48 protein-coding genes (2 of these 48 only partly in view) are annotated in these 57,228 nt (G+C 69.8%); 31 read left to right on the top strand and 17 right to left on the bottom strand.

Going from position 1 to position 57,228, the window contains the following annotated elements:
- Both ddaH and ACIQD6_RS11265 read right to left on the bottom strand, forming a co-directional pair.
- Positions 1 to 774, bottom strand: the 5' portion of a protein-coding gene (gene ddaH, locus ACIQD6_RS11270; RefSeq protein ID WP_401880722.1) for a dimethylargininase. 39 nt of this gene lie to the left of the window's left edge; only the first 774 of its 813 coding nucleotides appear in the window; the start codon lies at positions 772 to 774; its stop codon lies off the left edge, out of view.
- A gap of 138 nt (positions 775 to 912) precedes the next feature.
- A complete protein-coding gene (locus ACIQD6_RS11265) occupies positions 913 to 1,419 on the bottom strand; it encodes an Lrp/AsnC family transcriptional regulator (protein ID WP_401880720.1) in 507 nt (168 codons plus the stop codon).
- Positions 1,420 to 1,723: 304 nt separating this feature from the next.
- Here ACIQD6_RS11265 and ACIQD6_RS11260 point away from each other — a divergent pair, with 304 nt between their 5' ends.
- On the top strand, positions 1,724 to 2,467 hold the full coding sequence (locus ACIQD6_RS11260) for a hypothetical protein (protein ID WP_401880718.1): 744 nt from the start codon (positions 1,724 to 1,726) through the stop codon (positions 2,465 to 2,467).
- Between the two features lie 75 nt (positions 2,468 to 2,542).
- On the opposite strand, the gene ACIQD6_RS11255 is transcribed toward ACIQD6_RS11260, so the two are convergent.
- Together ACIQD6_RS11255 and ACIQD6_RS11250 are read right to left on the bottom strand one after the other, a co-directional pair.
- Complete coding sequence (locus ACIQD6_RS11255) at positions 2,543 to 3,163, bottom strand: TetR/AcrR family transcriptional regulator (protein ID WP_401880716.1); 621 nt, start codon at positions 3,161 to 3,163, stop codon at positions 2,543 to 2,545.
- 209 nt (positions 3,164 to 3,372) lie between these two features.
- Complete coding sequence (locus tag ACIQD6_RS11250; protein ID WP_401880714.1) at positions 3,373 to 4,596, bottom strand: cytochrome P450; 1,224 nt, start codon at positions 4,594 to 4,596, stop codon at positions 3,373 to 3,375.
- Between the two features lie 486 nt (positions 4,597 to 5,082).
- Between ACIQD6_RS11250 and ACIQD6_RS11245 the strand changes: the two genes are divergently transcribed.
- Positions 5,083 to 7,611 carry a SpoIIE family protein phosphatase gene (locus tag ACIQD6_RS11245; RefSeq protein ID WP_401880712.1) on the top strand — a complete coding sequence of 843 codons (2,529 nt, stop codon included), beginning with the start codon at positions 5,083 to 5,085 and terminating at the stop codon, positions 7,609 to 7,611.
- A 60-nt stretch (positions 7,612 to 7,671) separates the two neighbouring features.
- On the opposite strand, the gene ACIQD6_RS11240 is transcribed toward ACIQD6_RS11245, so the two are convergent.
- The 4 genes from ACIQD6_RS11240 to ACIQD6_RS11225 all read right to left on the bottom strand — a co-directional run bounded on the left by ACIQD6_RS11240 (position 7,672) and on the right by ACIQD6_RS11225 (position 12,905).
- A complete protein-coding gene (locus ACIQD6_RS11240) occupies positions 7,672 to 8,421 on the bottom strand; it encodes an SDR family oxidoreductase (protein WP_401880710.1) in 750 nt (249 codons plus the stop codon).
- A 107-nt stretch (positions 8,422 to 8,528) separates the two neighbouring features.
- Positions 8,529 to 9,842 carry an MFS transporter gene (locus tag ACIQD6_RS11235; protein ID WP_401880708.1) on the bottom strand — a complete coding sequence of 438 codons (1,314 nt, stop codon included), beginning with the start codon at positions 9,840 to 9,842 and terminating at the stop codon, positions 8,529 to 8,531.
- Between the two features lie 158 nt (positions 9,843 to 10,000).
- A complete protein-coding gene (gene pgm / locus ACIQD6_RS11230) occupies positions 10,001 to 11,641 on the bottom strand; it encodes a phosphoglucomutase (alpha-D-glucose-1,6-bisphosphate-dependent) (RefSeq protein WP_401880706.1) in 1,641 nt (546 codons plus the stop codon).
- Positions 11,642 to 11,810: 169 nt separating this feature from the next.
- A complete protein-coding gene (locus ACIQD6_RS11225) occupies positions 11,811 to 12,905 on the bottom strand; it encodes a LacI family DNA-binding transcriptional regulator (RefSeq protein WP_401880705.1) in 1,095 nt (364 codons plus the stop codon).
- Between the two features lie 204 nt (positions 12,906 to 13,109).
- Here ACIQD6_RS11225 and ACIQD6_RS11220 point away from each other — a divergent pair, with 204 nt between their 5' ends.
- The 11 genes from ACIQD6_RS11220 (at position 13,110) to yicI (ending at position 26,677) form a co-directional block, all read left to right on the top strand.
- Complete coding sequence (locus ACIQD6_RS11220) at positions 13,110 to 14,255, top strand: asparaginase domain-containing protein (protein ID WP_401880703.1); 1,146 nt, start codon at positions 13,110 to 13,112, stop codon at positions 14,253 to 14,255.
- Between the two features lie 86 nt (positions 14,256 to 14,341).
- Positions 14,342 to 15,220 (top strand): polysaccharide deacetylase, encoded by an 879-nt coding sequence (locus ACIQD6_RS11215; RefSeq protein ID WP_401880701.1) that lies wholly within the window; start codon positions 14,342 to 14,344, stop codon positions 15,218 to 15,220.
- Between the two features lie 505 nt (positions 15,221 to 15,725).
- A complete protein-coding gene (locus ACIQD6_RS11210; RefSeq protein WP_401880699.1) occupies positions 15,726 to 17,105 on the top strand; it encodes an MFS transporter in 1,380 nt (459 codons plus the stop codon).
- Positions 17,106 to 17,296: 191 nt separating this feature from the next.
- Positions 17,297 to 18,085: an SDR family NAD(P)-dependent oxidoreductase gene (locus ACIQD6_RS11205; protein WP_401880697.1), complete on the top strand. Its 789-nt coding sequence runs from the start codon at positions 17,297 to 17,299 to the stop codon at positions 18,083 to 18,085.
- Between the two features lie 97 nt (positions 18,086 to 18,182).
- Entirely contained in the window at positions 18,183 to 18,950 is a 768-nt protein-coding gene (locus ACIQD6_RS11200) for an SDR family NAD(P)-dependent oxidoreductase (RefSeq protein WP_401880695.1), read from the top strand.
- A gap of 22 nt (positions 18,951 to 18,972) precedes the next feature.
- Positions 18,973 to 19,632 carry a hypothetical protein gene (locus ACIQD6_RS11195; RefSeq protein WP_401880693.1) on the top strand — a complete coding sequence of 220 codons (660 nt, stop codon included), beginning with the start codon at positions 18,973 to 18,975 and terminating at the stop codon, positions 19,630 to 19,632.
- A gap of 134 nt (positions 19,633 to 19,766) precedes the next feature.
- The gene (locus ACIQD6_RS11190; RefSeq protein WP_401880691.1) at positions 19,767 to 20,891 is read left to right on the top strand and encodes a LacI family DNA-binding transcriptional regulator; all 1,125 of its coding nucleotides are present in this window, start codon (positions 19,767 to 19,769) and stop codon (positions 20,889 to 20,891) included.
- 304 nt (positions 20,892 to 21,195) lie between these two features.
- Complete coding sequence (locus ACIQD6_RS11185) at positions 21,196 to 22,386, top strand: extracellular solute-binding protein (RefSeq protein ID WP_401880690.1); 1,191 nt, start codon at positions 21,196 to 21,198, stop codon at positions 22,384 to 22,386.
- A 10-nt stretch (positions 22,387 to 22,396) separates the two neighbouring features.
- Entirely contained in the window at positions 22,397 to 23,353 is a 957-nt protein-coding gene (locus tag ACIQD6_RS11180; RefSeq protein WP_401880688.1) for a carbohydrate ABC transporter permease, read from the top strand.
- 5 nt (positions 23,354 to 23,358) lie between these two features.
- Positions 23,359 to 24,177, top strand: coding sequence for a carbohydrate ABC transporter permease (locus ACIQD6_RS11175; protein ID WP_401880686.1), 819 nt, complete (start codon positions 23,359 to 23,361; stop codon positions 24,175 to 24,177).
- 142 nt (positions 24,178 to 24,319) lie between these two features.
- Positions 24,320 to 26,677 carry an alpha-xylosidase gene (gene yicI / locus ACIQD6_RS11170; protein ID WP_401880684.1) on the top strand — a complete coding sequence of 786 codons (2,358 nt, stop codon included), beginning with the start codon at positions 24,320 to 24,322 and terminating at the stop codon, positions 26,675 to 26,677.
- A gap of 191 nt (positions 26,678 to 26,868) precedes the next feature.
- Here yicI and ACIQD6_RS11165 read toward each other — a convergent pair whose 3' ends face one another.
- The gene (locus ACIQD6_RS11165) at positions 26,869 to 27,645 is read right to left on the bottom strand and encodes a chitinase (RefSeq protein WP_401880682.1); all 777 of its coding nucleotides are present in this window, start codon (positions 27,643 to 27,645) and stop codon (positions 26,869 to 26,871) included.
- A 138-nt stretch (positions 27,646 to 27,783) separates the two neighbouring features.
- A complete protein-coding gene (locus tag ACIQD6_RS11160; RefSeq protein ID WP_401880680.1) occupies positions 27,784 to 28,302 on the bottom strand; it encodes a lytic polysaccharide monooxygenase auxiliary activity family 9 protein in 519 nt (172 codons plus the stop codon).
- A 371-nt stretch (positions 28,303 to 28,673) separates the two neighbouring features.
- Here ACIQD6_RS11160 and ACIQD6_RS11155 point away from each other — a divergent pair, with 371 nt between their 5' ends.
- The 4 genes from ACIQD6_RS11155 to ACIQD6_RS11140 all read left to right on the top strand — a co-directional run bounded on the left by ACIQD6_RS11155 (position 28,674) and on the right by ACIQD6_RS11140 (position 34,800).
- Positions 28,674 to 31,109 carry an MMPL family transporter gene (locus ACIQD6_RS11155; protein WP_401880678.1) on the top strand — a complete coding sequence of 812 codons (2,436 nt, stop codon included), beginning with the start codon at positions 28,674 to 28,676 and terminating at the stop codon, positions 31,107 to 31,109.
- Between the two features lie 141 nt (positions 31,110 to 31,250).
- Complete coding sequence (locus ACIQD6_RS11150; RefSeq protein ID WP_401880676.1) at positions 31,251 to 32,768, top strand: glycoside hydrolase family 76 protein; 1,518 nt, start codon at positions 31,251 to 31,253, stop codon at positions 32,766 to 32,768.
- A gap of 154 nt (positions 32,769 to 32,922) precedes the next feature.
- Positions 32,923 to 34,494: a M1 family metallopeptidase gene (locus tag ACIQD6_RS11145; RefSeq protein WP_401880674.1), complete on the top strand. Its 1,572-nt coding sequence runs from the start codon at positions 32,923 to 32,925 to the stop codon at positions 34,492 to 34,494.
- Positions 34,495 to 34,599: 105 nt separating this feature from the next.
- Positions 34,600 to 34,800, top strand: coding sequence for an antitoxin (locus tag ACIQD6_RS11140; protein ID WP_401880672.1), 201 nt, complete (start codon positions 34,600 to 34,602; stop codon positions 34,798 to 34,800).
- 94 nt (positions 34,801 to 34,894) lie between these two features.
- Here the strand turns inward: ACIQD6_RS11140 and ACIQD6_RS11135 are convergent, their stop codons facing one another.
- Positions 34,895 to 35,554, bottom strand: coding sequence for an endonuclease (locus ACIQD6_RS11135; RefSeq protein WP_401880671.1), 660 nt, complete (start codon positions 35,552 to 35,554; stop codon positions 34,895 to 34,897).
- A 168-nt stretch (positions 35,555 to 35,722) separates the two neighbouring features.
- Here ACIQD6_RS11135 and ACIQD6_RS11130 point away from each other — a divergent pair, with 168 nt between their 5' ends.
- The 4 genes from ACIQD6_RS11130 (at position 35,723) to ACIQD6_RS11115 (ending at position 38,818) form a co-directional block, all read left to right on the top strand.
- Positions 35,723 to 36,982, top strand: coding sequence for an SGNH/GDSL hydrolase family protein (locus ACIQD6_RS11130; protein WP_401880669.1), 1,260 nt, complete (start codon positions 35,723 to 35,725; stop codon positions 36,980 to 36,982).
- 175 nt (positions 36,983 to 37,157) lie between these two features.
- On the top strand, positions 37,158 to 37,700 hold the full coding sequence (locus tag ACIQD6_RS11125; RefSeq protein WP_401880668.1) for a DoxX family protein: 543 nt from the start codon (positions 37,158 to 37,160) through the stop codon (positions 37,698 to 37,700).
- Positions 37,701 to 37,716: 16 nt separating this feature from the next.
- Positions 37,717 to 38,061, top strand: a complete 345-nt coding sequence (locus ACIQD6_RS11120) for a GNAT family N-acetyltransferase (protein WP_401880666.1) — start codon at positions 37,717 to 37,719, stop codon at positions 38,059 to 38,061.
- 109 nt (positions 38,062 to 38,170) lie between these two features.
- A complete protein-coding gene (locus tag ACIQD6_RS11115; protein ID WP_401880664.1) occupies positions 38,171 to 38,818 on the top strand; it encodes an aspartate/glutamate racemase family protein in 648 nt (215 codons plus the stop codon).
- A 423-nt stretch (positions 38,819 to 39,241) separates the two neighbouring features.
- On the opposite strand, the gene gndA is transcribed toward ACIQD6_RS11115, so the two are convergent.
- Entirely contained in the window at positions 39,242 to 40,684 is a 1,443-nt protein-coding gene (gndA, locus tag ACIQD6_RS11110; RefSeq protein WP_401880662.1) for an NADP-dependent phosphogluconate dehydrogenase, read from the bottom strand.
- Between the two features lie 421 nt (positions 40,685 to 41,105).
- On the opposite strand from gndA, the gene ACIQD6_RS11105 reads away from it, so the two are divergent.
- From ACIQD6_RS11105 to ACIQD6_RS11080, 6 genes are all read left to right on the top strand, one after another.
- Positions 41,106 to 41,867: a DeoR/GlpR family DNA-binding transcription regulator gene (locus tag ACIQD6_RS11105; protein WP_401880660.1), complete on the top strand. Its 762-nt coding sequence runs from the start codon at positions 41,106 to 41,108 to the stop codon at positions 41,865 to 41,867.
- Between the two features lie 181 nt (positions 41,868 to 42,048).
- A complete protein-coding gene (locus ACIQD6_RS11100) occupies positions 42,049 to 43,428 on the top strand; it encodes an ABC transporter substrate-binding protein (RefSeq protein ID WP_401880658.1) in 1,380 nt (459 codons plus the stop codon).
- The gene (locus ACIQD6_RS11095; RefSeq protein ID WP_401880656.1) at positions 43,425 to 44,408 is read left to right on the top strand and encodes a carbohydrate ABC transporter permease; all 984 of its coding nucleotides are present in this window, start codon (positions 43,425 to 43,427) and stop codon (positions 44,406 to 44,408) included. The genes ACIQD6_RS11100 and ACIQD6_RS11095 overlap by 4 nt, the downstream gene beginning before the upstream one ends.
- Positions 44,405 to 45,310, top strand: a complete 906-nt coding sequence (locus ACIQD6_RS11090) for a carbohydrate ABC transporter permease (RefSeq protein WP_401880655.1) — start codon at positions 44,405 to 44,407, stop codon at positions 45,308 to 45,310. Before ACIQD6_RS11095 ends, ACIQD6_RS11090 begins: the two co-directional genes overlap by 4 nt.
- A complete protein-coding gene (locus ACIQD6_RS11085; protein WP_401880653.1) occupies positions 45,311 to 46,303 on the top strand; it encodes a zinc-dependent alcohol dehydrogenase family protein in 993 nt (330 codons plus the stop codon). It abuts the gene before it with no gap.
- Positions 46,300 to 47,343 carry a PfkB family carbohydrate kinase gene (locus tag ACIQD6_RS11080; protein WP_401880651.1) on the top strand — a complete coding sequence of 348 codons (1,044 nt, stop codon included), beginning with the start codon at positions 46,300 to 46,302 and terminating at the stop codon, positions 47,341 to 47,343. Before ACIQD6_RS11085 ends, ACIQD6_RS11080 begins: the two co-directional genes overlap by 4 nt.
- A gap of 173 nt (positions 47,344 to 47,516) precedes the next feature.
- On the opposite strand, the gene ACIQD6_RS11075 is transcribed toward ACIQD6_RS11080, so the two are convergent.
- Positions 47,517 to 48,944: a GH1 family beta-glucosidase gene (locus ACIQD6_RS11075; RefSeq protein ID WP_401880649.1), complete on the bottom strand. Its 1,428-nt coding sequence runs from the start codon at positions 48,942 to 48,944 to the stop codon at positions 47,517 to 47,519.
- Positions 48,945 to 49,070: 126 nt separating this feature from the next.
- Here ACIQD6_RS11075 and ACIQD6_RS11070 point away from each other — a divergent pair, with 126 nt between their 5' ends.
- Both ACIQD6_RS11070 and ACIQD6_RS11065 read left to right on the top strand, forming a co-directional pair.
- Positions 49,071 to 50,465 carry an ROK family protein gene (locus tag ACIQD6_RS11070; RefSeq protein ID WP_401880647.1) on the top strand — a complete coding sequence of 465 codons (1,395 nt, stop codon included), beginning with the start codon at positions 49,071 to 49,073 and terminating at the stop codon, positions 50,463 to 50,465.
- 218 nt (positions 50,466 to 50,683) lie between these two features.
- On the top strand, positions 50,684 to 52,009 hold the full coding sequence (locus ACIQD6_RS11065) for a transglycosylase family protein (protein ID WP_401880646.1): 1,326 nt from the start codon (positions 50,684 to 50,686) through the stop codon (positions 52,007 to 52,009).
- Here the strand turns inward: ACIQD6_RS11065 and ACIQD6_RS11060 are convergent.
- A complete protein-coding gene (locus ACIQD6_RS11060) occupies positions 51,890 to 53,059 on the bottom strand; it encodes a DMT family transporter (RefSeq protein WP_401880644.1) in 1,170 nt (389 codons plus the stop codon). The two genes, ACIQD6_RS11065 and ACIQD6_RS11060, sit on opposite strands and share 120 nt — an antisense overlap.
- Before the next feature lie 272 nt (positions 53,060 to 53,331).
- Here ACIQD6_RS11060 and ACIQD6_RS11055 point away from each other — a divergent pair, with 272 nt between their 5' ends.
- Both ACIQD6_RS11055 and ACIQD6_RS11050 read left to right on the top strand, forming a co-directional pair.
- On the top strand, positions 53,332 to 53,742 hold the full coding sequence (locus ACIQD6_RS11055; RefSeq protein WP_401880642.1) for a winged helix-turn-helix transcriptional regulator: 411 nt from the start codon (positions 53,332 to 53,334) through the stop codon (positions 53,740 to 53,742).
- A gap of 113 nt (positions 53,743 to 53,855) precedes the next feature.
- Complete coding sequence (locus ACIQD6_RS11050) at positions 53,856 to 54,779, top strand: NADP-dependent oxidoreductase (protein ID WP_401880640.1); 924 nt, start codon at positions 53,856 to 53,858, stop codon at positions 54,777 to 54,779.
- Positions 54,780 to 54,847: 68 nt separating this feature from the next.
- Here the strand turns inward: ACIQD6_RS11050 and ACIQD6_RS11045 are convergent, their stop codons facing one another.
- From ACIQD6_RS11045 to ACIQD6_RS11035, 3 genes are all read right to left on the bottom strand, one after another.
- Positions 54,848 to 55,651 carry an ABC transporter permease gene (locus tag ACIQD6_RS11045; protein ID WP_401880638.1) on the bottom strand — a complete coding sequence of 268 codons (804 nt, stop codon included), beginning with the start codon at positions 55,649 to 55,651 and terminating at the stop codon, positions 54,848 to 54,850.
- Positions 55,638 to 56,669, bottom strand: a complete 1,032-nt coding sequence (locus tag ACIQD6_RS11040) for an ABC transporter substrate-binding protein (RefSeq protein WP_401880636.1) — start codon at positions 56,667 to 56,669, stop codon at positions 55,638 to 55,640. Before ACIQD6_RS11040 ends, ACIQD6_RS11045 begins: the two co-directional genes overlap by 14 nt.
- A 75-nt stretch (positions 56,670 to 56,744) precedes the next feature.
- Positions 56,745 to 57,228: the 3' portion of an ABC transporter permease gene (locus ACIQD6_RS11035; RefSeq protein WP_401880634.1), read on the bottom strand. 362 nt of this gene lie beyond the right edge of the window; 484 of the gene's 846 nt are visible here — the last part of the coding sequence; the start codon falls outside the window, past its right edge — the gene reads right to left on this strand; it ends in the stop codon at positions 56,745 to 56,747.

Genomic DNA, 57,228 nt, shown 5'->3' with positions numbered 1-57,228 from the left:
GCCTGCCTTGTGCAACTCGGACAGGTCGACGGGTACGGGCGTGAAACCGCGGTCGGCGAGGCGCTCGGCGAGCGTGGTGGCGTACGGGGAGATGAAGACGTTCCGGCCGTCGGACACCGAGTTGAGACCGAAGGCCATGGCGTCCTCGCGTGTCGCGATCACGGCTTCGGGGAACAGCGTCCGCAGCACCTCCTGGCTGCCGGGGGAGAATGCCGCCGGGTAGTAGGCCACGTTGGTGTCGTCCAGCGCGAACAGCGCGGTGTCGAGGTGGTAGAAGTACGGATCCACCAGGCGCAGCCCGACGGTGGGCAGGCCGAAGTGCTCCTGGGCCTCGTGGTGGGCGCTGGTGGTGGTGCGGAAACCGGTGCCCGCGAGGATCAGATCACCGACCGGCGTGAGGTCACCCTCGCCCTCGCACACCGACTCCGGTTCCCGTACGTCGAACCCGGCCTCCTTGAACCAGAGGTGGAAGAGGCCGGCCTCGGGCTGCCGTTCGGCCGCGTGGAAGCGTGACCCCAGGACCCGCCCCCGGACGACGGCCGCGCCGTTGGCGGCGAACACCATGTCGGGCAGTCCCGGCGCCGGCTTCACCTCCTCGACGGTGTGGCCGTGCGCCCGGTAGACATCGACCAGGGTGTGCCACTGCGCGTCCGCCCGCTCGCGGTCGACGGTGGTGCCCTCGCTCATCCACGGGTTGATGACGTAGGACACGTCGAAGTACGTCGGCGCGCACATGAGGTAGCGGCGCGCTGTGAAGGCGTGTGGGGAAACCATCGACTGCCTGTTCCTCTCGCCGGAAACGGTTCGAGCTGCCGGGAACAGCCCGACACCACAACGGTAGGAATCACCGGAAACGACTGACAAGCCATCACCGTTGCGCGGCCACGCAGTGTTCTTGCGTCAAAGCCCGCTTCAGCCGCTGTTCGTTCCATCGGTCAGTCCGGCGGGGCTTCCGGCGTCCGGACTGCCCGGCAGCAGATGGGTCAGGACCATGGTGCTGTCCGTCCTGCGGATGAAGGGCTCGTTCCTGATCCGTTCGAGTACGTTCTCGAAATGCTCGACGTCGGCCGCCCGGATGTGCAGCAGTGCGTCGGCGGCTCCGGTGACGGTCACGGCGGCCACGATCTCCGGATGCCGCCTGGCGACCTCCGCTATCCGCCGGGGCGGTGCGGCGGAGTCGCAATACACCTCCACGTACGCCTCCGTGCGCCAGCCGAGCGCCCCCGGGTGCACGATGGTGGTGAACCCGGTGATGACCTCGGCCTCCCGCATCCGGTCCACCCGTCGCTTGACGGCGGGTGCGGACAATCCGATGTCCGCGCCGATCTCGACGAAGCTCGCTCGGGCGTTCCTGACGAGCGCCGAGAGGATCTTGCGGTCCAGATCGTCGAGCGTGAGCGAGGGGCGGGGCTGTGTCACGGGGAGCACCTGTCCTTCCGGTGGGGTACGTGTCGCGCTTCTGCTCCGCGCGCGTACCGGCGTGTTCGTCGTTGAACGGCGCGACCGCGCGCGCCGTACACGTGTACATGTACCGGATCGACGACGACTCCGGCTGCCGGTGCCCGGCAGGGCGGGACTCGTACCCCTGTCCATGGCCGTCCGACGGCGCGGGGCCCGGTCGCGGTCGTCCAGGAGCACTCTCCTGGATCACGCCCTCACCAACTTCTACAGTGCTGTAGATTTTTAGCTCCTGTCACCTGGACATTCCTACCGGGAGTAATGCATGGCCGGTCCGTTATGGCTGAGAGACGAAGACAGACCCGACTACGCGCAGGCCGTGGACGAAGTCATTCGATCCCCGGAAGCCCAGCAGTTGATCCGGCGGTCAACACTCAAGATCGGCCAGGTACGGGTCAGGGCGCTCGACGCGGGGCCACGGATCGCTTCCACGGCCGCCGCCGAGTACGACTCGTACACGACGCTTCGACGGCAAACCCGCGATGGGGCCGACCGGAGCGAGCGGGTCCCTCTGTCCGGTGGAAGGGAACAGGAGGCCGGCGCCGGAGTGCTTCCGGTCCTGGCCGTCCTGACGCCCGTCCTGGCCGGCGTCGCGGCCGTGACCTTTCTGGTGCTCGGTTACGGTCTGTCGCTGGTGGACGGCGAGTTGGCCCTCGCCGGGGCTCTGATCCAGGTCGGCTGGTTCTCCCTGGGGCTGGGAGCCCTGACCGCCGTGGTCGCCTTCATCGGCCTGTACCGGACCGCGGCGCGGAACCGGCACTCCATGTCGGACGGCCCGGCCCCCGTGCCCGCCGAGGTGCTCCAGGCGCGCGAAGCATGGCTCAGGGCCCTGCGGGACCGCGGCGTCCTCCCTTTCCTGCGCGACCAGTTGGAGGAATCCGCACCGGGAGTGGAGCCGGGAGGACACCCGGAGGTCCGCAGGCGCCCGCGATTCAGCAGCCCGGAATTCAGCAGCCCGGACTTCGCGGGCCCGGACTTCAGCAGTCCCAAGTCCCGGTCGGACGAGTAGCGGTGGGGCCACCCGCTCGCTTCGTGTCGGCCGGGCCGATGCCCCGCTCTCACGGCCGGAGCCGGCCCCGTACCGTCACCAGGCGTGGTGAGTGTCTCCGAGCAGCGAGGTGGTGAGCCCTTGAACAGCCACAGTCAGGTTCTTCCCCAGTCGCCGCCAGGACCGCTCCGCTTCGGCGCCGCTGATCTCGCCGTGCGCCAAGTCGGTCTCGATCTCGGCGCACATGTGCACGATGAGCTGACGCACCATGACCCCGTGCTGCGCGTACAGCTCGGGGTCATGGTTGCGGTGCTCCCGCAGGGTGTACGCGTGCAGCGAGGCGAGGGACGGTGTGTTGAGATGCGCCTCGACGGCGTACCGGCGCAGCGTGGGCTCGACGATGACCTGGGCGAGGAAACGCCCGTACCAGGAGGGCGTGCCCAGCTCGATGTGGTGCTCGACATGGGGCAGGACGAAGAAGTCCATCCGTTCCTGCGGTGACATCTCGCTCGGTGGGCCCAGGCTCGCCGTCATCGCGGTGCGGTGCTTCTCGATCGCGTTCGCGTGTTCCGCCAGAATCGCCTTGATCAGCTCGTCACGGCCGCTGAAGTGGTACTGCACCGCTGACTTGTTGCGCTGACCGGCCGCCTCGCTGATCTTCCTGACCGATACGTTCGCGAACCCCTCGGCGGCGTAGAGCCGCTCCGCTGTGCGCATCAGCTTTTCCCTGGCCGGCAGGGAACGGGGGGACGGCGCGGTGATTCCACAAGCGTTCATCACGCACACCCCGCTGCCACGGCACAGTCCTCGTTCGCGTTCATACTCACTCCCTGCCCTCCTTGTTATATCCCGTGTCGAGGGCGGGACCCGTCCCGGTGTCCCGTCCTCACCCGGCGCGAGGCCGCCGCGTGAGGACGGAACAGGCGCTACCAGGTGACGGGAAGCCGGCGGACGCCGTACACGTTGGAGTCGTCCTTGAAGGTCAACTCGTCGAAAGGTACGGCGAGTTCGAGACCGGGTATCCGTCGGAACAGGGTGTCGAAGACGATCTGCAGCTCGATTCGGGCGAGGTTCTGGCCGAGGCACTGGTGCGCGCCGAAACCGAACGCGATGTGATGGTTCGCGGTGCGTTCGATGTCCAGCTCGTCGGGATTCTCGAACACCTCGGGATCGCGGTTCGCCGTATTGCCGAAGGTGAGTACGGCCTCACCGGCCCGGATGAGTGCTCCTCCGATCTCGACGTCCTCCTTCGCCAGGCGGGAGGTGGCGAACTCGGCGATGGTGAAGTACCGCAGCAGTTCCTCGATCGCGGCGGGGGTCTTGCCCGGGTCCTCGCGGATCGCGGAGATGTCGTCGGGGCGCTCCAGCAGCGCGATGGTTCCGAGCGAGATCATGTTCGCGGTGGTCTCATGACCGGCCACGAGCAGCAGCAGCGCCAGGGAAGCCACGTCCTCGCGGTCCTCCTCGCTCGCGGCTCCGCCCGTGCCCCGCCGCTTGAGGATCTGCCTGCTGAGCAGGTCGTCGGTGGGGGCCTTCTCCTTCTCCGCGATGAGGCCGTCCAGGTAGGACTTGAGTGCCACGACAGCCTTGTCGATCTCCTCCGGCGTGCTCGTGAGGTTCAGCAGCGTGGCCGAACGTTCCTGGAAGAAGTCGTGGTCGGCGTACGGGACTCCGAGCAGTCCGCAGATCACCAGCGACGGTACGGGCAGGGACAGCGCCTGGACCAGGTCCACCGGGCGCGGTCCCGCCAGCATGGTGTCGATGCAGGTGTCCGTGATCTGCTGGATCCGTGGCCGCATCGCCGCGATCTGCCTGACCGTGAACTCTCCGACCACCGACCGGCGGGCCGGTCGGTGGTCGGGCGGATCCATCATGATCATCGACGGCCGCATGCGGTTCGGGGGAGGGTCGGCGCGGGCGGGGGAGAGCGCGGGAAAGTCCGGATGCGCGCGGTCGGAACTGAACCGGGGATCGGTCAGGACGCTGCGGATGTCCTCGTGGCGGGTCACCGCCCACGCCGTCTTTCCGGTCGGCAGCATGATGCGGGAGACGGGGGCTTCCTCGCGCAGCCGCGTGTGCTCGGCGGGCGGGGCGTACGGACAGCCCCGGGGGACCGGCATCTCGGGGGCGGGTTCGCCGACCGTCACCATGCGCTGCCCCTCACGTCTTCCGATGTGCCGTCTTCCGGCTTCCCGGGCGGCGGTCCGGTGCGTGGCGGGGTCGATCGAGTGGTCATGGTGCCCTCCAGGTGGACAAGGTGACGATCTCACCGTAAGGCGGTCGCCTTAATGAGGCAAGCGCCTTAACTGGCCAGGGTCTCTTCTCGGCCGTCGAGCGTTCGGGCCTCTGGTTGCGGGCTCACTGGTCGCCGGGCGGTGGGGGTCGGCCGAGGGTGTCGGTGAGTGATCGATGGCCTGTCTTCCCGCGTGCTTGAGCCTGTGGAATGAAGGGGCAATCTGGGTACGTATGAACATAAGAGGCCTGTATGTATGCATATGCGGGTTGTAGTCTTGTATGGAGCCGGTGAACGGTATGTCCACCGGCTCCGATGGCAGGCGCCACGGGCGGGCCGGGCCAAGAGGCACTGGTACGTCCGGGGCCCTGAAGGGCGGGAAGCCCGGCGGGGAGAGAGCGGAATGGATGACACTCGCGGCGCGCCTTCCGGGGCGGCAGCGGCTGGGTTCCTCGGTGGTGGCGGGGTGAAGTGGGCCACGACAGAACTGGACGCGAACGGCCTCGTCGCACGGTGGAGCGAGGGTGCCGAGTGGCTGCTGGGCTACCCGGCGGCCCACATCGTGGGGCACCCGGCCGCGGAGCTGCTCCTGAGCGGTCTGCCCGAATCCGCCCGGCACGCGCTGGCCGACCAGGAGACATGGAGCGGCACGGTGACGGCGCGGTACCGGGACGGTGGCCCGCGCGAGGTGGGTGTGCTGGCGTGCCCCCTGAGAGACAGCGACGGGACCACCCGCTGGCTTCTGACGGCCGCGACGCCGGTACTGAGCCCCGGTCCCGATCGGGCGAGCGCGGTCAGGACGGGCCCGAGGCCGGTCCCAGGAGAGGCGAGCCCGGAGCGTGACGCGGCGGCCCCGGGGCCCCGCCGTTCCCGGCCGGCTCACGACGAGACGGTCACGGAGTGGGCCTTCACCCAGCAGGCGTTCCCGATGGCGATCCACGACCTGGATCTCCGGCTCCTGCGGGCCAACGACGTCTTGTGCCGGATCGACGGCCGTACGGAAGACGAGATGCGCGGGGAGCCGTCGGGATTCCTGACCGGCAACCGCGCGAACGCACAGGTCGAGGCCGCTATGCGACGGGCGCTGCGGACAGGAAAGCCCGAGCATGTCCAGACCTTCCGCCGGGCAGCGGGTGAGGCGCGCGAGCGCGCCTGGGCGGTGTCCCTCTCGCCTCTCAAGGACCAGGACGGCCGGGTGCGTGCTCTCGCCGTCGCCGCGCTCGAGATCAGCGAGCAGTACTGGGCCCGCGAGAGTCTCGCCCTCCTCAACGAAGCCAGCATGCGGATCGGCACCACACTGGACGTGACACGTACCGCACAGGAGCTGGCCGGAACGCCCCTGCCGCATTTCGCCGACTTCGTCAGCGTCGACCTGCTGGACTCGGTGCTGCGCGGCGACGAGCCCACCCCCGGCCCCGTCTCCGGTGACATCCGGCTGCGCCGGGTCGCCCACGAGTCCGCCCATTCGAATGATTCCCCGGAGGCCGCCGTCGGCATCGGAGACGTCGACATCTACCCGGAGTTCTCACCCCCCGCCCGCTGCCTGGCCACCGCCCGGGCCGTCCTCACCGGCCCCTGGGACACCGAGTACACGGACTGGATGGCACACGACCCCAAACGGGAAGCCAAGCGCGGCGATTACGGTGTCCACTCGCTCATCGCGGCGCCCCTGGTCGCCCGCGGGAATGTCCTGGGTGCGGCCCTCTTCTCCCGTCGGCTGCATCTGGCGACCTTCACCGAGGACGACCTGCTCCTCGCCGAGCAGTTGGCGACCCGGGCGGCCGTGTGTATCGACAACGCCCGCCGCTACACACGCGAACGCGGCACCGCCGTCACCCTTCAACGCAGCCTGCTTCCACGAGGGTTGCCCCCGCAGTCGGCCGTCGAGGTCGCCACCCGCTATCTGCCCGCCGATTCCCAGTACGGTGTGGGCGGCGACTGGTTCGATGTCATCCCGCTCGCCGGCTCCCGGGTCGCACTCGTCGTGGGCGATGTCGTCGGACACGGCATTCACGCGTCCGCCACCATGGGACGGCTGCGCACCGCCGTCCGTACGCTCGCCGACATCGACCTGCCCCCGGACGAACTGCTCACCCACCTCGACGACGTGGTCATACGACTGGCCTCGGAGAGCACCGACCCGGAACCCGGTCACGACATCGGTGCCAGCTGTCTGTACGCGATCTACGACCCGGTGTCCCGGCGTCTGTGTGCCGCCCGCGCCGGTCATCCGCCGCCCGCGCTCACCACCCCCGACGGCACGGTGGACATCCTCGACGTGCCCGCGGGCCCGACCCTGGGCCTGGGCGATCTGCCCTTTGAATGCGCCGAGTTCGACGTCCAGGAAGGCAGCACCCTCGTCCTCTACACCGACGGCCTGATCGAATCACGCGAGCGCGACGTCGGAGCCGGAATCGAGGAGCTGCGCGAAGTCCTCGCCAGGCCGTCCCCCTCGCTGGAAGCCACCTGCGACACCGTGCTCCGGACACTGCTCTCCACCCCGCGCCCCACGGACGATGTCGCCCTGCTCGTCGCGCGCACCCGCGTGCTCGACGCCGCCCAGGTCGCCACCTGGGAGCTGCCCGCCGAGCCCGCACTGGTCGGCCGTGCCCGCGACCGGGCGACCGCCCAACTGGCCGCGTGGGGGCTGGAGGAGCTGACCTTCACCACCGAACTGGTCGTCAGTGAGCTGTTCACCAACGCCATCCTGCACGCGGAAGGACCTGTCCAGCTACGGCTGATCCGCGACCGCACCCTCATCTGTGAGGTCTCCGACACCAGCACCACCGCCCCGCACCTGCGCCGGGCCCGGGTCTTCGACGAGGGCGGCCGGGGGCTGCTGCTGGTCGCCCAGCTCACCCAGCGCTGGGGCACCCGACAGGTCCCCACCGGCAAGGCCATCTGGGCCGAACAGGCTCTCCCGGCAGCCTGACAGCGGTCACGGTCGCAGGCGTGGGCGCGCCTCCTGACGTCCCGTCCGTACGCCGTCGGCTCAGTCCGTACGCCTCTCGAAGCTGAGACCGCCGGGCACTTGAAAAGTCGGCAGGATCTCGACAAGGGCGATGTTGACGTGCCGGGGTGTGCCGACGGCGTACTCGATGGCGTCGGCGACATCGACGGGCTTCAGGGACTCGTAGCCGTCGAAGTACAGCTGTTGGGCCTTGCTCATGTCGCCGAGCAGTCGGCCGAAGATCTCGGTCTCGACCCGTCCCGGGCAGATCTCGGTGACCCGGATCCGCTTGCCGTAACCGTCGATGCGCAGTTGCCTGGAGAGGGTGTGCACGGCGGCCTTGGTGGCGTGGTAGACGGTGTTGCCGCCGAAGTTGTAGACGCCGGCGATGGAGCTGATGTTGACGATGTGGCCGAGGTCCCGCTCCACCATGCCCGGCATGATCAGCCGTACGAGGTGCAGGACGGCCTGGATGTTGACCGCGATCTGCTCGTCCACCGCGAACTCGTCGGCGGTCAGGATGTTGCCGTCACGCGACACTCCGGCGTTGTTGACCAGGACATCGATGTCGACGCCGATGCCTTCGAGCAGTTCGGCCAGCGCGGCGGTGTCCGTGATGTCCACGGCATGCGGGACACAGCCCGTACGTTCGGCGAGTTCGGCGAGCCGGTCGGTGTCGCGGGCGAGGGCATGGACCTGGAGCCCTCTGTCGGTGAGGCGCTCTACGACGACGGCGCCGATGCCGGTCGACGCGCCGGTCACCAGCGCGGTCCTGTAGTCGGAAAAGGCCATGGTGTTGTTCTCCTCTGTCGAGGTCGAGTCTGTCGGGGGCGAGTCCGGCCGGACCGTCGAGCTCTGCGGAGTCCTGTCCGGTGGGGGAGTCGTGGACCGGGCGTCTTTCACTCTTCGCGCAGTGGGCCGAAAGCGGTCTCGCGGATGCTCAGGACCGCGAAGAACGTGCCGAGCGCGGTGGCGACGACGTAGTAGGCCGGGATGTATGTGTTGTGCGTCAGGCCGATCAGCCAGGTGATCAGGAAGGGGGCGGAGCCGCCGAAGAGCGCGGCGGAGATGTTGTAGCCGAAGGCGTAGGCGGAGTAGCGGATCCGGGTCGGGAAAAGTTCGACCAGGAGGATGTGGATCACCCCGGTGTGACCGGCGAAGACGACCGCCATGAGCGCCCCGCCGAGGATGGCGAGTGCGAGGGAGCCCTGGGTGAGAAGCAGGTAGCTGGGATAGCCGAGTACGGCCATGATCAGCGCGGACCCGGCGATGACGGTGCGGCGGCCGAGCCGGTCGGAGAGCCGTCCGGCGTACGGGATGGCGATGGTGATGGCCACGAGGCTGCACGCGGTGACGATCAGGCCCTGTACGACGCTGAAGTGCAGCTCGCTGGACAGGTAGGTGGGCATGTACGAGAACAGGACGTAGTAGCCGGAGCCGTTGAGCAGCGGGATGAGCGTGGCCAGCAGGACGGCCTTGCGGTGCTCGCGCGTGGAGAACGCCTCGCGCATGGGGTTGCGGGACAGCTTGTTCTCGGCCCTCAGCCGTTCGAAGTGCGGTGTCTCCCTGATCCGTTTGCGGATGTAGAACCCGATGACGCCCATCGGAATCGCCAGCAGGAAGGGGATGCGCCAGCCCCACGACACCATCGCGTCCTCGCCGAGGGCGGCGTTGAGCAGGGCGGCGGTGAGCGTGCCGAAGAGCAGGGCGCTGAAGGAGGCGATCTGCGCGTAGCTGGTGAGGCGGCCGCGGCGGCCGTCGGGTGCGTACTCCGCGAGGAAGGTGATGGCGCCGGCGGCCTCGCCGCCGACGGAGAACCCCTGCGCGAACCGGAGCAGGATCAGCAGGACGGGCGCGGCGACGCCGATGGTGGCGTAGTCGGGGAGCAGACCGATCGCGGCGGTGGCCGCGCTGATCAGCAGGATGACGAAGACCAGCATGCGCTGACGGCCGATACGGTCGCCCAGGTAGCCGCAGACGATGCCGCCGACGGGGCGGATGAAGAACGGGACACCGAAGGTCAGGAAGGTGAGCAGCAGCGCTGTCTGCGGGCTCTGTTCCGGGAAGAAGACCAGGGCGAGCGTGACGGCGAGGAACCCGTAGATGCCGTTGTCGTACAGCTCGACGAAGACACCGATACAGCCGGCGAGAGTGACCCGCCTGACGGTTCTGGCGTCCAGGCCGGGCACGTCGGGGTTGACGGTGGTGGCCATACGTCCTCCGAGGGCGGAGAGGCTGTCCGGGCGCCGGGCCGTTGGCCCCTGGTGGCGTGCCCGGAGCGCATTGTGCCGCTCACGGTGGAGGACGTCCGTTTCCGCCGACGGTGCGTCGGCGGAAACGGACCGTCTGGCCCGGGGTGGGCCAGTGGGTGTCAGCTTCCCAAGGCCGCGGAAACCACGCTCTTGGCCTCGTCCTGGACCCGGCTCAGGTGGTCGGGCCCCTGGAAGGACTCGGCGTAGATCTTGTAGACGTCCTCGGTGCCGGAGGGGCGGGCGGCGAACCAGGCGGTCTCCGTGGTCACCTTGATCCCGCCGATGGACGCGCCGTTGCCGGGTGCCTCGGTGAGTACGGCGGTGACCGGATCCCCGGCGAGGGTGTCCGCGGTGACCTGCTCGGGCGAGAGCCGGGCCAGGACCGCCTTCTGGGCCGGGGTGGCGGGCGCGTCGATCCTGGCGTACGCGGGCTCCCCGAAGCGGGAGGTGAGCGTCGCGTAGTGCTCGGAGGGGGTCCGGCCCGTGACGGCGAGGATCTCGGAGGCGAGCAGCGCCAGGATGATGCCGTCCTTGTCGGTGGTCCACACCGAGCCGTCGTGGCGCAGGAACGACGCCCCGGCCGACTCCTCGCCGCCGAAGCCGAGCGAGCCGTCGGCCAGCCCGTCCACGAACCACTTGAAGCCGACGGGCACCTCGACCAGCTCGCGGCCGAGATCGGCGGCGACCCGGTCGATCATGCCCGACGACACCAGCGTCTTGCCGACCCCGGCGCCCGAGGGCCACCGCTCGCGGTGGGCGTACAGGTAGGAGATGGCGGTGGCGAGATAGTGGTTGGGGTTCATCAGCCCGGCGTCCGGGGTGACGATGCCGTGCCGGTCGGCGTCCGCGTCGTTGCCGGTGGCGATCTGGTACCGGTCGCTCTGGCCGATCAGCGAGGCCATGGCGTACGGGGAGGAGCAGTCCATCCGGATCTTGCCGTCCCAGTCCAGCGTCATGAACCGCCAGGTGGGGTCGGTCAGCGGGTTGACCACGGTCAGATCGAGCCGGTGCTGCTCGGCGATGCGGCCCCAGTACGCGACCGACGCGCCGCCCAGCGGGTCGGCGCCGATCCGCACCCCGGCGGCGCGCACCGCGTCCAGGTCGAGCACGGCCGGCAGGTCCGTCACGTACTGGCCGAGGAAGTCGTACCGACCGGTGGACGGCGCGGCGAGGGAGCGGGTGTAGGACAGCCGCCGTACCTCCTTGAGGCCGCCCGCGATGATCTCGTTGGCCCTGTCCTGGATCCAGTTGGTCGCCTCGGAGCCGGCCGGGCCGCCGCTGGGCGGGTTGTACTTGAAACCGCCGTCGGTGGGCGGGTTGTGGGACGGGGTGACCACCACGCCGTCGGCGAGCCCCGACGTACGGCCACGATTGTGGGTGACGATGGCGTGCGACACCGCCGGCGTGGGCGTGTAGCCGTCGTCGGAGTCGATGAGCACGGTCACGTCGTTGGCGGCGAACACCTCGACGGCGGTCACCCGGGCCGGTTCGGACAGCGCGTGGGTGTCCGCGCCGAGGAAGAGCGGACCCGTGGTGCCCTGCCGGGTGCGGTACTCGCAGATCGCCTGACTGGTCGCGGCGATGTGATCTTCGTTGAACGCGGTGGCGAGGGACGATCCGCGGTGTCCGGATGTCCCGAACGCTACGCGTTGGGTGGTTTCTTCGGGGTCGGGGCGCAGCGCGTAGTACGCGGTCACCAGCCGGGCGACATCGACGAGGTCTTCCGGACGCGCCGGCTGTCCCGCTCGTTCGTGCGGCATCTGCCCACTCCTCCACATCGATTGATGCGATCAGTTGATGCGATCGATTCGTCGGTTCATCATCCCGGGTCGCTCGCGCGGCCGACGGGCGCCCCGCCGCTGGGGCCTGTTCCCGGATCACTGAGGACAGCCCGCGGCGTCCGGTGCGGTGCCTCGCAAGGCGACGGAATCAGTCGGCGGCGGTCGTGGAGGCGCGCACCATCAACTCCGGGGTGAACCGGCGCGATCGTGCCGTACGGCCCTCGATCATGCCCACCAGGGCGCCCGCCGCCCGCTCGCCCATGTCGCGCATCGGAGAGCGTACGGACGTGAGCGGGATGGGGAGTTGGGCGGAGAGCGGGACGTCGTTGAAGCCGGCCACGGCGACATCGTGGCCGGGCACCAGGCAGGACGTGCGGAGCGCGCCCATCACACCGATCGCGGCGAAGTCGTTGACCGCGAAGATCGCCGTGGGGCGCGGGTCCGAGGCCAGCAAACGGTGCGCGGCGCGCTCACCGCCGTGGACGTCGAAGGGGGCGTTGATGATCAGACCGGGGTCCACGGGTATGCCGGCCTTCGCGTAGGCGTCGGTGAAGCCCTTGGTCCGCTCGACGCCCGTGGAGGCGTACGGTTCACCGGCTACGACGCCCACCCGGTGGTGGCCCAGCGCCATGAAGTGCTCCGCCACCAGGCGCCCGCCGACGAGGTCGTCGCAGGTGAACGAGGTGACCCCGCGCAGCCGCCGGGAGACCAGCACGACCGGGACGCCGCGTGCGACCAGTTCGGAGGCGAGCTCGGTGTCGCCACGCGCGTCGCCGAGGAGCAGTCCGTCGACCCGCAGGGCCAGCAGCCGCTCGACCTTGGCGCGTTGGACGGCGGGGTCGTCTCCGGTGTTGGCGACGACGGCCTGGTAGCCGGCCGCCGCCGCGCCGGCCTCGATGCCCTCGTAGACGGTGGCCAGCACGATGTCGGTCAGCCGGGGGACCAGCACACCCAGCAGCCGGGAGCGGCCGGTGCGGAGGCTGGCGGCGGCGGGGTTCACGACGTAGCCGAGGCGCTTGGCCGACTCCCGTACCCGGCCGGCGGTGGCGGATCCGACCCCCGCGCCGTCCCGCAGGGCTCGGGAGGCGGTGGACTGGTGAACACCCGCGTCGGCCGCCACATCCGCCAGGGTCACACCGTTCTCGCCGGAGTCACGGGAGGCGCGGGGGCGGCCGGAAGCGAGGGCGTCGCCGGAGCTGCGGGCATCGCCGGAGCCGCGGGCGTCCGTGGGCTGTCGTCTCAAGGCCGTCGTCCTGCTTCCTGTCCTGCCCCGGTAGCGGCCCGGTGAGGGTCCCGCGGGACCCCAGGCCGGGGTCCCAGGGGATCCCGGGGGCCGAATTTCGAGAACCATCATCTTCCATGAAGATCCGATTACGGGGGTTGCCCTCTGGGCTGAGTGTGGAGCACAGTTACGCAATCGTTCTCGCAATCGATTGTGGAGCTTTGCATGCAGCTGCGTCTCATCGGTACGGGTGGCACCATCGCCAGCCGCTCCACGCCCGCCGGACGGGTCGCCGCCGTCGGAGTGCACGAGCTGCTGGAGACGGCGCGGGCCTTCCCCGTACCGGACTGGGCCGAGGTGACGTGCCGCGATCTGGGCCTGCGCCCCAGCTTCGCGTTCGACCTCCCCGACCTGGCCTCACTCGCCGCGGCCGTCGGCGAGGGTCTTCGCGACGGGGCGCACGCGGTGGTCATCACCCACGGCACGGACTCCATGGAGGAGACCGCCTTCGCGCTCGCCCTGACGCACGCGGACGACCGGCCGATCGTCCTGACCGGCGCGCAACGCCCCGCCGACGACCCGGCGGCCGACGGACCGCGCAATCTCGCATCCGCCCTGACCTGGGCGGCTCACCCCGCCGCCCGGAGCCATGGCGTCAGCGCGGTCTTCGACGGTGCGGTCTGGCCGGCCGTCGGCCTCCGGAAGACCGACACTCTGGCACCGGCCGCCTTCAGCGCACCGGGCCGGGGGCCGCTCGCCCGGCTGGACGACGGCAGGGTCCGGCTGATCGCCCGCCCGCCGCGCCCCGCCGCCCTGATAGCCCCCGAGGATCTCGGCCGGCTGCCCCGGGTGGACGTCGTGCCGCTCTACGTCGGCTGTGACACCGTCCTGCTCGACGCCGCCGTGGCCGCCGGAGCACGGGGCGTGGTGCTGTGCGCCTTCGGCGCCGGGAACGCGCCGCCCGCCGTGACCGCGGCCGTCGCGCGCCTGGTGGCACAGGGCGTCACGGTCGCCGTCGCCAGCAGGGTGCCGACCGGGGCGACCTCGGCGGCGTACGGCGCGGGCGGCGGTGCGGACCTGCTGCGAGCCGGCGCGGTCTTCGCCTCCGACCTGTCGCCGTGGCAGTTGCGGCTGCTCCTCGCCGCCTCGCTGCACCGGGCGGACGGGGAGGGGCCGGCCGGGGCCGCGGCACGGATGGCCGCCTGGCTGGCCGAGGCCGGACACCTCGCCGAGGCCGGGGACACAGGGATCCCAGGGTCTCCAGGGAACCCCGGGTCTCCAGGGAACCCCGGGTCTCCAGGGATCCCCGGGGATACGGGGAACCCTGAGTCTCTGGGGAAGCCCGGATACCCAGGAGCCTCCGGGAACTGAACAGTCCCGAACCGTTCTCAACAGACCGCATATCCCCACGGAGCACCACCAGCACCATCAGCGACACACCGAACAGGAGAAGCGAAATGCCGAAAGAGATTCTTGTGGCCTACGGGGTCGACGTCGACGCGGTCGGCGGTTGGCTCGGCTCGTACGGGGGAGAGGATTCCCCCTGCGACATCTCCCGCGGACTGTTCGCGGGCGAGGTGGGCGTGCCCCGCATGCTGGAGCTGTTCCGGCGTCGTGACATGACCACCACCTGGTTCTGGCCGGGTCACTCGATCGAGACCTTCCCCGAGGAGTTCGAGGCATGTACCGCCGCCGGTCATGAGATCGGGGTGCACGGCTACAGCCATGAGAACCCGATCGCGATGAGCCGGACCCAGGAGTCCGACATCCTCGATTACTGCATCGACCTGATCAGCACCCGTACCGGACGGCGCCCCACCGGCTACGTCGCCCCCTGGTGGGAGTTCTCCGCGGTCACCAACGAACTCCTGCTGGAGCGCGGGATCGCTTACGACCACTCCTTGATGCACCGCGACTTCGAGCCATACTACGTACGGGTGGGGGACAGCTGGTCGAAGATCGACTACGACCGGCCCGCCCGGGACTGGATGAAGCCGCTGGAGCGCGGCGAGGAGACCGACCTGGTGGAGATCCCGGCCAGCTGGTACCTCGACGACCTGCCTCCGATGATGTTCGTCAAGGCGAGCCCCAACAGCCATGGCTTCGTCAGCCCCCGCCACCTCGAACAGACGTGGCGCGACCAGTTCGACTGGGTCTACCGCGAGCACGACTACGCCGTCTTCACCATGACCGTGCACCCCGATGTGTCCGGGCGGCCGCAGAACCTGATGATGCACGAGCGGCTGATCGATCACATCAATTCCCACCCGGGCGTACGGTGGGTCACCTTCGACGAGATCGCCACGGATTTCGTCCGTCGCCGCCCCCGCGTCTGACCGCCCGGGCTCCGTACCCGACACCCGGCCGTACGGCCCGTACCTGACGCGAAGCCCCGTACCTGACGCGAAGCCCCGCGCCCGGCGCACGACCCCCGCGCCCGACGCCCGGCATTGCGCCCCACACAAGGCCTCGCGTCTGACGTAAGGCCCCGCACCGGACGTACCGTCCTGTGTCCGACGTCCCGACGTCCCGACGTCCCACGTCCGGCCCCGTGCCCGACATCCCACTCCCGTCCGCGCCCGACGACCCCTCCGCGCGCTCGACGGCCTCCTTCTCCCTCCCGCTCTCTCCCGCCTGTCTCCGGCGAGAGCTCCGCCGGGCTCCGGCGCGCGGCCCCCATCCCTGGGCCGACCCGCCGGAGCCCGCTCCCCCCGCGGCCCCTCCCCGGCCCCCGGGATCCGTCCCCGCCCCGACAGACAGGGCCCAGGGACCGCTCCCCTCCGTTTGCTCCGCACCGCTACGCACCGTCCCCGCGTCCGTTCGCCCGTATCGGAGATCCCCGTGAACTCGTCCGCCATACCCTCCCCCGAGACACCGACACCCGACCTGTCCAAGCGGCCGGACCGGTCCGCCGCGCCGCCGCAGACCGGCGACGAACCGTTCGTGCCGTCCCGCAAGCTGGTCACCCGCGCTTCGGTGATCTGCTTCCTGGCCTGGGTCTTCAGCGTCTACGACTTCACACTCTTCGGCACACTGCTGCCCAAGATCGCCGAGGACTTCGGCTGGTCCACCGCCACCGCCGCCAACGTCGCCACCGGTGTCACGGCCGGCACCTTCGTGGTGTCGCTCTGCGTCGGCCCGATCCTCGACCGGTTCGGCCGCCGCCCGGCACTGATGATCACCTCGGCGGGCGCCGCCCTCACGTCCGCCGCGACGGCCCTGGCCGGCGGTGCCGTCTCGATGGTCGGCATCCGCGCCTTCTCCGGCTTCGGCTACTCGGAAGAGGTGGTCAACACCGTCTATCTCAACGGGATCTACGGCAAGCACCCCAGGCGCGGCCTGCTCTTCAGCTTCGTCCAGAGCGGCTGGCCGGTCGGCGCCCTGGTCGGCGCGGGCGTGACGGCCCTGACCCTGCCGACCTTCGGCTGGCGCGGCAGCTTCGTCATCGCGGCCGTTCCCGCGCTGGTGATCGCCCTCGTGGTGCGCACCCTGCCCGAGTCCCCGGTCTTCCTCGGGATCAAGAAGGCACGGAAGCTGCGGGCCGAGGGCCGCTCCGAGGAGGCCACCGCGGTGGAGAAGTCGGCGGGGATCGAGCCCGCCAAGGAAAAGGTGGGCCTGCGCGAGGTCTTCGCGCCCGCGCTGCGCCGGCACACGCTGTGTCTGTCGGCGGCCTGGCTCCTCAACTGGATGGGCATCCAGATCTTCTCCGTGCTGGGCACCACGGTGCTGGTCGAGGCGAAGGGCGTCTCGTTCGGCAGCGCGCTGATCGTGCTGGTCCTCGCCAACCTGGCGGGCTTCTTCGGTTACGTCTTCCACGGCTGGCTCGGCGACCGGATCGGCCGGCGTACCACCATCGTCATCGGCTGGAGCTGCGGTGGCGTGGCCATGACCGCGATGCTCTTCGGTCCCACCACGACCGTGTTCGTGATCGGCCTCTACGCCCTCGGGCTGTTCTTCCTGACCGGGCCGTACTCCGCGATGTTGTTCTACATGAGCGAGTCGTTCCCGGAGCAGGTACGCGGCGTCGGATCCAATGTGGCGCACACCATGGGACCGGTCGGTGCCATCGCCGGTTCGGCGCTGCTCGGCGCCCTGCTCTCGGCCGGTGCCTCGATGACCACGGCGGCCTTCGTCGCCGGAGCCATCGGCATCTTCGGTTCCGGACTGGTGATGCTCGGCGCGCGGAATGTCGACCACCGAAGTGCGCCGGCGGCGGCCTGATCCGGTCCGGGACGGTCGCCACGCCACGTCGATCCGCCCGGCCTCACACACTCCCGCCCGACGAATCCGATCACTCCCGCCCGATGAATCCGATCACTCCCGTCCGACGAACCCGATCAGTCCCATCCGACGAACCCCGAGCCACTCCAGCAGACCCCACTCACTCCATCCCACTCGGAGACCTGAACACCATGACGGGACACGCACAGCAGGACACGGCGCGGCGCGGCGCCGCCATCATCACCGGAGGCGCCAGCGGTATCGGCCGCGCGACCGCGGTCGCGTTCGCCGAATCGGGCGTCGACACGGTGATCGGTTACCACGCCGCCGACCCGCACGATCCCCAGCAGACGGTCGACGCCGTCGCCGCGGCCGGCGGCCGATGTCTGGCCGTCGAGGCGGACGTCGCCGACAGCGCCGGCCCGGAGCGACTCGCCCAGGCCGCCGTAGACACATACGGCCGGCTCGACATCGCCGTCGCGGCGGCGGGCATTCTGCGCCGGGCCCCGCTGGCCGAACTCACCGACGACGCCTGGCAGATCATGCTCGGCGTCGACCTCACCGGGGTCATGCGCACCTTCCGTTCGGCGGTGGCCCGGATGGAGGGGCCCGGCGCGCTGCTGGCCGTCTCCTCCATCGCGGGCGGTGTCTACGGCTGGGGCGATCACGCCCACTACGCCGCCGCCAAGGCGGGCGTGCTGGGACTGGTCAGGTCGCTCGCGGTGGAGTTGGCACCGCGCGGGATCCGGGCCAACTCCGTCATCCCCGGCCTGATCGAGACCCCGCAGTCACTGGACGCGCGCAACTCGCTCGGCCCCGAAGGGCTCCGCGCCGCGGGCGACGGCATCCCGGCCGGCCGGGTCGGACGCCCGGAGGAGGTGGCCGCCGCCATCCGGTTCCTGTGCGCGCCGGAAGCCTCGTACGTCACCGGCCAGCAGCTCATCGTGGACGGCGGGTTGACCGTCCGCTTCCCCGACTGAGGCCGCGCGCCCGGCCGTTCCCTGCGCGACTGTCGCAACCCCGCCTGTTCCGCGCGCACTTCCCCCTTTCAGTGCCGATCGACTTTACGGAGGCCCCATGAGCACCGACACCCCGCACCGGCTCCGGCCCGGACCGCGCACCGTACTCATCACCGGCGCGGCCAGCGGTATCGGCGCCGCCATCGCCGAGGCGTTCGCCGGCCAGGGAGCCCGGCTCGCCCTCGCCGACCGGGACACGGAAAAGCTGGAGGCTCTGCGCGACCGGCTCACCGGCGCCGCCGTCACCACCCTGCACACCGTCGATGCGGCCGACGCCGATCAGGTCAGGGACACCGTGGAGGACGTGGTGCACCAGCACGGCGCGGTGGACGTCCTCGTCAACTCGGCCGGGATCCTCACCGAGGTCCCGCTCGTCGAGATGGACCCGGCCACCTGGGACGAGACCATCGCGGTGGACCTGCGCGGTGTGTTCCTCAGCTGCCGGTACGCCCTCCCTCACATGATCGAGCAGGGCGGCGGGCGGATCGTCAACATCGCCTCGCAGCTCGGCCAGAAGGGCGGCGAGGGCCTGACCCACTACTCCGCCGCCAAGGCCGGTGTCATCGGCTTCACCAAGGCGCTCGCCCGGGAAGCGGCCCCGCACAACGTCCTGGTCAACGCCATCGCCCCGGGGCCGGTCGAAACCCCGCTGGTGGACGGGCTCAGCCCGGACTGGAAGCGGGCCAAACAGGCGGAGCTGCCGCTCGGCCGGTTCGGACGGCCGGAGGAGATCGCCCCCACCGTGCTGCTGCTGGCCTCCGACCCCGGCGGCAACCTCTACGTCGGGCAGACACTCGGCCCCAACAGCGGCGATGTGATGCTCTGAGATCTGAGAGAGGCGGAAGACCATGTGCGGCGCATGCGGGCGTCTCGCGACCGGCTGGCCGGAGCGCGTGGCGCCGCTCGGACAAGGGGGCACGGTCGCCCGGCACCGTGCCGTACGGCGGCTGTTGTCCGGTACGCGCGTGACGGTCCGGCCGTGGCCGGGCGGCGGTTGGCAGTTGGCGGACCGGGCGGGTCGCTGGCGGCACTGCCCGGACCTCGAAGCTCTCTGGACGACCGTACGGTCCGTCGCCGGAGCGGTGATCACCCCTGAGCCCGGCGACGACACCGACGCGTGGACCCGGCCGGACGCCGGTACGGCGGACGTCTGTGCACCGGACTCCCGCATTCCGGACTCCCGTATCCCGGACTCCTGTGTCCCGGACCCGCGTACGTCGGACCTCGGCACCGCGGGCGCCCGCGCCTCAGCCGTCCGTACCCCCGACCCGCACGCCCTCGTCGTCTGGACGTCGGCCGTGCTGCGCGCGGGTCCGGCTCCCGAGCGGCTGGTCGTACGGGCGGCGGGCTGGCGGCTGACCGGCGCGGCGGGTTCGGCGGCCGTCGTGGTGGCCCGGTGCGACGGCGAAGGCCTGACCGTCGAGGCCCCCCAGGGCGCCCGCTCGCTCGCCGATCATCTGGCAGCTCACCTGTCGGAGCTGTCGGTGCCACCGCCGGGGAGCCGTTGACCTGGTCCCCTGTCCTCCGCCCGCGCTCCACCGGGCCCGCTGGCGCCGGTGCTCGCGAACCCGTTCGATACGATGGCGCCTCACCGCCCGGCCACAGCGGCGGCGACGTGCCCGCACCATCGAAGGGGTCGAAGATGGCTACCATCAGGGACGTCGCCCAACGGGCCGGGGTCGCGCCCAGCACCGTCTCGTACGTCTTCAACGGTTCCCGGAGCATCTCCGAGGAGACACGCCGCCGCGTCCAGGAAGCCGTGGACGCGCTCGGGTATCACCCACGGGCCAGCGCGCGGACGCTGCGCAGCAGCCGTACGCATGTGATCGCCCTCGCGCTGCCGCGCGCGGCCGGGCTCCAGCACACCGTGGACGGCCGGTTCGCGATCGATGTCAGCGATGCCGCCAACGGCCTCGGTTACGACCTGCTGTTGACCACCTCCCAGGACAAAGCGGAGGGACTGCGGCGCGTGGCGCTCAGCGGACTCGCCGACGCGGCGGTACTGATGGCCGTCGACATGGAGGACGCCCGGATCGATGTCGTACGGGAACTGGTCTTCCCCGCCGCTCTCATCGGACGGCCGGCCGACGAGGATGCCCTGCCGTGGACCGACCTCGACTGGGAGGAGGCCGCGGCCCTCGCCGTATCCGAACTGGCCGCCGCAGGTCACCGGGACATGGTGTATCTGGCGCCCGGTGAAGCGGAGGTCCGGGGCCGGCGCAGTTACGCGCTGCGCGGCATCGAGGGCGCCCGACGTGGTGCTCGTACCACCGGCGCCGCCGTCAAGGTGGTCCACTCGGTCAGCGACCCGGCCCAACTCGCCCACCGGCTCCGTGCGTTGTTCGGAGAGGGGACGGACCGTTCGGACGGTACGGACGGTACGGACAGCGCGGTCGGCACGCGCCCCCCGGGCCGTGGTTCCGGCAAGCCGACGGCCCTTGTCGTACAACACCCCTCCGCCCACCACCACATCCTGGCGTCCGTGACCGCGGCCGGTCTCCGGGTGCCGGAGGATCTGGCCGTCGTCGTCATCGGCAGCCTTCCCGGCGATCCGTCGAGCCGCCGGCTGCCGCGCATCGAACTCCCGGTGGAGACACTGGCCCTTGAGGTCACCCGGCTCGCCGTGGCCGCGGCGACGGCGCTGCGCGAGGACGTCCCGAGGAGTACGGAGCCCGGTGCGCGGCTCCTCGCCGACTCCGTCGGACATCTGCTGATCCCGCCGGTTCTGCTGCCGGGGGCGGTTCCCCTCGACCCGCCGCGGCGCTGACCGGCTCGGAGATTTCATCGGCCGCTCCGGCTCTGCCGTACCTCTTGTCGCCGTTTCGGCGAGGGCCTAGCATCGCCGCAGCACAGCGTCGAATCGATTCGACATGATGATTCGACACGCCACCATCCGTAGACGCGGACCGCCGACTCCGTACCGCGCCGGCCCCCGCCCCCGATCCCGCCCCGACCTCGCCTCGTACCACCTCCGTCTCCTTTACAGAGCCGTAGACCGAACGGAGAGCCACCTCATCATGCAGTTCTCTCGTCGATGTCCTCCGGCGCCGGCCGCGATCCTCCCGGCCGCCATGGCCACCGTTCTGCTGACCGTGTCCGGCGTCTCCGGGTGTGCGAAGGAGCCCGACCCCGGAGTCATCACGGTGCTGAACTCGGCGACAGACATCGAACACACCCAGGAGCAGGAGTTCTACGACCGCTGCGCGAAGCCGCTCGGTGTGAAGGTCCGTCAGGTCAGCGTGCCCGCCGACCAGGTGGTGTCCAAGGCACTCCGGATGGCCTCGTCCCACTCGCTGACCGACATCCTGGATCTGGACGGCTCCGAGCTGCCGCAGTTCGCCGCCACCGGCGGTCTCGTCCCGTTGAGGAACGCGGGAGTCGATGTCGGCGGAATGTCCGCAAGTGCGGGGACCATGGGCAGCTTCAAGGGCACCCAGTACGGCATCGCCCGGTCGGTCAACTCCCTCGCCCTGATGTACAACGTCGACCTGTTGAAGAAGGCCGGCGTCGAACCGCCCACCACCTGGGACGAACTGCGGACGGCCGCCAGGAAGCTCACCCGGGGCAAGACATACGGGATGGCCTTCAGCGCGACCCCCGACGCCGACGGCGTCTACCAGTTCCTGCCGTTCTTCTGGTCGGCCGGCGGTGACGAATCCCGGCTGGACGACGGCAGGGGCGCCCCGGCGCTCCAGCTCTGGAAGGACCTGATCGACAGCGGGTCCGCCTCCAGCGCCGTGGTCACCTGGAACCAGCAGGACATCGCCGAGCAGTTCATCGCCGGGCGGGCCGCGATGATGATCAACGGTCCCTGGAACGTGCCGGTGCTGAACGAGCACAAGGATCTGAACTGGGCGGTCGCCGCCATACCCGTCCCCGAGGCAGGCCGGCCCCCGGTGCCCCCGATCGGCGGCACGGTCATGACCCTTCCCCGTACCGGCGACTCCGGACGGCAGAAGACCGCGGCAAGGATCATCAACTGTCTCAACGAGCAGCGGAATCAGGTCGATTGGGGCCAGTCCCGGAACAACGTACCCACACGCGTGACGGCGGCGGCCGAATACAAGGCCAAGAATCCGAAGCTCGGGGCGTTCGCCGACGAAGTGGGCACCGGCCGCTCCCGCACCGACCGCGTCGGGGAGCGGTGGCCCGTCGTCTCCGACGCGCTGGCGAGCGCCTTCCAGTCCGTGCTGACCGGCCGCTCCACCCCCGAAGCCGCCCTGAAGCGGGCCCAGTCACAGGCCGTCGCGGCCGGCGAGTGAGGAAACCGCCATGACCGTCACCGCCACCTCCGTCCCCGCGTCGCCCTCCGCCGGGACCGCCACGGCCAAGCGCGCGCCCGGACGCCGGGGTTCACTGCTGCGCTGGGGCTTTGTCGCCCCAGCCGTCCTCTACATGCTGGTGTTCTTCGGCTATCCGCTCGTACGCAACGTCACCATGAGCTTCCAGCACTACACGCCACGCACCTACTTCACCGGTGAGGCGCCCTTCAACGGCTTCGACAACTGGCGCGGTGTGTTCGACAACCCGCTGTTCACCGGCTCGCTCGGGCACACCCTCGTCTTCACCTTCGGTTCCCTGCTCGGCCAGTTCACCATCGGCCTGGCACTCGCCGTGTTCTTCTCCCGCCGCTTCCGCCTGTCCGGCGTCGTACGCGCCGTCCTGCTGCTGCCCTGGCTGGTCCCGATGGTGGTCTCGGCCGTCATCTGGCGCAAACTCCTGGACCAGGACAGCGGGGTGCTCAACACCCTGCTGACGAACCTGCACCTCACCTCCGAGCCCGTACCGTGGCTCAGCAGCCCGAGCATCGCCCTGATGTCCGCGATCCTCGTCAACATCTGGATCGGCATCCCGTTCAACATGGTGATCCTGTACGGCGGACTCCAGGAGATCCCCCGCGATCTGTACGAGGCCGCCGCACTCGACGGTGCGGGAGCGTGGCGTACGTTCCGCAGCCTCACCCTGCCGTTGCTGCGCCCGGTCGTCACCGTCGTACTCATCCTGGGCTTCATGTCGACGGTGAAGATCCTCGATCTGATCCTCGCCCTGACCGGCGGTGGTCCCGCCGACTCGACCCAGACCCTCGGCACGGTCACCTACCAACTCTCCTTCCAGCAGATGAACTTCGGGCAGGGAGCCGTGGTCGGCAACGTCCTCATTCTTGTCAGCGCGGTGTTCGCCGTGCTCTATCTGCGGGCCAACCGCACCGACTTCGGACCGGGGAAGTGACCGCCATGACCGCCACCCGTACCCCGCGCCGGAGCGGCAACACCGTTGTCGCGCTGATCATTCTCGTCATCCTGCTCTTCCCGCTGTACTGGATGCTCAACATCGCCCTCCAGCCCGGTGAGAGTCTCGCCGCGACCCACTGGCTGCCCACCTCGCCGGGATGGGACAACTTCCGGCGCGCACTGAGCAGTCAGGGCGATTCGCTCCTGACGAGCCTCGTGGTCTCGCTCGGCGCGGTCGCGGTCTGTCTGGCGCTCGCGGCTCCGGCGGCGTACGGACTGGCCAGGCTGAGGCTGCGCGGCAGCCGGACCATCGTGTTCGGCACACTGATCACCCAGATGGTGCCGGGCATCGTCATCGCGAACGCGCTCTACAGCGCGTATGTCGACCTGCATCTGGTCAACTCCGTGCTCGGACTGATCCTCGCCGACGCGTCGCTCGGGCTGCCGTTCTCGATCGTGCTGCTGCGGGCCTTCATGGTGTCGATCCCGAAGGAGACCGTGGAGGCGGCGCTGGTCGACGGGGCGAGCCGGTTCACCGCATTCGTCCGTGTCGTGCTGCCGATGAGCCGCAACTCCCTGATCACCTCGGGCCTGTTCACCTTCCTCTTCGCCTGGTCGGACTTCATGTTCGCGCTGACGCTCAACACCACGGACGACGTCAAGCCGATCACACTGAGCATGTACGAGTTCATGGGCGCCCATGTCAGCGACTGGGGCGCGGTCATGGCGACGGCTGTCATCTCGGCCGTGCCCGCCGCGATCCTGCTGGTGGTGGCCCAGAAGTATGTCGCCGCGGGAATCACCGGCGGCTCCGTCAAGTAGACCGGCCGCGGCAGAGCGGCCACTCCGGACATACTGAACGTACCGGACGCACCGGCCGCGCCGAACAGACCGACCGCACCGGGCACATCGACCCACCGGACACACCCCCGGAATCCACACACGAGCAGGAGCAGGAGCACTGATGAAGTTCACTGACGGCTACTGGCAGATGCGTCCCGGCGTCACCGCGAGCTACGCGGTCTCCGTGGCCGACGCCGTCGTGGCCGACGACCGACTCACCCTCTACGCGCCCGTCACACAGGTGAACCACCGGGGCGACACTCTCAACGGCCCGCTGCTGACGGTCGAGTGCTGGTCACCGGCCGAGGGAGTGATCGGTGTCCGCTGCACCCACCATGGCGGAGGCGTCCCACGGCGCCCGGAGTTCGCGCTCGCGTCCGGCGCGGAGGGCTCCCACGCCAAGGTGGTCAGAGAGGGTACGGCGATCGAACTCACCTCCGGTGACCTCTCGTTGAAGACCGACACCGACGCCCCCTGGCAGCTGGACTTCACCGCCGGCGGGCAGACCCTGACCTCGGTCGGCAGGCGCGGCGCCGGTTTCATGACCGATGCCGAGGACCGTCACTTCATGCTCGCGCAACTGGCCCTCGGCGTCGGTGAGAGCGTGTACGGGCTCGGCGAGCGCTTCACCCCGTTCGTCAAGAACGGCCAGACCGTCGACCTGTGGCAGGCGGACGGCGGCACCAGCAGCGAACAGGCCTACAAGAACGTCCCGTTCCACCTCAGCAGCCGGGGATACGGCGTCTTCGTCAACCACCCCGGCAAGGTGTCCTACGAGATGGGATCGGAGGCCGTCGGGCGGGTCCAGTTCAGCGTCGAGGACCAGTCGCTGGAGTTCTTCGTCATCCACGGCCCGAGCCCCAAGGAGATCCTCGCCCGGTACACCGCGCTCACCGGCCGCCCCGCGCTGCCGCCCGCCTGGTCCTTCGGCCTGTGGCTGTCCACCTCCTTCACCACCTCGTACGACGAGGCGACGGTGAACCGGTTCGTGCAGGGCATGGCGGATGCCGAAATCCCCCTGAGCGTCTTCCACTTCGACTGCTTCTGGATGCGCGAGTACCAGTGGTGCGACTTCGTCTGGGACCCGGACGTCTTCCCGGACCCGGACGGCATGCTCGCCCGGCTGAAGGAGCAGGGCCTGCGCGTCTGCGTCTGGATCAATCCGTACATCGCGCAGAAGTCCGCGCTGTTCGCGGAGGGGATGGCCGAGGGCTACCTGCTCAAGAAGCCCGACGGCGGTGTCTGGCAGTGGGACCGGTGGCAGGCCGGCATGGGGCTGGTCGACTTCACCAATCCGGCAGCCCGCGAATGGTACGCCGGGAAGCTGCGCCGGCTGCTCGGCCAGGGCGTCGACTGCTTCAAGACCGACTTCGGGGAGCGCGTGCCCGTCGATGTGGCGTGGCACGACGGCTCGGACCCGGAGCGGATGCACAACTACTACACGCAGCTGTACAACGAGACCGTGTTCGACCTGCTGCTGGAGGAGCGCGGCGAGGGCGAGGCGGTGCTCTTCGCCCGCTCCGCCACCGCCGGCGGGCAGCGGCTGCCCGTGCACTGGGGCGGCGACTGCGAGTCCACGTTCGACGCGATGGCCGAGTCGCTGCGTGGCGGACTGTCGCTGGGGCTGTCCGGTTTCGGCTTCTGGAGCCATGACATCGGGGGTTTCGAAGGCACCCCGTCGCCCGCGGTCTTCAAGCGCTGGGTCCAGTTCGGGCTGCTCTCGTCGCACAGCAGGCTGCACGGCAGCAAGTCCTACCGGGTGCCGTGGGACTACGGCGAAGAGGCCGTCGCCGTCACCCGCTCCTTCACCCGCCTCAAGCACCAGCTGATGCCGTACCTCTACCGTTCGGCGACCCAGGCCAGGGACACCGGCACGCCCGTGATGCGCGCGATGCTGCTGGACTTCCCCGACGATCCGGCCTGCCGTCCGCTCGACCGGCAGTACATGCTCGGCGACGACTTGCTGGTGGCGCCGGTCTTCACGGAGGAGGGCACGGTCGAGTACTACGTGCCGGAGGGCACCTGGACCAATGTGCTCACCGGCACACAGGTCTCGGGACCCGGCTGGCAGCACGAGACACACGGCTTCGAGACCCTGCCGCTGCTGGCCAGGCCCGGCTCGGTGATCCCGTTCGGCGCCGGGTCCGAGGGGCCCGAATACGACTGGTCGGACGGCGTGACGCTCCGCGTGTACGCCCCGGCCGACAGTGATCTGACGGATCGTCATGGACCGTACGGTGGGCGGCCGGAGGGCGGAGAAGTCGTCACCTCCATCCCCGCACCGGACGGATCGGGTGCGGCGGCGGTCTTCACCACCCGTCGGACAGGTGACGAGATCGTCGTGGAGACCGGGAGTGAACTGCCCTGGAACGTACTGCTCGTGGGGGCCTCCGCCACGGGCGACGGGATGGCCGACCCGCTCGGCGCGCTGTACGCCTGCCCGGCCGGCACCCACCGGCTGACGGCCCGCTGGGCATGAGCCGTCGGCGGCGCACACGTGCCGCCCTGTCGTGACCGTGACCGTGTCCTGACAGACAGACAGACAGACAGACAGACAGACAGACAGACGGACAGATGGGTGCCGCCGACCGGAAGGCCGACGGCACCCGTCCCTGCCGGCGTGGCCGACGCTGTCACCAGCTCAGCTGCTCAGCACCGGAGGCTGCCGGCTCAGCAGCTGAGGTTGCCGCCCGGGTCGACTCCCAGGACCTGGGCGAAGCTCCTGTACTTGTCGATGCGGCTCTGTACCTGGGCCGGATTCCCACCGTTGCATTCGAGGCTGCCATTGATGCTGCGAATGGTCTCGCCGAATCCGGCACCGTTCACCATGGCATTGTGCGGTGTCATCGTTCCCGGACCGTTCTGCGTGTTCCAGTACCAGAGTCCGGTCTTCCACGCGACGGCCGAGTCGTTCTGCACGAGGTCCGGGTTGTTCAGCAGATCGATGCCCAGGGCGTCACCCGCGGCCTTGTAGTTGAAATTCCAGCTGAGCTGAATCGGGCCGCGCCCGTAGTACTTGGCCGTACCCGCCGGGCAGCCGTAAGGCTGTGTCGCGTCGCAGTAGTGCGGGTAATTCGCCTGGTTCTGCTCCACGATGTGGACGAGGCCGCCGGTCTCGTGGCTGACATTGGCCAGGAAAGCCGCGGCTTCCTGCTTCCGTACGGTGTCGCTTCCCGTTCCGGTGAATCCCGGATAGGCGCTGAGCGCGGCGGTCAGACCGCTGTAGCTGTAGAACGAGTTCCGGTTGGGGAACATCTGATTGAACTGGGCCTCGCTGACGATGAAATCGGCCGCCTTCGTGTCGGGCGCGGCCTGGGCGACCGAGGACGTCCGCGTCGTGAGGTCCGGCTGTCCTGTCTGCGCGACGGAGGACGGTGCGAGGGCCAGCAGGGAGAGTGCGGCGGCCGCGGTGGTCGCGGAGAGAAGTCCGATGGCGCGTTGACGCATGTGGTGATCACTCCTCATGCCGGGCCGCCGCGCGTGCGACGGCCCGGTACGCGTGTGGTGGGGGGTGGATGGCGGGATGAGCCCCCGCACGGGAAGAACAGGGGCTCACACGCCGCGCGTTGGAGCGGGACCGGCTCTTCAGCCGCCGACGTTCACGTCGATGCAGGCGTAGAAGGCGTTCGAGGTGTCCGCGATGTTCCAGACAGCCAGCACCTTCTGCTTGCCGGACAGGCCACCGAAGTTCACCTGGTGGCTGACGGTCTCGCCCGGCTGGGCCCCGTTGTCGTTGAACTCGGCGATCTTCTGGCCGCCCGCGTAGTACTGCCAGGTGCTGGTGGAATGACGCGCCGTCAGCTTCCAGTTGAACGAGGTGGTGCTGCTGACGGGCGTGACGGCCCAGCCCTTTGAATCGTCGTCGAGGTCGGAGAACCGTGAATTTCCACCACTGCAACTGGTCAGGCCCTTGGGCCCTTCCACGCTCTGCGGCTCGTACGTGATGTCTCCGCAGCTGATGGTCTTGGCAGCGCACTGGGCCTGCCTGCTCGGCGGCGAAGAGATATATCCGTGAGCGCTGGCGGAACTTGCGGGAATGCTCATGGCGAGCACCGGGGCGACAACGGCTCCGAGCGCGACGGCCAGCTTCCTTTTCGCGTGCATGATTACTCCTTCACATAGGCCTTCCCGCACGCTCTCCGATTCATGGGGGAATGCGGAACAGGGCGGGCCGGCCTCTCGAGTGTGGGGGGCCAAGAGGGGCGAAGGGCGGTGGTGGATTCCCTTTCCCGCTCCGCGTGGGGCGTTGCGAAAGAAAAGGTCTCGACCACTTGGACTAGACCATACAGGCCGGTGTTCCTCCGTCAAGAGGAGTTCAAGAAAGGCCAGTTCGGGCCATGGGTGGGCGCGGCACGCCCGGTGGGGGCCTGAATGCTGTTTTTCCCGACCTCAGGCATAAAATGCCGACATTTGTCAGGTCGGTTGTTGTCCGCACCCGCTTCCGTACTCGCTTCCGCGCCCGCTGGGAGGAACGTATGAATTCGCAGAACGGTACGGACGCACGAGCGCCGGGAGACCGGGCCCGGGGCGGCCTGCTCCAGCGGCTGGGGGAGTGGTGCGCCCGGCATTTCGTCGTGGTCATCGTGGCCTGGCTGGTCGCCCTCGGCGGGCTGCACGGCCTTCAGGGCGCGGTCGGCGGTGCGTACTCCGACAACTTCTCCCTCCCCGGAACGCAGTCGGACGACGGGGCGCGCGTACTCGGCGCGCACGCGCCCGGGGCGGGTGGCATCGGGGCTCAAATCGTCCTCCACGACGGGCAGAAGTCCCTCGCCGCCGTACGGAGCCAGATCGACGAGACGGTCGGTTCCCTCCAGAAACTTCCGCATGTCCTGTCCGCCGAGAGCCCGCTGCCCGCGACGCCGTCCTCGCCGCCCACCGGGGCGCTGACCGCCGACGGGAAGACCGGGTACATCACGGTCCGGTTCGACGGGAACCCCACCGCGTTCGGGGACTCCTACCTGCGCGGGGTCGACCAGGCGGTCGAACCTCTGCGCGCCGCCGGTGTCGAGGTCGAGTACGGTGGCCCGCTCGGCGAACTCGCCCGGCCCAAGCCCGCCGATCTGACCAGTGAGGCCATCGGGTTCGCCGTGGCGGTCGTCGTCCTGCTGATCGGATTCGGCAGTGTCATCGCCGCCGTGGTTCCGCTGCTCACCGCCCTGATCGGTGTCATCGTCGGACTGAGCTGCCTGAGCCTCATCGCCGCCGCCACCACCTTCGCGAGCGTCTCACCGACCCTGGCCACGATGATCGGGCTCGGCGTCGGCATCGACTACGCGCTGTTCCTGATCACCCGTCACCGCCAGCAGGTGATGGACGGCGCCGACCCGGTGACAGCGGCGGGCCGCGCGGTCGCCACCAGCGGTCGCGCCGTGCTGGTCTCGGGGTGCACCGTCATCGTCGCCCTCGCCGGGCTGTACGTGTCCCAGGTCAGCTTCATCGGGAAGCTCGGCGTGGCCGCCGCCGTCACGGTTGTCACGGCGGTCGCCGGCGCGATCACGCTGGTGCCGGCCCTGCTCGGACTCGTCGGACGCGGCATCGACCGCTACCGGGTCCGACGGCCGGTCGCGGAGAGCGGTACGGAGTCGGCCGCGGGCGGTACGAGGGCAGGCGGTACGGAGTTGGCGTCGGACGCGGGCGGTACGAGGGCAGGCGGTACGGAGTTGGCGTCGGACGCGGGCGGTACGAGGGCAGGCGGTACGGAGTCGGCGTCGGACGGGGGCGGTACGAGGGCAAGCGGTTCGAGGGCGGGCGCGGGCGCGCCGGAGCCGCGCGCGGGCAGTACGAGGCAGCCCGCCGAGGCGCACGGAGGGTGGCATCGCTACGCCCGGCGGGTGCAGCGCCGTCCCTGGTGGTTCCTGCTCGCCGGACTCGTGACCGTGGGCGTTCTCGCCATCCCCGTGTTCTCCATCCGCCTCGGCCACATCGACGACGGGGCCGACCCCAGAAGCTTCACCGACCGGCGCGCCTACGACCTCGTCGCCGCCGGTTTCGGCCCCGGTGCCAACGGGCCGTTCACCCTCGTCGTCGACCAGACCCTGGTCCCGTCGGCCGACCGCCCCGCGCTGGCGTCCAGCCTGAGCAAAGCGCTCACGGACGTCCCGGGCGCGGCCAGTGTCAGCCCGCTCCAACCCACCGGCGACGGCCAACTGCTGACGGGTACCGCCATCTCCAGCACCGCCCCGCAGGCGGCAGGGACGGCCGCCCTCTTCCACCGTCTCAAGGACGACGCCCTGCCCGAAGGGGTGTCCGGCACCGCCGCCACCACGTATGTGACCGGCACGACGGCCGCGCAGGAGGACTTCCTCGGCATCATCTCGGCTCGGCTCCCACTGATCATCGCCGTCGTCGTGGCCCTGGCGTTCCTCATCATCCTGATGGTGTTCCGCGGGCTCCTGGTGGCGCTCAAGGCCGCCGTGCTCAATCTGCTGTCGATCGCCGCGTCGTACGGAGTCGTGGTCGCCGTCTTCCAATGGGGCTGGGGAGGGCCCTCGTTGGGCGTTTCCGGGACGGTGCCGATCGAGAGTTATGTGCCGATGATGATGTTCGCCATCGTCTTCGGCCTGAGCATGGACTACGAGGTCTTCCTGCTCGCCCGGGTCCACGAGGCCTGGCTGCGCACCCGCGACAGCAGGGGCAGTGTCGCGCACGGACTTGAGATCACCGCCCGTGTGATCAGCTGCGCCGCACTCATCATGGTCAGCGTCTTCGCCGCGTTCATCCTGAGCGACAACATCGTGGTCAAGATGCTGGGCCTCGGCCTGGCCGTCAGTGTGCTCATCGACGCGACCGTCGTCCGCCTCCTGCTCGTACCGGCGGTGATGACCCTGCTCGGCACGAGCGCGTGGTGGCTGCCCCGATGGCTGGACAGGGTCCTGCCCCGGGTGACCACGGAGGGGGAGCCCGTGAGATAGCCGACGCCCTGCCCTGTCCATCCGGCGTTGTGTCCCTGGCGGGTACGCACTGTCCGGAACTCTTCGTTGACGTGGGCGTGTCGCGGTTCTACCGTTCCGGGAACGTCGCCGCCCGACCCGGAGCCGTTCATGTGGACATCGATGTCAGCCCGGATGCGGCGCGTGGTGGTGCCGGCCGTCACCGCTCTTGTCGTCGGCACTCTCACCACGCTGAGCCCACCGGCTGTTGCCCGTCCCGGTGAGGCGGGCCCCGGTGTGGCCGGTCCCGGAGAGTCCAGTCGTGGTGCGGCCGCTTCCGATGCCGCCATCTGCAATACGTACTGCGACGCCCGCGATCCCGCGCTCGCACCGCAGGACCGCGCCCCCGTCTCCGCCACGATCTTCTCCCGGTCGATCTCCCTCCACTTCGACGACCGCGACGCGATGGGCTGGGCCTCCCTCGGCAACGGCAGCCCGGGGGACCAGGTCTGGCTCGACCGGTCCTTCGACGGCGGGCGTACCTGGAGCTCCGGCAGCCGCCTCGGTATCACCACCGTGCCCGCCGGGCAGCGCGGTTGGCGCACCCTCATGTACAACGTGGACGACTGGAACAACCGGGGCGTCGGCGCCCTGCGCGCCTGCGGCAAGGCCGGCGACCGTACGGACATCGCGTGCACGCCCTGGGCACGTACGACATGGAACGCGGCCGACCGCCGTACGGCCGCGGCCACCGCGCAGATGCAGTTCTACAACAATGGCACCGGGCTCTTCGACACCAGCGGCTGGTGGAACTCCGCCAACGCGCTCACCGCCGTCATCGACAACATCCGCGTCACCGGCATGACCGGTTACCGGTACGCCATCGCCAACACGTACGACCGGCAACTGAACGCGAAAGACGGCCAGTTCCGCAACGAGTACATCGATGACACGGGGTGGTGGGGGCTCGCCTGGGTCGCCGCCTACGACGCGACCGGCGACAGCCGCTACCTGAACACCGCCCGCGCGGACGCCGACCACATGGCCGCCTACTGGGACGGTACGTGCGGCGGCGGTGTGTGGTGGAGCACCGCGAAGACATACAAGAACGCCATCTCCAACTCTCTCTACATCCAGCTCAACGCGGCCCTGCACAACCGGATCCAGGGCGATACCGCCTATCTGAACCGGGCGCGCGCCGGCTGGTCCTGGTTCCAGGGCACCGGCATGCTCAACGGCTCGCGGCTGGTCAACGACGGCATCGACCTGTCCACCTGCCGCAACAACGGCAGCGCCGTCTGGTCGTACAACCAGGGTGTGCTGCTCGGCGCGCTCACCGAACTGCACCGCGCCACCCAGGACGGCCAACTCCTCACCACCGCCCGGCAGATCGCCGACGCCGCCACCACCTCCTCTTCCCTGAACACCGCCGACGGCATCCTGCGCGATCCGTGCGAGGGGGGCGACTGCGGGGCCGACGGGCCGTCCTTCAAGGGCGCGCACGTACGTGGTCTGGGCAAGCTCAACGCGGCGCTGGCCGACCACCCGTACACGACGTATCTGAAGAAGCAGGCCGACACCGCGTACGCGCGGGACCGCAACCCGCTCGACCAGTACGGACTGCGCTGGAACGGACCGCTCGACACGACGGACGCCGCACGCCAGCACAGCGCGCTCGATCTGCTCAACGCGGCGCCCTGACAAGGCGCGCGTGTGCGTGGACGGTGTGGGAATCGTGGGCGCCCGAGGCCTGGCCCGGTCATTTCCCACACGGGATCGTACTCAGGTGGTTCCATCGGTTCGGCGTCATTTCGAGTGACTGCGGATCCGCAGGGAACAGACCGAAAAGAGAAACATGCGATACCGCACCCGAGTGACGGCACCCGCTGCCGCGCTCCTCGGCACAGCGGCAGCTGTCACCCTTGCCCCGTCCGCACGGGCGGAGGGCGTCGGCGGGGCCGGGCGTTCCGGGAACTCCGAACCCCCGGGCACTCCGGGCGGCGACAGCCTGGGCGATCCGGTCTACCCCGTGCTCGGTAACACCGGTTACCGCGTCTCGGCGTATCTGCTGGACCTCACCTACCGCGCGGCCGCCAAGCTCGTCGATGCGAGCGTCACGATCACCGCGTACGCCACCCAGAACCTGTCCCGCTTCTCCCTCGACTCGCTCGGCCTCGACATCCACGGCGTCACGGTGGGCGACCGACCGGCGGCCTTCGAGCAGGGGACCGAGAAGCTGGTCATCACCCCGCCGTCCACCGTCGAGAACGGCGCGCGGCTGGTCGTACGGGTCGACTACACCGCCGACCCGCGCAAGCTCCAGGCGCCGCACAACGGCTGGGTGCCCACGCCTGACGGCTTCGCCGTGGCCGGACAGCCCGACCTGGCGCGCACGGTCTTCCCCTGCAACGACCACCCCAGCGACAAGGCCGACTTCACTTTCCGTATCACCGCGCCCGACGGGTTGACGGCCGTCGCGAGCGGCTCGCGGGTCTCCACCACGAGTGCGGGCGGTGTGACCACGTCCACGTACCACTCGCGCGACCCGATAGCCACCGAGATGGTGCAACTCACCGTGGGCGACTACGAGGTGGTCGAGCGGCAGGGCCCCGGCGGGCTCCGGCTGCGTGATGTCGTACCGACCGCGCGGGCCAGGGCACTTGAGCCTGCCCTCTCTCTGACGCCCGGTCAACTCGCCTGGGTGGAAACACGGCTCGGCGGATTCCCGTTCGAGACGTACGGCATTCTTCCGGCCAACACCGACGACGAGAACGCCTTCGACTTCACCGGCCTGGAGACCCAGACCCTCACCATCTACAAGCCGAACTACCTTCTCCAGGAGGAGAAGGCGATCGGCTCGCACATGATCCACGAGTTGGTCCACAGCTGGTTCGGCGACCTCGTCTCGCCCGCCACCTGGGCCGATCTGTGGCTCAACGAAGGGCACGCGGACTATTACGGGCTGCTCTACCGGGACGAGCGGGGCTGGCCCGACTCACAGGGGCTGACCACCATGGAGGACCGGATGAAGATGGTCTACGCCCGGGGCGACCAGTGGCGGCGGGACTCGGGCCCGGTCGCCGCTCCCACGGCGAACACCCTCTTCGACAGTCAGCGCTACGCCGGCGGTGTGCTGGTCCTGTACGCGTTGTGGACACTGGTCGGCGAGGACGTCTTCAACCGAATCGAGCGCACCTTCCTGGAGCGCCACCGGAACGCGGCGGCGTCCACCAAGGACTACATCGCGGTGGCCTCCGACGTGTCGGGCCAGGATCTGTCCGGCTTCCTCGGCGACTGGCTCTACGGCACGAAGACACCTCGGATGCCCGGCCACCCCGACTGGACCGTCACCCCGCCGGACACCTCTGTCACGAAGCGCGGGAACGCGCAGAGGACGCCGAAGGACCGGGCGAGCGCGACGCTCTGACCGGTGCCGGTGTCGGCACCGGTGCGGCCTGTGCGGGCTGCGGATGCGCGATCGCCGGGCAGCGGGGAAGGTGGACGTGAGTACGTCCCGAGCGAGGAGCGGACCATGTCGATGCTCGACAAGCTGAAGGGCCTCATCAAGGGGCACGAGGACACGGCCCACCAGGGCGTGGAGAAGGCCGGCGACGCGTTCGACCGGAAGACCGGGAACAAGTACAGCGGCCAGGTCGACAGCGCTCAGAAGAAGATGGACGAGCAGCTGGGCTCGCAGGAGCCGCCCTCCGACGACAAGCCTCCGCACGGCTGACGGTACGCCGTTCGGTCCTGACGCGGGGCCGCCTCCCCACTCGTGGAAACCGCGGGAAGGCGGCCCCGCGTCAGCCCTTGCCGAGCGCCTCGCGTCAGCTCTTGCCGAGTGTGGCCTGCCCCTTCCGAGTCCCGCTCCTTTCGAGCGCGGCCCGGACCATCGCCGCCGCGAAGAGGGCCGGATCGGTGTCACCGGTCAGCCGCGCCAGCGCCTTGGGATCGTCCGGCAGCCCGCGTTCGCGTGCGCCTTGGAGGGCCTTCTTGTCCAGGTACGGTGCGACTTCCGGCCAGATCCCCTGCACCTCCCGCAGGAAGATGTCGACGCCGACGGGGCCGAGCCCCGGCACCTTCCGCAACAGCGATCGCAGGACGTCGATGTCCCCGTCAGCTCTCGCCCGGAGCCGGCGCAGATCGCCGTGATATTCGGCCAGCAGCAACTCGGCGCCCACACCGAGCTGCGTCGCCGTGCGCTCGTCGTAGCGCCGGTAGCCGCCCTTGCCGAGCGCATCCACGCGCTCCTGCCAGGTCGCGTCCGCCATGCGCCGCGCGTCGCGCAGCCCCGCGTCCGAGAGCGCGCGGCAACTCGCGACCGCGGTGTCACTGCGGATCGGAGCGCTCAGCAGGCAGGACAGCACCAGGAGTTGATAGAGCGGCTGGGGTGTGTTCCGCAAGTGGACATGCGCTTGATCGGCGTACGTACGGCCGTGCGTGTCGAGCAGGTCCCGCACGGCTTCCCGGACACTGGTCCTCGGCACAACGCGCCTCCTCCGTCCGGCGGATACCGCGGTGGTGATCCCGGTGGTTTCCATTGTGGCGCGGCCCGCTGCCGGTCGCATGCGTTCGTGTGTCGAACCGGAAGCACCTTCCGCCCGTGCCATTAATGACATGGGCACGACTCCCGCTACGAGAGGGATCAACCCGCAATGACCAGACCGGAGTTACCCCGATGCGCCCGGAGCGCCGTCGCCGTTCTCGCCCTCGCTGTCAGCGCGGTCCTCGCCGCCCCGACGGCGGCCTCCGCCGGTACTGCCCCCGCCGCCGCGCCCACCGCCGTCACGGTGCCCGCCGCGCCCACCACATCTGTCGTCACCTGGGGTGCCAGCGCCGACCGGCTGGATGCCGCGGTTCCCGCGCGGACCCACCGGATCGTCGTCCACACCAGCGCGGGCGGCAGCGGCCTGCGGATCCGCCTGTCCAACGCCTTCGGCGAGCAGCCGGTGACCTTCGGCCGCGCCTACGCCGGGGTACGGGCCTCGGGCGCGGCCCTGGTGCCCGGCACCAACCGCGCGCTGACCTTCCGGGGCGCCGCCTCGGTCACCGTCCCGCCCGGCGGCTCCGTGTACAGCGACCCGCTGCGCGGGTCCGTACGCCCGGCGGCCGACCTGGCCGTGAGCGTGTACGTACAGGACGCGGCCGGTACCGCCACCGGCCACCGGATGGGCCTCCAGACCTCGTACATCGCGCCCGCCGGTGATCATGCCGCCGAGGAGTCCGACACCGCCTACACGCAGCGGACGACCTTCCGTTACTACCTCGACGCGGTGGTGGTCGACGCCCCGCGCGGCACCGGAGCCGTCGTGGCACTCGGCGACTCGATCACCGACGGCGCCATCTCGACCGCCGACGCCAACCGCCGCTGGCCCGACTTCCTCGCGGAACGGCTGCGGAACGACCGCCGCACCACCCTCAAGGGCGTCGCCAACGAGGGAATCTCCGGCAACAAGGTCCTGTCGGACGGCGCCGGGGTGAGCGCCCTGAAGCGGCTGGACCGGGACGTCCTGTCGCAGCGGGGGCTGCGCACGGTGATCCTTCTGGAGGGCGTCAACGACATCAAGGCCACTCCGGCTCCCACGGCCGCCCAAGTGATCGACGGATACCGGGAGATCATCCGGCGGAGCCATGCCGCCGGTGCCTGTGTCGTCGGCGCGACCGTCATGCCGTACGAGGGCTGGGGGGAGTGGAACGCGAGCGGCGAAGCGGTCCGGCAAGCGGTCAATTCCTTCGTCCGTGGCAGTGGCGCGTTCGACGCGGTCGTGGACTTCGACGCGGCGGTCAAGGACCCGGCAGCCCCCGCGAAGATCCTCCCCGCGTACGACAGCGGGGACCATCTGCACCCGAACGACGCGGGCATGAAGGTCATGAGTGACGCCATCGACATCGGCAGTCTGCGCTGCGACCGGTGACCGGCCTCAGCCGGTAGTGGGCGCGGGGCGGGTGACATCACCGGCCCCGCGTTCCGTGCCGACCCGTACGGCCCAGCAACACTGACCTCCCGCGTACCGGGGCGCGGACAGTGGAGTCGTACGGCCTCATCCCTTCGTCCCTTCGTCAAGCACCCCGATACCCCCGGAGTCCGCCATGACCTGTCCCTCCCGAAGCGATCTCGGCCTGCTCGTCCTGCGGCTCGGCACCGGAGGGGTGCTCGTCGCGCACGGCACCCAGAAACTGTTCGGCTGGTTCGGCGGCGGCGGGATCGACGCGACCGCCCGGGGGATGGAGGCCATGGGCTTCCGGCCCGGCCGGCCGAGCGCGATCGCCTCCGGACTCGCCGAGGCCGGCGGTGGCGCGCTGCTGGCCCTGGGCCTGGCCACCCCGGCCGCCGGCGCGGCGGCGGCGGGCGGCATGGCCGCGGCGACGTCGGTGCATGCCCCCAGCGGATTCTTCGCCCAGGAAGGGGGTTTCGAGCATCCGGGCCACCTCGGCTGGACCGCCGCTTCGATCGCTCTCATGGGCGCCGGCCGCTACTCCCTCGACCACGTCACCTGCCACCGTCTCGACCAGCCCTGGATGGTGCCCGTAGCCTTCGCGGCGAGCGCGGTCGCGGCGGCCGTGATCATTCAGAAGCGGGCCAAGGCTCTGGCGGCAGACCGCGAAGAAGAGGCGTCGCGCTCAGAGTTCTGACAGGGAGACCGTTCTCATGACAGATCTCAACATCCGCGACAGCCGCTCGACGGGCCGCCTGGAGGCGTACGAGGACGGCCGGCGCGTCGGAGTCATCGCCTACTTCGCCCTGACCGGCACCCCTGCCGCCCTGGTCGCGGTGCACACCGTGGTGGAGGAAGGCCAGGAGGGCAAGGGCATCGCGGGTGCGCTGGTACGGGAGTTCTACGCGATGGCGGGGCGCGAGGGGATGCCTGTGGTTCCGCTGTGCCCGTACGCGGCCAGGTGGGCGCAGCGCCATCCGGACGAGGCTCCCGCGGCGCCGGCCGGAGCGGTCGAGGCGGCGGAGCGGCAGCTGGGCGCCAACCGGCGGCCCTGGTGAGCGGATTGAGCACATCGGGCACCTCGAGAACCCATCCCTTCGTCTGGCGCCGTGAGCGGCACCAGGTCGGGCCGGCAAGATCGATGGGACAGGGCCTAGCATCGCGATCATGCTGGCTCTCCTGCACACGTCTCCCGTCCATGTCCCGGCCTTCGACGCTCTCCGGGATGCCGACCACCCAGGACTCGCGCTGCGGCACCTCGTGGACGTGGACCTGCTGACCAGGGCCAGGGCCGAAGGCCCGGAGGCCGTCGCGGCCGATGTCGGGGCGCTGCTCGCGACCGCCGTCGAGGAGGGGGCGACGGCCGTGCTGTGCACCTGCTCGACCATCGGCGGTGTGGCCGAGGACGCGGCCGGGGCCCTCGGTGTGCCCGTGCTCAGGGTCGACCGGCCGATGGCCGCGGTGGCGGCCTCGGCCGGCCGGGTCGCGGTGATCGCGGCCTTGGAGAGCACCCTGGAACCGACGGTCGCGCTGATCCGCCAGGAAGCGGCCGGGCGGCCCGTCGACCTGCGGACGCTGCTGGTCGCGGGGGCCTGGGAGCGTTTCGAGGCCGGCGACCACGACGGCTATCTGGACGCGGTGGCCGCGGCTGTCGACGGCGTCACCGGAGTGGACGTGATCGTGCTGGCGCAGGCATCGATGGCCGACGCGGCCGGGCGCACCACCAACGGAGTTCCCGTGCTCTCCAGCCCGCGGCCGGGACTGACCGCGGCCGCCGAGATGATCGCGGAAGCCGCCGCGAGCGCCGCCCGCTGACGGCGATCGGCGCGGCTCCCGAAGGATCCGCGCCGATCATGCGTGGGACCCGGCGCGCGTGGGCACGCGCACCGCGAGACATTGGGAAGGAACGACTCCCGTACTACTGGCTGCTGGAGGTCAGGCATGACCAGCCCGTACCCCGACCCCGTATCGCCTCCTGATCCCGTACCGCCGTCGCCCAATCCGCCGCCCGGCCCGCCGGGCCCGGGGCCGGTCCCGACGCCGCCGAGCCCCTTGCCCGTACCTCCGCCGGACCCGGTTCCGAGCCCGCCGGGCCCCACCCCCCTGCCGGAGCCGGAGCCCCAGCCCGCACCCGGGCCGCTCGGCCGGACGGAATCGCCCGGCCGGCCGTAGCCGGCCGGGCGTGATCAGTCGGCCGAGTCGACCGGTTTCAGACCGGCCGGCAATCGGGGGACGGTCTCAGCTGGACGAGACCTCGGAACGGTCGCCGCCCCAGAGGGTGTGGAACGAGCCCTCGCGGTCCGTACGCCGGTAGGTGTGCGCGCCGAAGTAGTCGCGCTGCCCCTGCGTGAGCGCGGCGGGCAGCCGCTCGGCGCGCAGCGCGTCGTAGTACGCGAGCGCCGCCGAGAAGCCCGGCGTCGGGACACCCTGCTGCACGGCGGCGGCGACCACCGCGCGCCAGTCGTCCTGCGCCGCGCCGATCTCCTCGGCGAACTGCTTGTCCGACAGCAGGCTCGGCAGGTCGCGCTGCGCGTCGTACGCCGCGCGGATCCGGTCGAGGAACGCGGCGCGGATGATGCAGCCCGCCCGCCAGATCGCGGCGACCGAACCGGAGTCGATGTTCCAGCCGTACTCCTCGCTGCCCGCCTGGATCTGGTGGAAGCCCTGGGTGTACGACACGATCTTCGACGCGTAGAGCGCCTGCTCGACCTGGTCGGCGAAGCGCGCCGCCTCGGCCTCGCCCAGCGGCGCCGCCGACGGGCCGGGCAGCGAGCGGGACGCCTCGCGCAGTGCGGCGTGCCCGGAGAGGGAGCGGGCGAAGACCGCCTCGGCGATACCGGAGACCGGGACCCCCAGGTCGAGGGCGATCTGCACGGTCCAGCGTCCGGTGCCCTTCTGCTCGGCCTGGTCCGTCACGATGTCCACGAACGGCTTGCCGGTGGCCTCATCCGTATGGGCGAGCACCTCCGCCGTGATCTCGATCAGGTACGAGTCGAGCCGGCCCGTGTTCCAGGTCCGGAAGGTCTCCGCGATCTTCGCGGGGGAGTAACCGGCGACGGACCGCAGCAGGTGGTAGGCCTCGGCGATCAGCTGCATGTCGGCGTACTCGATGCCGTTGTGCACCATCTTCACGAAGTGACCCGCGCCGTCCGGGCCGATGTGCGCCACCGTGGGCGTCCCGTCGGGGGCCTTCGCGGCGATCCGCTCCAGCAGCGGTCCGAGCGAGGCGTACGACTCGGTGGAGCCGCCGGGCATGATGCTCGGGCCGTGCAGCGCGCCCTCCTCGCCGCCCGAGATGCCCACGCCGACGAAGTGGATGCCGCGCTCGCGCAGTTCCTTCTCCCGGCGCCGGGTGTCGGCGAAGTGCGCGTTACCACCGTCGATGATGACGTCGCCCTCCTCCAGCAGGGGGGCGAACTCCTCGATCACGGCGTCCGTCGGATCGCCGGCCTTCACCATGATGACCAGGCGGCGAGGCCGCTCCAGCGCCGCGACGAACTCCTCCGCCGACTCGGCCGCGACGAAGGTTCCCTCCTCGCCGAACTCGTCCACCAGAGCACGGGTCTTCGACGCGGTGCGGTTGTGCAGCGCCACCGTGAATCCGTTGCGGGCGAAGTTACGGGCAAGATTGCGGCCCATCACCGCGAGTCCGGTGACGCCGATCTGGGCAGTACCACTCATGCGTGTGCTCCTGGATGTTCGTTCGGATGTGCCGCGCCCGCCGGAAGGCGATACGTACGGGCGAACACGGCCGTTCAACAATCGTCAAGCTGCCAGGAAGGTTACGCATTCCGGCCCTCCCGTGGCGTGCCCTGTCCACGGTGCGAGCACGAGTGCTGCTCCCGTACGGGCTCCGCTTACGGAGAAAGCACGTACCGCGGCGGGCACCGAACGGGCGCGAACAGGGCGCCAATCGGGCAGTGATACGTGCAACATCGTCCCTTCCTGCGTCGTTGACCAGCATGAATGCTGGCTGTCAAACGGGCATGAACGGTCATAGTCGGTCGTGTGAGGGACCTGGTGGCGGCGGGTGCCTTGCTTGTACAAACGACGCATGAGCCCGAACGGGTGCTGAGCCGCAGCAGAGCAGGGAAGTGTTGTCGTGGACACCGACGAGCGTCGACGAGAGATTCTTGAGATCGCCCGGCGTGACGGGTCGGTCGAGGTCAGCGCGCTGGCCGTGAAACTTCTCGTGGCCAAGGAGACCGTCCGGCGTGACCTGCACACCCTGGAGGAACACGGGCTGGTGCGGCGCACCCACGGCGGTGCCTATCCGGTGGAGAGCGCCGGTTTCGAGACCAACCTCGCGGCCCGGACGACCCGACTCGTACCCCAGAAGTCGCGGATAGCGGCCGCCGCCGCGGAGCTCCTCGGTGACGCGGAAACGGTCTTCGTCGACGAGGGCTTCACCCCTCAGCTCGTCGCCGAGGCGCTGCCCCGTGACCGGCCGCTGACCGTCGTCACCGCGTCGCTCGCCGTGGCGAGCGCGCTGGCCGACTCCGAGAAAATGGTCGTGCTGCTGCTCGGCGGCCGGGTACGTGGCTCCACGATGGCCACGGTCGACCACTGGACCACCCGAATGCTCGCCGACTTCGTCATCGACCTGGCGTACGTGGGAGCGAACGGCATCTCTCGTGAGTTCGGCCTCACCACCCCCGATCCGGCCGTCAGCGAGGTGAAGTCCCAGGCCATGCGGAGCGCTCGGCGCCGGGTCTTCGCCGGAATCCACACCAAGTTCGGCGCGGTCAGCTTCTGCCGCTTCGCCGAGGTCGGGGACTTCGAATCGATCGTCACGGACACGGGGCTCCCCTCGGCCGAGGCTCAGCGCTACTCCTTGCTGGGGCCGCAGGTCATCCGCGTCTGAATCGATGCCACTCGCCCCGGTCACGGGCCCCTGTTCCCCGCAGCCCCACGGCTCCCTGTCCCCACTGCCCCCGCCTCCTCCCCCCTCCCCGGCGGGCGGCAGGCCTCCCTACCCCGGCGGGCGGCAGGACAGAGCCGTCCCGGATTTTCCCTCCCGCAACGAAATGATCAGGAGAAATCTCATGCCCCTCCAACAACGACCACGTGGATTCCGCGTGCGCGCACGCGGAATCCACGTGCGTGTGGGCGCGGGTGCCGCCCTGACGGCCCTGCTCGCGGGGTGCGCCGGAGCCGGCGGCACCTCTTCAGGAGGGGCCGACACGATCAATGTGCTGATGGTGAACAACCCGCAGATGGTCGAGTTGCAGAAGCTGACCGCGGACCACTTCACGAAGGAGACCGGAATCAAGGTCAACTTCACCGTGCTGCCGGAGAACGACGCCCGCGACAAGTTCACCCAGGACTTCTCCAACCAGGCGGGCCAGTACGACATCGCCACCATCAGCAACTTCGAGGTGCCCTTCTTCGCGAAGAACGGCTGGCTGCACCCGCTCGACGAGTACGCCGCCAAGGACAAGGCCTTCGACCAGGGCGACATCCTGCCGCCGCTCCAGGAGTCCCTCACCGCCGAGGACGGCAAGCTGTACGGCGAGCCCTTCTACGGCGAATCGTCCTTCCTCATGTACCGCAAGGACATCTTCGAGGAGAAGAACCTGAAGATGCCGGCGAAACCCACCTGGCAGGAGGTCGCCGATCTCGCCGCCGAGGCGGACGGCGCCCAGCCCGGTATGAAGGGCATCTGCCTGCGCGGACTGCCCGGTTGGGGCGAACTGATCGCCCCGCTGACCAGTGTCGTCAACACCATGGGCGGCACCTGGTTCACCAAGGACTGGAAGGCGGAGCTGACCTCCCCGGAGTTCACCAAGGCCACCCAGTTCTATGTCGACCTGGTCCGTGACCACGGTGAGGCGGGCGCTCCCCAGTCCGGCTACGCCGAGTGTCTCAACAACATGACCCAGGGCAAGACGGCCATGTGGTACGACGCCACCGCCGGCGCCGGATCGCTGGAGGCCAAGGGATCCCGGGTCAAGGGCAAGGTCGGCTACGTGCCCGCGCCCGTGGACAAGACCGAGAGCTCCGGCTGGCTGTACACCTGGGCCTGGGGCATGCAGAAGGCGTCGAAGAAGTCCGGCAACGCCTGGAAGTTCATCTCCTGGGCGTCCAGCAAGGAGTACGAGAACCTCGTCGGCGAGAAGATCGGCTGGTCCAACGTGCCCGCCGGCAAGCGCGCCTCGACCTACGCCAACCCCGACTACCTGAAGGACGCCGCCGCGTTCGCCGATGTCACCAAGCAGGCGATCGCCAGCGCGAACCCGCGCGATCCCGGCACCCAGCCACGGCCCACGGTCGGCATCCAGTTCGTCGACATTCCCGAGTTCACGGACCTGGGCACCAAGGTCTCGCAGGAGATCAGCGCCGCCATCGCGGGCAAACAATCAGTCGAAGAGGCCCTGAAGACCTCGCAGGAACTTGCCGAGAAGGTAGGTGAGAAGCAGAAGTGAGTACCTCCGTCAGCACACCGTCAGTGTCGCCGGCCGGCTCGTCGGACCCCTCGGCACCACCCAACGCTCCCCGTAAGAGCTCCGGACGGGCCCGCGCCTGGGCCACCCGAGCCCCGTTGCTGCCCGCCCTGGTCTTCCTGATCGCGGTCACCCAGCTGCCCTTCGTGGCGACCCTGGTGATCTCGCTCTTCAACTGGAACTCCCTCGCCCCCGACAACCGCGCCTTCGCCGGACTCTCCAACTACGGTTCGGTGTTCACCGACGAGAGCCTGCGCGAATCGGTGATCACCACCGTCCTGCTCACCGCGACCGTCGTGATCGTCAGCGTCGTCCTCGGACTGCTGCTGGCCCTGCTGCTCGACCGGAAGTTCAAGGGCCGCGGACTCGTCCGTACCCTGCTGATCACCCCGTTCCTGCTGGTCCCCGTCTCGGCGGCGCTGCTGTGGAAGCACGCCCTCTACAACCCCGAGTACGGCCTGCTCAACGGCGGCTGGGCCTGGTTCACCGGACTCTTCGGCGTGGAGAACCCCTCCCAGCCGGACTGGATCTCCGACATGCCGCTGCTGGCCGTGGAGACCTCCCTCATCTGGCAGTGGACCCCGTTCATGATGCTCATCCTGCTCGCCGGCCTCCAGAGCCGGCCCGCCGAGATCATGGAGGCCGCGAAGCTGGACGGCGCGAGCGGCTGGCAGATGTTCCGCTACCTGACCCTGCCGCACCTGCGCCGCTACCTGGAGCTCGGCATCCTGCTCGGCTCGATCTACATCGTGCAGAACTTCGACGCCGTATTCACCCTCACCTCAGGGGGACTCGGCACGGCAAACCTGCCGTACACCATCTACCAGACCTTCTATCAGGCTCACGAGTACGGACTGGCCTCCGCCGCCGGAGTCGTCGTCGTGATCGGCACGATCGTGATCGCGACCTTCGCCCTGCGTGTGGTCTCGTCCCTCTTCAGTGAGGAGGCGAACCGCGCATGAGCACCAACTCCGTCGCGCAGTCCCCGTCGGCCGCCAAGGCCGCGCCCCGTATCGACACGTACGCTCCCGAGTCCCGGCGGGCCAGGCGGCGCACCGCCGGTCTTGGCCTGCTGGCCTGGATCGTCGGCATCGTCTTCTGCCTGCCGGCCATCTGGATGCTGCTCACCTCCTTCCACTCGGAGGCGGACGCGGCGACCAACCCGCCGTCGTTCGCTGCGGGCCTCACCCTCGACAGCTACCGGGTGTTCTTCGGCTCCGGGAGCGGGGCCAGCCCCTGGCCGCCGCTGCTCAACTCCCTGATGGCGTCCGTCTTCTCCACGCTGCTGGTGCTGGTGCTGGCACTTCCGGCGGCGTACGCGCTCTCGATCAAGCGCGTGGAGAAGTGGACGGACGTGATGTTCTTCTTCCTGTCCACGAAAATGCTGCCGGTGGTCGCCGGACTGCTGCCCGTGTACCTCTTCGCCAACAACGTCGGAATGCTGGACAACATCTGGCTGCTGGTCATCCTCTACACCTCGATGAACCTGCCGATCGCGGTGTGGATGATGCAGTCCTTCCTCGCGGACGTACCGGTCTCCATCATCGAGGCGGCGCAGGTGGACGGGGCCCGGCTGCCGACCGTCCTGGCCCGGGTGGTGGCCCCGGTGGCGGCCCCCGGAATCGCCGCCACCTCCCTGATCTGCTTTATTTTCAGCTGGAACGAGCTGCTGTTCGCCCGGGTGCTCACGTCCGTGACGGCCCAGACCGCACCCGTGTTCCTGACGGGCTTCGTGACCAGCCAGGGGCTCTTCCTCGCTCAACTGTGCGCGGCGTCCGTCGTCGTGTCCCTGCCGGTGCTCGCCGCAGGTTTCGCCGCCCAGGACAAACTCGTCCAGGGCCTTTCTCTTGGAGCTGTTAAATAAATGAGGGCAGCGATTATCGAAGCCCCCGGCAAGGTCTCCGTCACGACGGTTCCCGACCCCACCCCGGGCCCCCGTGACGTCGTCGTCTCCGTCGCCGCCTGCGGAATCTGCGGTACGGACCTGCACATTCTGCAGGGCGAGTTCGCGCCCACCCTGCCGATCGTGCCCGGTCACGAGTTCGCCGGCGAGATCGTGGGTCTGGGCTCCGACGTCACCGAGCTGTCCGTGGGCGACAAGGTCGCCGTCGACCCGTCGCTGTACTGCCACGAGTGCCGTTACTGCCGCTCCGGGCGGGCCAACCTGTGCGACAAGTGGAACGCCATCGGCGTCAGCAAGCCCGGCGGAGCGGCCGAGTTCGCGGTCGCGCCCGTGGCCAACTGCGTCCGGCTGCCCGACCACATCGATGTGCGGGACGCGGCGCTGATCGAGCCCCTGTCCTGCGCGGTCCGCGGCTACGACGTGCTCAACAGCTCCACTCTCGGCGCCGAGGTGCTGATCTACGGCTCCGGAACCATGGGCCTGATGATGCTGGAGCTCGCCAAGCGCACCGGCGCCGCCGTCGTCGACGTCCTGGACATCAACCCGGAGCGGCTGGCGACCGCCACGAAGCTCGGCTGCTCGAACTCGGCCACCTCGGCGGACGAGTTCGACCGGCCCGGTGGCTGGGACTTCGTCATCGACGCCACCGGTAACGCGAAGGCCATCCAGGACGGCCTCGGCCGGGTCGCCAAGGGCGGCACCTTCCTCCAGTTCGGCGTCGCCGACTACGCGACGACCGCGGTCATCGAGCCGTACCGCATCTACAACCAGGAGATCACCATCACCGGCTCCATGGCGGTGCTGCACAGCTACGAGCGGGCCGCCGCGCTCTTCGCCACCGGGGTGCTCGACCCGGCGGTCTTCATCAGCGACCGGCTGCCGCTGGAGCAGTACCCGCAGGCGCTCGACCAGTTCAAGGCGGGCAAGGGACGGAAGATCGTGGTGCAGCCGTGACCGAAGGTCCCGACGCGGGGTCCGGCGCCGTCGCCGGTGCCGGACCCCGCCCCGGTGCCGGACCGGGGCCAGGAACCGGTGCCGTCCTGGTGATGGGAGAGGCGCTCATCGACCTCGTCCCGTCGCCGGACGATCCGGAGACGCTGCGGGCCCAGCCCGGCGGCGCGCCCGCCAATGTCGCCGCGGGGCTGGCCCGGCTGTCCACGCCCAGCTGGTTCGCGGGCGCGCTCGGCGGCGACGGCTTCGCCCGGATGATCGAACAGCGACTGGCCTCCGCCGGTACGCGACTCGGCCTCTGCGCACGCTCGGAGCTGCCCACCACGCTCGCGGTCGCCGACCCGGGCCCGGACGGCACCGGCTACCACTTCCACCTCGCGGACACCGCCACCTTCCAACTGCCGGACCGCTCCGCCGAGGTGGCGGAGTTCGCCGCGGTGTACGTGGGCGGACTGGGCGCGGTCGTCGAACCGGCGGCCGAAGCCGTGGCGGCCACCGCACGCGCGGGTGCCGAACAGTCCCTGCTGGTCGTGGACCCCAATGTGCGCGAGGACCGTACGCTCGACCCGGAGCTGAGCGTGCGCCGGCTGCGGGAGCTGTGCTCCCTGGCGCATGTCGTCAAGGCGAGCGACGAGGACCTCGGGCGCCTGTGGCCGGACACCGATCCCGACGAGACCTGCCGGCGGCTGGCGGGAGAGGGCCGGCTCGTGGTGCTCACCCGGGGTGCCCGGGGCAGCACGGCCTACAGCGGCTCCGCCGAGCCGGTGTCCGTGCCCGCGGTGCCGGTCGAGGTGGTCAACACGATCGGCGCCGGTGACGCCTTCATGGCGGGCGTCCTGCACTGGCTCACCGCCAACGGGGCCGTCGGATCCGCCGGCTCCCCGGGCGGCGGTGCCACGGGCGTGCTGGGCGCCGGCGGTGTGAGCCGGCTGCCGCGTGACAAGGTGGCGGCCATGCTGGGGTTCGCCTCCGAGGTGGCCGCTTCGGTGGTCGCCCAGTCCGGTACGGAACCGTCGCTGCCTTCGATGCCGGCCCGTATCTGAGCATCCGTTCCGCGTATCCGTACGGGAGCCCTCGTGTTCTGAGGACCACGGTCCTCACCACAGCCGGAGCCACCGTCCCTCCCCCCCCGGAGAGGCGGTGGCTCCGGCCTTTTTCGCACGGTGGCAGGCCGCCGGGCCGCCGGGCCTCGCGCCCCTGCTTCCGTGGCCGTGGCTCAGGTGCCCTCGCCGCCGCCGCTGCTCCGTACGGAGCGGATGAGATCCGCGTAGTGGTGACCGCTGGCCTTGATGGTGCGCAGCTGTGTCGCGTAGTCCACATGCACCAGACCGAACCGCTTGTCGTAGCCGTACGCCCACTCGAAGTTGTCCAGCAGCGACCAGGCGAAGTACCCGGCGAGCGGAGCGCCCTTCGCCACGGCCCGCGCGCAGGCGGCCAGATGTTCGTCCAGGTACCGGGCGCGCTCCGGGTCGTCGATGGTGCCGTCCGGGCGGACGGTGTCCGGGAAGGCCGAGCCGTTCTCGGTGACATAGACGCGTCGCGCGCCGTACTCGTCGGTCAGCCGGATCAACAGCTGTTCCAGGCCGTCCGCGTGCACTTCCCAGCCCATATGGGTGTGGCGGGCGTCCGGTACCGCGATCTGCCGGGCGTACGGAGCCGTGCCGGCCGGGTCGTCCTGGACGATCTGGCGGAAGTAGTAGTTCAGCCCCAGCCAGTCCAGCGGCGCCGCGATGGTCGCCAGGTCGCCGGGGCGCTCGGGCAGCTCCACGCCGTACAGGTCGAGCATGTCCTGCGGGTAGCCGCGGCCGTGGATCGGGTCCAGCCACCAGCGGTTGGTGTGGCCGTCGGCCCGGACGGCGGCCGCGTGGTCCGCCTCGCTGTCGGTGGCCGGTTCGATCGGGCTGAGATTGTTGACGATGCCGATCCGCGCGTCCGAGGAGGCCGCGCGGATCGCCTCCACCGCCAGGCCGTGCCCGAGATGCAGATGGAACGAGGCGCGTACGGCGGCGGTCAGATCCCGCACCCCGGGCGCCATGCTGCCGTCGAGATGGCCGATCCACGCCGAGCACAGCGGCTCGTTGAGCGTCGCCCAGTCCTTCACCCGGTCGCCGAGACGCTCGGCCACGGCGGAGGCGTACGCGGCGAAGTGCTCGGCGGTGTCCCGGGCCGGCCAGCCGCCCCGGTCCTGAAGGGTCTGCGGCAGGTCCCAGTGGTAGAGCGTCGCGAACGGGGTGATGCCCGCCTCCAGCAGACCGTCCACCAGCCGGTCGTAGAAGGCGAGTCCGGCCTTGTTGACCGGTCCGTCGCCGCCGGGCACGACCCGGGGCCAGGCGAGCGAGAAGCGGTACGCGCCGACGCCCAGCCGCTTCATCAGCCCGATGTCCTCGGGGACCCGGTGGTAGTGGTCGCAGGCCACATCGCCGGTGTCACCGTTGTCGATGGTGCCGGGCGTGTGGGAGAAGGTATCCCAGATCGACGGGGAGCGGCCGTCCTCCGCCACCGCTCCCTCGATCTGGTACGAGGCGGTGGCGACGCCCCAGGTGAAGTCGGCCGGAAGGGCGGTGAGATCGGTGAGGTCGCTCACGGACTGCCTCTCTGTAGGGGGCACTTGATGTGCTCGGCCGCTCGGACGCCGCCCACCCATGCGCCAGGCTTCTTAGACCGGCCGGTCTTAATTCATGACGTGATTTAAGAGGTGAGAGAAGGGCGCGTCAAGGGCGCCGGCAGGGGTATGTTGCGTCCGGGAGAGGCAACAGGGGGAGGGAGCACCATGGCAGAACGCGACAGGCGGACCGTACGTGACCTACGGAGGGGCAATCGCGCACTGGTCGTGCGGCGGCTGTACTTCGACGGCCCGCTGAGCCGCCAGGAGCTCGGCCCCGCGACCGGTCTGAGCTCGGGATCCATCAGCAATGTCGTCGCCGAACTCGCCGCCGAGGGCCTCCTGGAAGAGGCCGGCGTGGTCGACTCCGACGGGGGCCGGCCCCGCACGCTGCTGCGCGTCGCTCCCGGCGGTGGCCTGCTCATCGGCATCGACATCGGCGAAACGCGCGTCCGTGTCGAGCTGTTCGACCTGTCTCTCACCGAACTCGCCCGCACCGACCGGCTGTTGACCCAGCACGGCTATGACGTCGGACGCATCGTCTCTCATGTCCGTACGGGCATCGCCGACGTCCTGCGTGACGCGGGCGCCGACGTGGGGCGGCTCCTCGGCATCGGTATCGGTGTCCCCGGCATCGTCGAGCGCGGCGGGCCGGAGGGCACGGTCGTCCACGGCCAGACCATCGGCTGGACCGCGGTGCCGTTCGAGAAGCTGCTGCGCGCCGTGGTCGAAGTCCCGGCCGGGGTACCGCTGTTCATCGACAACGGCGCCAGAACCCTCGGCCAGGCCGAGATGTGGTTCGGCGCCGGCCGAGGAGCCGGTACGGCGGCCGTCGCGCTCCTCGGCTCAGGTATCGGCGCGAGCGTCGTCCGGAGCGGCGCCGTGTCCGACGAGGACGGTCAGGGCAGCGCACTCGAATGGGGCCACACCACCGTGCAGTTGCGCGGCCGCCGGTGCCGCTGCGGCTCTCTGGGCTGTCTGGAGGCGTACGCCGGAGCGCAGGCGATGCGCGAGAGGTGGTCCGAAGCGGGCGGGCCACTTCCGGACGACGCGGACGACGAGACCGCCGTGGCCGCCCTGCTGGTCGCGGCCTTTCCCCGGCCCGGCGGCCCCCCGGTCGACCCGACGGCGGTGTCCCTGCTCGACGAGACCGCCGAATGTCTGGGTGCGGCCTGCGCTGATCTGATCAACCTCTTCCAGCCCGAACGCATTCTTCTCGGCGGCTGGGCGGGACTGCTCATCGGCCCGCATCTGTTGCCGGCGATCCGGCGGCACGCGCGGGCGTACGCCCTCCGTCACGCGGCGGCACGCACCACGATCGACCTGGGCCGGCTCGGCCCCGACGCGGTGACGGTCGGCGCGGCCACACTGCCTCTCGCGGCGTTTCTCGCGCGGGGCGGGAGCCGTCCGCGCATCGCCGATCCGGTGGTCGAGGCGGACAGCCGGCGCTGGCTGCGTGACCGAGCCGAAACCGACCGAGCCGCCGAAACCGACCGTGCCGTCGAACCCGACCGAGCCGCCGGAGCCATGGAGGCCACCGAAATCACGGGAACCTCGGTCTGAACGAGCACTCGTGCGGGGGCTGTCGTCAACGAGCCCTCGCGCGGACGCCGTTGTCAATGACAGCCAATTTTCGGCTCGGGAGGACGCGTCGGCCGTCAAGGTGGCACGCTGTGTGCGCAGATGCGGTCGGAGCGTAGGTGAGGCCTTGTCATGGTCCGTGCCCAGCCCATAAGTTGACCGCGTGCGACGTGTCCTACTGCCAGTGGGGGAGCGAAGTCATGGCCGCAACCGGTCGGCACCGCCGATACCAGCCCAGTCGTATCAACCGCGCCTCGCTGACTGTGACGGCGGGTGGCGCGGGCATGGCCCTTCCCCTGATCGCCGCCGGGTCGGCGCATGGGGCATCCGTGGATGTCTGGGAGAAGGTCGCGGCCTGCGAGTCGACCAACAACTGGGACATCAACACGGGTAACGGCTATTTCGGCGGACTCCAGTTCACCCAGTCGACCTGGGAGGCGTACGGCGGCGGGAACTTCGCCCCCCGCGCCGACCTCGCCACCAAGGACCAGCAGATCGCCGTCGCGGAGAAGGTGCTCAAGGGGCAGGGTCCGGGAGCCTGGCCCGCCTGCTCGGGCACCGCCGGACTGACCCGTGGCGGCGAGGCACCCGACGTCGCACCGGAGAAGTCCCGCGCCACCGGGAACGCGCCCCAGGCCGAGACCGTGGCGAAGAGCGGACCGATCCGGACCAAGAGCGAGCCGGATCGGCAGAAGCGGATCCAGCAGAAGAAGGCCGCGTCGCCCACCAGCGTGCCCACGCAGCGCGAGGGATACACCGTGGCCCGCGGAGACTCGCTCTCCGGGATCGCCGTGGAGGAATCCGTCAAGGGCGGCTGGCAGCGGCTGTACGAGGAGAACCGCCGTCTCATCGGCAGCGACCCCGATGTGATCTTCCCCGGCCAGAAGCTGGTGCTGCACGTCCAGGCACCGGCCAAGGGCAGCGCCACCGCGTCCCCCAAGGAGAAGGCTCCCAAGGAGACGGCGAAGCCGAAGCAGGCCGCCAAGGCCAAGCAGGCGGAGAAGCCGAAGCAGGCCGAGAAGCCGAAGCAGGCGGAAAAACCGAAGCAGGCAGAGAAGCCCGAGCAGGCGGAAAAACCGAAGGCCCAGAAGGTCCGCAAGACGCAGGCCGAGAAGCCGGGGACCGCCGACATCACCGCCCCGGTCTCGTCCTCCACCGGCACCCAGTACCGCCAGCCCGGTTCCTGGGCCAGCGGATACCACACCGGTGTCGACTTCCCGGTCCCCACCGGCACCTCGGTGAAGGCCGTCGCCGCCGGGCACGTGGTCTCGGCCGGCTGGGCGGGGGCGTACGGCTACCAGGTCGTCATCCGCCACTCCGACGGCAAGTACAGCCAGTACGCGCACCTCTCCGCGCTCAATGTGCGCGAAGGCCAGTCGGTCGGCAGCGGTCAGCGGATCGCCCGGTCAGGATCCACCGGCAACAGCACGGGACCGCATCTCCACTTCGAGATGCGTACGGGGCCGGGTTACGGAAGCGACATCGATCCCCTCGCCTACCTGCGAGCGGGCGGCGTCCGCCTCTGACGGTCCGCCACGGCCCGAGCGCGCGGACGCGAGGACGTTCGGCGACGCGAGGACGTTCGGGGACGCGCCGAAATCCCCGGACGCGCCGATCTCCAGAGGTACGCCGAAGCCGGCCGGGAGTGTGCCCGACTCCTCGGGCACGCCGACCGGCGCCCCCTGGCCGTCGGGCAACTCGCCCCCTGACGACGAGTGCGCGGCCGATGACACCGACGTGCTGTCGTGCGAGGTGCCCATACGCTCGGTGGTGAGCAGGATCAGCCCGCCGGCCGCCACGAGACCCGAGCCCAGCGCCAGCCCCGTACCCAGCACGCCGTACTGGAAGTTCTCGCCGAACAGGGTCAGCCCGACGGCCGCCGCCACCACCGGGTTGACGACCGTGACCGTGGCCAGTGGGGCGGCCAGGCCGGCGCCCCGGTAGGACGCCTGGGACAGCAGCAGCCCGCCCGCCGCGAGGACCGCGATCACCGCGAGGCTCGGCACCTGCATGGCCACCTGGTCCGAGGCCCAGTCCACCGCCACGGTCTTGGTGAAGACCGAGGCGATACCGAACGCGACACCGGCCGCGCCCGCCAGGAGCACACTCCGTACCACCGGCCGGCCCACCAACTGCGCGGCCAGGAAGATCACACCGACTCCGCCGAAGGTGGCCAGGGCCAGGATCAGCCGCTCCCCGCCGGCCAGCGAGTGCGAGTCCGTGCCCCCGGTCAGAGCGAGCAGCCCGGCCAGTCCCACGGTCGCCATGAGCGCGCCCCGCCAGGCGGTGTGCCCGGCCTTGCGGCCCACGAAGAGCGCCGCCATGGGCAGCGCGAAGACGATGGTGAGCGCGCCGAGCGGCTGGACCAGGCTGAGCGGGCCGTACGCCAGCGCGACGACGTGCAGGGTGGCGCCCAGGCCGTTCAGTGCCACGGCGGCCCACCAGACCCCGTGGTGCAGGGGCGCGTACGGGCGGGCGGGGGTGGCCGCGGCGACGCGCTCCTGAAGGATCGCTCCGGAGGCGTAGGCGACCGCGGAGACCAGGGACAGCAGCACGGACAGGGCGAGTGCACTCATGTATCCCACGATCTCTCGTCCGCGCGATTTCGGCGTCGTCCTGAAGAGGCAAATCCGGCGTAGTGCTATCGGCGTACGGACGGGGACAGGAGTACTCCCACGGATGGGTTCCCAGGTCAGCGGGGAGTACCCGACCGCAGGCAGACATCGTCCGGTGTGCACGATCCGCGCTCTTCCGTTCGCGCATTCGCATGCCACGAACTCCAGGTCGGTTACGATCGATTCGGAAGTAGGTACTTTTCAGTGCGTTGCATTCCTGGCAGGAGAGATGGATGACCACCAAGGCGAAGCCGACGCGCCAGATCGAGCCCGGCACGTACGAGGCGTACATGCATGACTGTCCCGCGGTGGCGTTGCTCTCGACGATCAGCAACCGGTGGGTCAGCCTGACGATGTGCACCCTCGGGTTGTACGGCGACGCGATGCGATACAGCCACATCAGCCGGGAGATCCCGGGCGTCAGCCAGAAGATGCTCACCCAGACCCTGCGCATGCTCGAGCGCGACGGCATGGTGAAACGGACGGTCACGCCGACAGTGCCCGTACGGGTCGACTACGAGTTGACCCCGCTCGGACAGGGCCTGTACGGCCTGCTGGCCCAGGTACATGACTGGGCCGCAGACAACACGGATGAGGTCGACGAGGCGCGAGCACGCTACGACACCCGGAAGACCGGCCAGTAAGGACAGCTCAGGGGCGTAACGCACTTTGAAGTGCCTACTTACGAATAGATCGTAACTCGCTTAGCGTTCGTAGCGTTCACAGTGTTCGAACAGCCAAAGGGAAGAACGAAGTCATGCGCGCAGCAGTCGTGAAGAAGACCGGTGGATCCGAGGTAGTCGAGGTCGTGGAGGCCCCCCTCCCGGAACCAGGTCCCCTGGAGGTCCGTATCAAGGTCGCGGCCGCCGCGCTCAATCCGGCGGACGCCGGTGTCTGGTCCGGGTTCTTCAGGCCGTTGGGGGAGGTCGAGTACACCGGGCTCGGTCTGGACGCCGCCGGGACGGTCGACGCGGTCGGTGTGGGTGTCTCCTTGGAGGTCGGAACTCCGGTGATCGCGTTCGATGCCCCTGTGCTGCGCCCGACGAAGGCTCAGGCCGAATACCTGGTGACCGACCTCAACTCTGTTGCCCTCGCTCCGGAGGGTATGGATCTGACGCTCGCGGCGACGATCCCTCTGAACGCGATGACCGCCTCACTGGCCCTGGAGAATTTCCCGCTGCACGCCCGCGACACGCTGCTTGTCACGGGCGCCGCCGGGGCCGTTGGCGGCTACGCCGTCGAGCTGGCCCGGATGCGGGGGGTGCGGATCGTCGCGCAGGGGCGGCCCGAGGACGAGGAGTTTCTCCGCGATCGTGGCGCCACCTGGTTCGTGTCGCGCGACGAGGAACTGAGTGAGGCGGTGCGCCGGTTCGTGCCGGAGGGCGTGGACGGCGTGTTCGACGCGGCGGCGCAGGGCGCCCCCGCGCTGGCGGCTGCCCGCGACGGCGGCCTTTTCGTGAGCGTGAGGAGTGACGTGGTGCCGGAGTCGCAGCGGGGCGTGGTGGTGCGGCTCACCAGCGCGGGTCCCGAAGGGACCCGTCTCTCGTACCTGTCCGCGCTCGCCGAGGTCGGCCTGCTGACGCCGCGGGTCGCTGAGACCTACCCCCTGTCGCAGGCGGCCGAAGCCCACGCCCGGCTCGCCCAGGGCGGTCTGCGCGGCCGGATCGTGCTGGTGCCGTGAACACCCTGAACCCGCGCTGACGTGCGGCGGGTCCCCAGGCCACAAGCCTGGGGACCCGCCGGACGGACTCAGGCGCCGAAGCGCGCGGTGAGCTTGCGCTCGACCAGGCCGACCAGTGCGTACATCGCCCAGGCCAGCAGGCAGAGCAGGCCGAGCGTGATGATGACGAGCCGGATGTCGTCGTTGTCCTGGGCCTGCTTCTCCAGATAGCCGAGCCCCGCCTGCGCTCCGATGAACTCACCGATGACCGCCGCGGTCACGGCCTGGAGGATCCCCAGCCGCAGGCCGACGGCGATGGCCGGCAGGCTGAACGGAAGATCGATCTTGATGGCGCGGGCCACCGGGCCGATCTTCAGGAGCCGGGCCAGGTCGTCGACGCTCGTGGGGATGGAGCGCAGCCGCGTGATCATGTTGATCAGCACCGGATAGAACGACACCAGGGCGACCAGCGCGATCTTGGAACCGATCCCCAGGCCGAGCCAGAGCACGATCAGGGGGGCGATCGAGATCTTCGGTGTCACCTGCGCGATCACGATCAGCGGCATCAGCACGCGCTCGGCCCAGGGCATCCGCACGAAGGCGATCGCGAGGACCACGCCGATCGAACTCCCGATCAGCACGCCCTGCACGACCTCCGCGAGCGTCTGCGCGATGTGCACGCCGAGCACGCCGTCCTGCGCCAGCGTCCAGCCGTGGCCGACCACCGCGCCCGGGGTGGGCAGCTTGTAGGGCGGCACATCGAACAGCACGGTCACCAGCCACCACAGCACGACCCCGGCGACCAGCGAGACCGTACCGACCACGAGGGGCCGGACGGATCTCGGCGGGCCGTCCGGCCGCGCGCGCGGCGCGTGCGTGCTAGCCGAGGTCATTCGGCTTCACCACCATGTCGCCGGCGTCGAACTTCTCATCGATGATCTTGAAGTCGGCCTGCGCGTCGATCGCCTTCTGCCAGCGGTCCACGTCCGGCTGGCCGAGGCCGTCCTTCTTGGTGGTGGGCGACTGCCACAGGCTCTTGGCGAAGACGTCGTTGATGATGCCCGTGATGTCCTTCTCCTGCCCCTTGAACGAGGGGGCGTACTTGGAGACGGACATGTTGACCGCGGCCGCCGGGTTCTTGATGGTGTACTCGATGCCTTGGTTGAGGGCGTCATCGAACGCCTTGACCCTCTTCGGGTTGTCCTCGACCGTCTCGGGGCTGGCCACGACCACATTGCCGAACGACGGCAGGTACTTGTCACTGAGCATCTGCTGCACGTCCACCCCGGCCGACTTCAGGGCGTAGTAGCGAAGCCGGGAGAAGACGATGCCGTCGACCTGGCCGTTCTTCAGCGCGTCGACGATGACACCGGTGCCGATCGTACGGACCTTCACATCGCTGATGTTCAGCTTCGCGCTCTTCAGCATGGCCTGAAGCTGGATGTAGTTGGGGCTGCCGAGGTCGGTGACACCGATGATCTTGCCGCGGAGATCGGCGGGCGACTTGATGCCCGTGCCGGTCTTCGACAGCATGGCGCCGATCCCCTGCTGGTAGGTGGTGTGGACGACATTCGTCTTGACCCCCTGACCGTACGAGGTGATCACCGAGTCGCCGTTCGGGAAGCCGAAGTCGACATTGCCCGCCGCGACGTTCTTGACGATGTCCGACCCCTGGGCGTACGTGAAGGACACGTCGAGGCCGGCCTTCTTGAAGTAGCCCTGCTCCTTGGCCGCGTAGAGCGGCGCGTAGTACGGAGCGGCCGATCCGTCGATCTGGATCGTGACCTTCTTGATCCCACCGGACTCGGAGTCGGACTCGTCCGACGAAGAGGCGGGGCTGCACGCTGTGGCCATGCCCACGAGCAGTGCGGCGGATCCGAGGCCGGCCACGTGACGACGGTCTATCTTCATGATTCTCCTTGGAAGTGCGGGGGTGCGGAGTTCGGCGACGCGGAGGTCGGCGGTACGGACGGTATGCGTCGGGAGTCAGCGACTCCAGCGCAGGAGCCGTCGTTCGGCCAACGAGACGAGCCCGAAGCCGAGGAGTCCCACCACCACCGTGATCAGTACGGCGGCGATCAACAGCGGTGTGTTGTTGGAGGTGTTGCCGAGAACCATGAGATAGCCCAGGCCACGCTCGGAGGCCAGATACTCGGCGAGGAAGGCGCCTGTCATGGCGTCGATGACGGCGATCTTCGCGCCGGCCAGCATCGCCGGCATGGCGGCGGGGAGCTGGATCGTCCGCAGGTACTGCCGGCGGGACAGATTCAGCAGCTTCCCCAGGGTGGCCACGTCCGCCGGGACGTCACGCAGCCCCAGCATCGTGGCGGCGGTCATGGGGAAGAACACGAGCAGCAGGATCAGCGCGTACTGGGAGGTGAGGCTGAGACCGAACCAGAGCACGAGCAGCGGGGCCACGGCGATCTTCGGGGCCGCCTGGAGCAGGACCATGTACGGGGCGAAGATCTCG

Origin of the sequence: Streptomyces sp. NPDC088400 (assembly GCF_044753355.1) — a bacterium.
Classification (GTDB): Bacteria; Actinomycetota; Actinomycetes; order Streptomycetales; family Streptomycetaceae; genus Streptomyces.
Note: the sequence above shows the minus strand (reverse complement) of the source record. Positions and strands in the feature narration are given on the sequence as shown.

Bases quoted from the DNA above. Each gene is read 5' to 3' on its own strand.
- ACIQD6_RS11260 (WP_401880718.1), top strand. From the start codon at position 1,724: ATGGCCGGTCCGTTATGGCTGAGAGACGAAGACAGACCCGACTACGCG.
- ACIQD6_RS11255 (WP_401880716.1), bottom strand. From the start codon at position 3,163: ATGCGCACAGCGGAGCGGCTCTACGCCGCCGAGGGGTTCGCGAACGTA.
- ACIQD6_RS11250 (WP_401880714.1), bottom strand. From the start codon at position 4,596: ATGGTGACGGTCGGCGAACCCGCCCCCGAGATGCCGGTCCCCCGGGGC.
- ACIQD6_RS11245 (WP_401880712.1), top strand. From the start codon at position 5,083: ATGGATGACACTCGCGGCGCGCCTTCCGGGGCGGCAGCGGCTGGGTTC.
- ACIQD6_RS11240 (WP_401880710.1), bottom strand. From the start codon at position 8,421: ATGGCCTTTTCCGACTACAGGACCGCGCTGGTGACCGGCGCGTCGACC.
- ACIQD6_RS11235 (WP_401880708.1), bottom strand. From the start codon at position 9,842: ATGGCCACCACCGTCAACCCCGACGTGCCCGGCCTGGACGCCAGAACC.
- pgm (WP_401880706.1), bottom strand. From the start codon at position 11,641: ATGCCGCACGAACGAGCGGGACAGCCGGCGCGTCCGGAAGACCTCGTC.
- ACIQD6_RS11220 (WP_401880703.1), top strand. From the start codon at position 13,110: ATGCAGCTGCGTCTCATCGGTACGGGTGGCACCATCGCCAGCCGCTCC.
- ACIQD6_RS11215 (WP_401880701.1), top strand. From the start codon at position 14,342: ATGCCGAAAGAGATTCTTGTGGCCTACGGGGTCGACGTCGACGCGGTC.
- ACIQD6_RS11205 (WP_401880697.1), top strand. From the start codon at position 17,297: ATGACGGGACACGCACAGCAGGACACGGCGCGGCGCGGCGCCGCCATC.
- ACIQD6_RS11200 (WP_401880695.1), top strand. From the start codon at position 18,183: ATGAGCACCGACACCCCGCACCGGCTCCGGCCCGGACCGCGCACCGTA.
- ACIQD6_RS11195 (WP_401880693.1), top strand. From the start codon at position 18,973: ATGTGCGGCGCATGCGGGCGTCTCGCGACCGGCTGGCCGGAGCGCGTG.
- ACIQD6_RS11190 (WP_401880691.1), top strand. From the start codon at position 19,767: ATGGCTACCATCAGGGACGTCGCCCAACGGGCCGGGGTCGCGCCCAGC.
- ACIQD6_RS11185 (WP_401880690.1), top strand. From the start codon at position 21,196: ATGGCCACCGTTCTGCTGACCGTGTCCGGCGTCTCCGGGTGTGCGAAG.
- ACIQD6_RS11180 (WP_401880688.1), top strand. From the start codon at position 22,397: ATGACCGTCACCGCCACCTCCGTCCCCGCGTCGCCCTCCGCCGGGACC.
- ACIQD6_RS11175 (WP_401880686.1), top strand. From the start codon at position 23,359: ATGACCGCCACCCGTACCCCGCGCCGGAGCGGCAACACCGTTGTCGCG.
- yicI (WP_401880684.1), top strand. From the start codon at position 24,320: ATGAAGTTCACTGACGGCTACTGGCAGATGCGTCCCGGCGTCACCGCG.
- ACIQD6_RS11165 (WP_401880682.1), bottom strand. From the start codon at position 27,645: ATGCGTCAACGCGCCATCGGACTTCTCTCCGCGACCACCGCGGCCGCC.
- ACIQD6_RS11160 (WP_401880680.1), bottom strand. From the start codon at position 28,302: ATGCACGCGAAAAGGAAGCTGGCCGTCGCGCTCGGAGCCGTTGTCGCC.
- ACIQD6_RS11155 (WP_401880678.1), top strand. From the start codon at position 28,674: ATGAATTCGCAGAACGGTACGGACGCACGAGCGCCGGGAGACCGGGCC.
- ACIQD6_RS11150 (WP_401880676.1), top strand. From the start codon at position 31,251: ATGTCAGCCCGGATGCGGCGCGTGGTGGTGCCGGCCGTCACCGCTCTT.
- ACIQD6_RS11145 (WP_401880674.1), top strand. From the start codon at position 32,923: ATGCGATACCGCACCCGAGTGACGGCACCCGCTGCCGCGCTCCTCGGC.
- ACIQD6_RS11140 (WP_401880672.1), top strand. From the start codon at position 34,600: ATGTCGATGCTCGACAAGCTGAAGGGCCTCATCAAGGGGCACGAGGAC.
- ACIQD6_RS11130 (WP_401880669.1), top strand. From the start codon at position 35,723: ATGACCAGACCGGAGTTACCCCGATGCGCCCGGAGCGCCGTCGCCGTT.
- ACIQD6_RS11125 (WP_401880668.1), top strand. From the start codon at position 37,158: ATGACCTGTCCCTCCCGAAGCGATCTCGGCCTGCTCGTCCTGCGGCTC.
- ACIQD6_RS11120 (WP_401880666.1), top strand. From the start codon at position 37,717: ATGACAGATCTCAACATCCGCGACAGCCGCTCGACGGGCCGCCTGGAG.
- ACIQD6_RS11115 (WP_401880664.1), top strand. From the start codon at position 38,171: ATGCTGGCTCTCCTGCACACGTCTCCCGTCCATGTCCCGGCCTTCGAC.
- gndA (WP_401880662.1), bottom strand. From the start codon at position 40,684: ATGAGTGGTACTGCCCAGATCGGCGTCACCGGACTCGCGGTGATGGGC.
- ACIQD6_RS11100 (WP_401880658.1), top strand. From the start codon at position 42,049: ATGCCCCTCCAACAACGACCACGTGGATTCCGCGTGCGCGCACGCGGA.
- ACIQD6_RS11090 (WP_401880655.1), top strand. From the start codon at position 44,405: ATGAGCACCAACTCCGTCGCGCAGTCCCCGTCGGCCGCCAAGGCCGCG.
- ACIQD6_RS11085 (WP_401880653.1), top strand. From the start codon at position 45,311: ATGAGGGCAGCGATTATCGAAGCCCCCGGCAAGGTCTCCGTCACGACG.
- ACIQD6_RS11075 (WP_401880649.1), bottom strand. From the start codon at position 48,944: ATGGGTGGGCGGCGTCCGAGCGGCCGAGCACATCAAGTGCCCCCTACA.
- ACIQD6_RS11070 (WP_401880647.1), top strand. From the start codon at position 49,071: ATGGCAGAACGCGACAGGCGGACCGTACGTGACCTACGGAGGGGCAAT.
- ACIQD6_RS11065 (WP_401880646.1), top strand. From the start codon at position 50,684: ATGGCCGCAACCGGTCGGCACCGCCGATACCAGCCCAGTCGTATCAAC.
- ACIQD6_RS11060 (WP_401880644.1), bottom strand. From the start codon at position 53,059: ATGAGTGCACTCGCCCTGTCCGTGCTGCTGTCCCTGGTCTCCGCGGTC.
- ACIQD6_RS11055 (WP_401880642.1), top strand. From the start codon at position 53,332: ATGACCACCAAGGCGAAGCCGACGCGCCAGATCGAGCCCGGCACGTAC.
- ACIQD6_RS11050 (WP_401880640.1), top strand. From the start codon at position 53,856: ATGCGCGCAGCAGTCGTGAAGAAGACCGGTGGATCCGAGGTAGTCGAG.
- ACIQD6_RS11045 (WP_401880638.1), bottom strand. From the start codon at position 55,651: ATGACCTCGGCTAGCACGCACGCGCCGCGCGCGCGGCCGGACGGCCCG.
- ACIQD6_RS11040 (WP_401880636.1), bottom strand. From the start codon at position 56,669: ATGAAGATAGACCGTCGTCACGTGGCCGGCCTCGGATCCGCCGCACTG.